Source organism: Mucilaginibacter sp., from assembly GCF_039207105.1.
Lineage (GTDB): Bacteria > Bacteroidota > Bacteroidia > Sphingobacteriales > Sphingobacteriaceae > Mucilaginibacter.
Window position 1 is genome coordinate 1 of record NZ_JBCECK010000023.1, and the last position, 52,265, is coordinate 52,265.

At 40.5% G+C, this 52,265-nt stretch carries 47 protein-coding genes; 19 read left to right on the forward strand and 28 right to left on the reverse strand.

Features of this window, described 5'->3' with window-relative positions; translation table 11 throughout:
- Positions 1 to 171 precede the first annotated feature (171 nt).
- Positions 172 to 645, reverse strand: a complete 474-nt coding sequence (locus AAGC65_RS06950; RefSeq protein ID WP_343111702.1) for a hypothetical protein — start codon at positions 643 to 645, stop codon at positions 172 to 174.
- Positions 646 to 873: 228 nt separating this feature from the next.
- On the opposite strand from AAGC65_RS06950, the gene AAGC65_RS06955 reads away from it, so the two are divergent.
- The gene (locus tag AAGC65_RS06955) at positions 874 to 1,671 is read left to right on the forward strand and encodes a hypothetical protein (RefSeq protein WP_343111703.1); all 798 of its coding nucleotides are present in this window, start codon (positions 874 to 876) and stop codon (positions 1,669 to 1,671) included.
- Between the two features lie 312 nt (positions 1,672 to 1,983).
- Here AAGC65_RS06955 and AAGC65_RS06960 read toward each other — a convergent pair whose 3' ends face one another.
- Positions 1,984 to 2,874 carry a winged helix-turn-helix domain-containing protein gene (locus tag AAGC65_RS06960; RefSeq protein ID WP_343111704.1) on the reverse strand — a complete coding sequence of 297 codons (891 nt, stop codon included), beginning with the start codon at positions 2,872 to 2,874 and terminating at the stop codon, positions 1,984 to 1,986.
- A gap of 104 nt (positions 2,875 to 2,978) precedes the next feature.
- Here AAGC65_RS06960 and AAGC65_RS06965 point away from each other — a divergent pair, with 104 nt between their 5' ends.
- The 3 genes from AAGC65_RS06965 to AAGC65_RS06975 all read left to right on the forward strand — a co-directional run bounded on the left by AAGC65_RS06965 (position 2,979) and on the right by AAGC65_RS06975 (position 6,435).
- On the forward strand, positions 2,979 to 4,097 hold the full coding sequence (locus AAGC65_RS06965; RefSeq protein WP_343111705.1) for an exo-alpha-sialidase: 1,119 nt from the start codon (positions 2,979 to 2,981) through the stop codon (positions 4,095 to 4,097).
- Positions 4,098 to 4,506: 409 nt separating this feature from the next.
- Positions 4,507 to 5,232 (forward strand): DUF1080 domain-containing protein, encoded by a 726-nt coding sequence (locus AAGC65_RS06970; protein ID WP_343111706.1) that lies wholly within the window; start codon positions 4,507 to 4,509, stop codon positions 5,230 to 5,232.
- Positions 5,233 to 5,388: 156 nt separating this feature from the next.
- The gene (locus AAGC65_RS06975) at positions 5,389 to 6,435 is read left to right on the forward strand and encodes a hypothetical protein (protein WP_343111707.1); all 1,047 of its coding nucleotides are present in this window, start codon (positions 5,389 to 5,391) and stop codon (positions 6,433 to 6,435) included.
- A gap of 129 nt (positions 6,436 to 6,564) precedes the next feature.
- Here the strand turns inward: AAGC65_RS06975 and AAGC65_RS06980 are convergent, their stop codons facing one another.
- Positions 6,565 to 7,671: a TIGR03118 family protein gene (locus tag AAGC65_RS06980; protein WP_343111708.1), complete on the reverse strand. Its 1,107-nt coding sequence runs from the start codon at positions 7,669 to 7,671 to the stop codon at positions 6,565 to 6,567.
- 459 nt (positions 7,672 to 8,130) lie between these two features.
- On the opposite strand from AAGC65_RS06980, the gene AAGC65_RS06985 reads away from it, so the two are divergent.
- Genes AAGC65_RS06985 through AAGC65_RS06995 form a run of 3 tightly spaced genes read left to right on the forward strand, consistent with a single transcriptional unit; the run spans position 8,131 to position 9,904 of the window.
- Positions 8,131 to 8,715: a Crp/Fnr family transcriptional regulator gene (locus AAGC65_RS06985; protein ID WP_343111709.1), complete on the forward strand. Its 585-nt coding sequence runs from the start codon at positions 8,131 to 8,133 to the stop codon at positions 8,713 to 8,715.
- 60 nt (positions 8,716 to 8,775) lie between these two features.
- A complete protein-coding gene (locus AAGC65_RS06990; protein WP_343111710.1) occupies positions 8,776 to 9,225 on the forward strand; it encodes a carboxymuconolactone decarboxylase family protein in 450 nt (149 codons plus the stop codon).
- A gap of 31 nt (positions 9,226 to 9,256) precedes the next feature.
- The gene (locus AAGC65_RS06995) at positions 9,257 to 9,904 is read left to right on the forward strand and encodes an HD domain-containing protein (RefSeq protein ID WP_343111711.1); all 648 of its coding nucleotides are present in this window, start codon (positions 9,257 to 9,259) and stop codon (positions 9,902 to 9,904) included.
- Between the two features lie 95 nt (positions 9,905 to 9,999).
- On the opposite strand, the gene AAGC65_RS07000 is transcribed toward AAGC65_RS06995, so the two are convergent.
- The 3 genes from AAGC65_RS07000 to AAGC65_RS07010 form a co-directional block, all read right to left on the reverse strand.
- Positions 10,000 to 10,386: a VOC family protein gene (locus AAGC65_RS07000; protein WP_343111712.1), complete on the reverse strand. Its 387-nt coding sequence runs from the start codon at positions 10,384 to 10,386 to the stop codon at positions 10,000 to 10,002.
- A 189-nt stretch (positions 10,387 to 10,575) separates the two neighbouring features.
- Positions 10,576 to 11,301 (reverse strand): alpha/beta hydrolase, encoded by a 726-nt coding sequence (locus AAGC65_RS07005; protein WP_343111713.1) that lies wholly within the window; start codon positions 11,299 to 11,301, stop codon positions 10,576 to 10,578.
- Positions 11,302 to 11,385: 84 nt separating this feature from the next.
- Positions 11,386 to 12,228, reverse strand: a complete 843-nt coding sequence (locus AAGC65_RS07010) for a hypothetical protein (protein WP_343111714.1) — start codon at positions 12,226 to 12,228, stop codon at positions 11,386 to 11,388.
- Positions 12,229 to 12,323: 95 nt separating this feature from the next.
- On the opposite strand from AAGC65_RS07010, the gene AAGC65_RS07015 reads away from it, so the two are divergent.
- Positions 12,324 to 12,827, forward strand: a complete 504-nt coding sequence (locus AAGC65_RS07015) for a cupin domain-containing protein (protein WP_343111715.1) — start codon at positions 12,324 to 12,326, stop codon at positions 12,825 to 12,827.
- Positions 12,828 to 12,834: 7 nt separating this feature from the next.
- Here the strand turns inward: AAGC65_RS07015 and AAGC65_RS07020 are convergent, their stop codons facing one another.
- Positions 12,835 to 13,437: a hypothetical protein gene (locus AAGC65_RS07020; RefSeq protein ID WP_343111716.1), complete on the reverse strand. Its 603-nt coding sequence runs from the start codon at positions 13,435 to 13,437 to the stop codon at positions 12,835 to 12,837.
- 301 nt (positions 13,438 to 13,738) lie between these two features.
- On the opposite strand from AAGC65_RS07020, the gene AAGC65_RS07025 reads away from it, so the two are divergent.
- Positions 13,739 to 14,272 carry a carboxymuconolactone decarboxylase family protein gene (locus AAGC65_RS07025; protein WP_343111717.1) on the forward strand — a complete coding sequence of 178 codons (534 nt, stop codon included), beginning with the start codon at positions 13,739 to 13,741 and terminating at the stop codon, positions 14,270 to 14,272.
- An 83-nt stretch (positions 14,273 to 14,355) separates the two neighbouring features.
- Here the strand turns inward: AAGC65_RS07025 and chrA are convergent, their stop codons facing one another.
- A complete protein-coding gene (gene chrA, locus AAGC65_RS07030) occupies positions 14,356 to 15,669 on the reverse strand; it encodes a chromate efflux transporter (protein ID WP_343111718.1) in 1,314 nt (437 codons plus the stop codon).
- Positions 15,670 to 15,697: 28 nt separating this feature from the next.
- Entirely contained in the window at positions 15,698 to 16,144 is a 447-nt protein-coding gene (locus AAGC65_RS07035; RefSeq protein WP_343111719.1) for a DoxX family protein, read from the reverse strand.
- A 359-nt stretch (positions 16,145 to 16,503) separates the two neighbouring features.
- On the opposite strand from AAGC65_RS07035, the gene AAGC65_RS07040 reads away from it, so the two are divergent.
- The 3 genes from AAGC65_RS07040 (at position 16,504) to AAGC65_RS07050 (ending at position 19,602) form a co-directional block, all read left to right on the forward strand.
- Positions 16,504 to 17,973, forward strand: a complete 1,470-nt coding sequence (locus tag AAGC65_RS07040) for a two-component regulator propeller domain-containing protein (RefSeq protein ID WP_343111720.1) — start codon at positions 16,504 to 16,506, stop codon at positions 17,971 to 17,973.
- 109 nt (positions 17,974 to 18,082) lie between these two features.
- Positions 18,083 to 18,670, forward strand: a complete 588-nt coding sequence (locus AAGC65_RS07045) for a TetR/AcrR family transcriptional regulator (protein WP_343111721.1) — start codon at positions 18,083 to 18,085, stop codon at positions 18,668 to 18,670.
- Between the two features lie 83 nt (positions 18,671 to 18,753).
- Positions 18,754 to 19,602, forward strand: coding sequence for an oxidoreductase (locus AAGC65_RS07050; RefSeq protein ID WP_343111722.1), 849 nt, complete (start codon positions 18,754 to 18,756; stop codon positions 19,600 to 19,602).
- A gap of 229 nt (positions 19,603 to 19,831) precedes the next feature.
- Here the strand turns inward: AAGC65_RS07050 and AAGC65_RS07055 are convergent, their stop codons facing one another.
- The 8 genes from AAGC65_RS07055 to AAGC65_RS07090 form a co-directional block, all read right to left on the reverse strand.
- Complete coding sequence (locus AAGC65_RS07055) at positions 19,832 to 20,395, reverse strand: dihydrofolate reductase family protein (protein ID WP_343111723.1); 564 nt, start codon at positions 20,393 to 20,395, stop codon at positions 19,832 to 19,834.
- 94 nt (positions 20,396 to 20,489) lie between these two features.
- Positions 20,490 to 21,347, reverse strand: coding sequence for an SDR family oxidoreductase (locus AAGC65_RS07060; RefSeq protein WP_343111724.1), 858 nt, complete (start codon positions 21,345 to 21,347; stop codon positions 20,490 to 20,492).
- Positions 21,348 to 21,423: 76 nt separating this feature from the next.
- Positions 21,424 to 21,993, reverse strand: a complete 570-nt coding sequence (locus tag AAGC65_RS07065; protein ID WP_343111725.1) for a TetR/AcrR family transcriptional regulator — start codon at positions 21,991 to 21,993, stop codon at positions 21,424 to 21,426.
- Positions 21,994 to 22,167: 174 nt separating this feature from the next.
- Positions 22,168 to 24,354 carry a TonB-dependent receptor domain-containing protein gene (locus AAGC65_RS07070; RefSeq protein ID WP_343111726.1) on the reverse strand — a complete coding sequence of 729 codons (2,187 nt, stop codon included), beginning with the start codon at positions 24,352 to 24,354 and terminating at the stop codon, positions 22,168 to 22,170.
- A gap of 62 nt (positions 24,355 to 24,416) precedes the next feature.
- Positions 24,417 to 24,737: a hypothetical protein gene (locus AAGC65_RS07075; protein WP_343111727.1), complete on the reverse strand. Its 321-nt coding sequence runs from the start codon at positions 24,735 to 24,737 to the stop codon at positions 24,417 to 24,419.
- Positions 24,738 to 24,800: 63 nt separating this feature from the next.
- The gene (locus AAGC65_RS07080; protein WP_343111728.1) at positions 24,801 to 25,604 is read right to left on the reverse strand and encodes a polysaccharide deacetylase family protein; all 804 of its coding nucleotides are present in this window, start codon (positions 25,602 to 25,604) and stop codon (positions 24,801 to 24,803) included.
- Positions 25,605 to 25,660: 56 nt separating this feature from the next.
- Complete coding sequence (locus tag AAGC65_RS07085; protein WP_343111729.1) at positions 25,661 to 26,554, reverse strand: alkaline phosphatase family protein; 894 nt, start codon at positions 26,552 to 26,554, stop codon at positions 25,661 to 25,663.
- A 95-nt stretch (positions 26,555 to 26,649) separates the two neighbouring features.
- Positions 26,650 to 27,012 (reverse strand): hypothetical protein, encoded by a 363-nt coding sequence (locus AAGC65_RS07090; protein WP_343111730.1) that lies wholly within the window; start codon positions 27,010 to 27,012, stop codon positions 26,650 to 26,652.
- A 264-nt stretch (positions 27,013 to 27,276) separates the two neighbouring features.
- Between AAGC65_RS07090 and AAGC65_RS07095 the strand changes: the two genes are divergently transcribed.
- Both AAGC65_RS07095 and AAGC65_RS07100 read left to right on the forward strand, forming a co-directional pair.
- Positions 27,277 to 28,305, forward strand: coding sequence for a LacI family DNA-binding transcriptional regulator (locus AAGC65_RS07095; protein WP_343111731.1), 1,029 nt, complete (start codon positions 27,277 to 27,279; stop codon positions 28,303 to 28,305).
- Positions 28,306 to 28,468: 163 nt separating this feature from the next.
- Complete coding sequence (locus tag AAGC65_RS07100; RefSeq protein WP_343111732.1) at positions 28,469 to 29,542, forward strand: aminoglycoside phosphotransferase family protein; 1,074 nt, start codon at positions 28,469 to 28,471, stop codon at positions 29,540 to 29,542.
- 5 nt (positions 29,543 to 29,547) lie between these two features.
- On the opposite strand, the gene AAGC65_RS07105 is transcribed toward AAGC65_RS07100, so the two are convergent.
- The 4 genes from AAGC65_RS07105 to cysQ all read right to left on the reverse strand — a co-directional run bounded on the left by AAGC65_RS07105 (position 29,548) and on the right by cysQ (position 36,748).
- Positions 29,548 to 30,870, reverse strand: a complete 1,323-nt coding sequence (locus AAGC65_RS07105) for a DUF3472 domain-containing protein (RefSeq protein WP_343111733.1) — start codon at positions 30,868 to 30,870, stop codon at positions 29,548 to 29,550.
- 83 nt (positions 30,871 to 30,953) lie between these two features.
- On the reverse strand, positions 30,954 to 32,462 hold the full coding sequence (locus AAGC65_RS07110) for a RagB/SusD family nutrient uptake outer membrane protein (RefSeq protein WP_343111734.1): 1,509 nt from the start codon (positions 32,460 to 32,462) through the stop codon (positions 30,954 to 30,956).
- Between the two features lie 13 nt (positions 32,463 to 32,475).
- Positions 32,476 to 35,505 (reverse strand): TonB-dependent receptor, encoded by a 3,030-nt coding sequence (locus tag AAGC65_RS07115; protein ID WP_343111735.1) that lies wholly within the window; start codon positions 35,503 to 35,505, stop codon positions 32,476 to 32,478.
- Between the two features lie 457 nt (positions 35,506 to 35,962).
- Positions 35,963 to 36,748 carry a 3'(2'),5'-bisphosphate nucleotidase CysQ gene (gene cysQ / locus AAGC65_RS07120; protein WP_343111736.1) on the reverse strand — a complete coding sequence of 262 codons (786 nt, stop codon included), beginning with the start codon at positions 36,746 to 36,748 and terminating at the stop codon, positions 35,963 to 35,965.
- A 149-nt stretch (positions 36,749 to 36,897) separates the two neighbouring features.
- Here cysQ and AAGC65_RS07125 point away from each other — a divergent pair, with 149 nt between their 5' ends.
- The 3 genes from AAGC65_RS07125 (at position 36,898) to AAGC65_RS07135 (ending at position 39,443) form a co-directional block, all read left to right on the forward strand.
- A complete protein-coding gene (locus AAGC65_RS07125) occupies positions 36,898 to 37,695 on the forward strand; it encodes a HipA family kinase (RefSeq protein WP_343111737.1) in 798 nt (265 codons plus the stop codon).
- Positions 37,673 to 38,056, forward strand: coding sequence for a DUF3037 domain-containing protein (locus AAGC65_RS07130; RefSeq protein ID WP_343111738.1), 384 nt, complete (start codon positions 37,673 to 37,675; stop codon positions 38,054 to 38,056). The genes AAGC65_RS07125 and AAGC65_RS07130 overlap by 23 nt, the downstream gene beginning before the upstream one ends.
- 214 nt (positions 38,057 to 38,270) lie before the next feature.
- A complete protein-coding gene (locus AAGC65_RS07135; RefSeq protein ID WP_343111739.1) occupies positions 38,271 to 39,443 on the forward strand; it encodes a DUF5009 domain-containing protein in 1,173 nt (390 codons plus the stop codon).
- A gap of 16 nt (positions 39,444 to 39,459) precedes the next feature.
- Here AAGC65_RS07135 and AAGC65_RS07140 read toward each other — a convergent pair whose 3' ends face one another.
- The 3 genes from AAGC65_RS07140 to AAGC65_RS07150 all read right to left on the reverse strand — a co-directional run bounded on the left by AAGC65_RS07140 (position 39,460) and on the right by AAGC65_RS07150 (position 44,170).
- A complete protein-coding gene (locus AAGC65_RS07140; protein ID WP_343111740.1) occupies positions 39,460 to 40,215 on the reverse strand; it encodes a ThuA domain-containing protein in 756 nt (251 codons plus the stop codon).
- A gap of 340 nt (positions 40,216 to 40,555) precedes the next feature.
- Positions 40,556 to 43,540 (reverse strand): glycosyl hydrolase family 28-related protein, encoded by a 2,985-nt coding sequence (locus tag AAGC65_RS07145; protein WP_343111741.1) that lies wholly within the window; start codon positions 43,538 to 43,540, stop codon positions 40,556 to 40,558.
- A gap of 48 nt (positions 43,541 to 43,588) precedes the next feature.
- Positions 43,589 to 44,170: a DUF1572 family protein gene (locus AAGC65_RS07150; protein ID WP_343111742.1), complete on the reverse strand. Its 582-nt coding sequence runs from the start codon at positions 44,168 to 44,170 to the stop codon at positions 43,589 to 43,591.
- Between the two features lie 183 nt (positions 44,171 to 44,353).
- Between AAGC65_RS07150 and AAGC65_RS07155 the strand changes: the two genes are divergently transcribed.
- Entirely contained in the window at positions 44,354 to 47,293 is a 2,940-nt protein-coding gene (locus AAGC65_RS07155) for a PAS domain-containing protein (RefSeq protein WP_343111743.1), read from the forward strand.
- Between the two features lie 15 nt (positions 47,294 to 47,308).
- Here AAGC65_RS07155 and AAGC65_RS07160 read toward each other — a convergent pair whose 3' ends face one another.
- The 3 genes from AAGC65_RS07160 to holA form a co-directional block, all read right to left on the reverse strand.
- Positions 47,309 to 48,142, reverse strand: coding sequence for a sulfotransferase (locus AAGC65_RS07160; RefSeq protein ID WP_343111744.1), 834 nt, complete (start codon positions 48,140 to 48,142; stop codon positions 47,309 to 47,311).
- 45 nt (positions 48,143 to 48,187) lie between these two features.
- On the reverse strand, positions 48,188 to 48,751 hold the full coding sequence (gene cysC / locus AAGC65_RS07165) for an adenylyl-sulfate kinase (RefSeq protein WP_343111745.1): 564 nt from the start codon (positions 48,749 to 48,751) through the stop codon (positions 48,188 to 48,190).
- A gap of 301 nt (positions 48,752 to 49,052) precedes the next feature.
- Positions 49,053 to 50,075, reverse strand: coding sequence for a DNA polymerase III subunit delta (gene holA, locus AAGC65_RS07170; RefSeq protein WP_343111746.1), 1,023 nt, complete (start codon positions 50,073 to 50,075; stop codon positions 49,053 to 49,055).
- A gap of 151 nt (positions 50,076 to 50,226) precedes the next feature.
- On the opposite strand from holA, the gene AAGC65_RS07175 reads away from it, so the two are divergent.
- Entirely contained in the window at positions 50,227 to 50,688 is a 462-nt protein-coding gene (locus tag AAGC65_RS07175) for a type I restriction enzyme HsdR N-terminal domain-containing protein (RefSeq protein WP_343111747.1), read from the forward strand.
- Here the strand turns inward: AAGC65_RS07175 and AAGC65_RS07180 are convergent.
- The coding region (locus AAGC65_RS07180) for an ATP-binding protein (RefSeq protein WP_343111748.1) at positions 50,685 to 52,265 on the reverse strand (1,581 nt) is incomplete at its 5' end. The two genes, AAGC65_RS07175 and AAGC65_RS07180, sit on opposite strands and share 4 nt — an antisense overlap.

Sequence of the window (52,265 nt, forward strand, 5' to 3'; positions counted from 1 at the left end):
TCCTGTTCCCGTAAACGGAGTGCGGGTTCGATTCCCGCTCTGAGTACAAAAGCCCTGATACATGTCCGTATCAGGGCTTTGTTTTTTCGGGGTTTAAAAACATACCCTTTGCTTACAAAAAACGAACTTTTGGGGTTCGATCTTCGGCTTTGTTGAAATGATTTATGGAAATTAATCGGAATAATTAAAGTAAATTATATAAGAGTCCACAACGCTATCAAGAAGAAAATATTCATACCCTACGCCAAAATCATAACTGAAAGTAGTTAAATCTAATTCATTGATTGCGTATATAGTTTGAAAATTAGAAACCTCTTTTATTAGATCATAAATAAAGTCTGTTTGACGCTTTATTCTATAATCTGAGACAATTTTTTTTTCAAACAGCCAGTTTTTGAGTGCATTTTTAAAGTATTCATTTGTAATTAAATCAAGTTTAAATGATTGATCAACAAACACATCAAAGCTGTCTTTTATTGCTTTAACTAAATCTTGATTTTCCTTTTTTACTTTTACGATATTATAATCATAAGCCAATGTAGAGTCTGGAGTATTTAGTGCTGCATAGGTATTCAATATACCTTTTAAATAAACGATACCAAAATCCTTAAAGTTTTCTACTTCAAAAGTACCTCTGTATTCCATATAAGTTTTCTGATATTAAAGATATACCTACTTTAAACATCTTTATACTTTATTATCAAAATCATAATCGGTCAATCATCAAACAGAGTGGCTAAACATTTCAGATAATCTAAGAATTGGTTCGTAGTACCATCAGGCTTGAGTACAAAAGCTTCCTATTTGCGGGGCCTTTCCTATTTTAGTGCTTTGGTCTTGGCAACTAACCTATTACTTTTAAGTAATTGTATCATGAGCAGATATGTTTTCTTTTATAAACTGAATTCAAAGCAAGGAGAAGAACACTTGCTCAACGACTTAGTTTCCACTAATAAATTCGAAAAATCATTTGCTAATTTTTTAACACACCGCAGAGCCGAATGTGGAAGCAGCTATAAAACAACTTATCATCAGGTCATTAAATCAATATTAACAGACTTCAATGAAATTTTACCAAGTGAAATACATGAAATTGTTCGGTGGTATGAGAATAATGTATACGGCAATAATTTTAATTGTTTTAGAGAAAAAGAACAAAGAGTTGCTGCTCTGCTTAAAGAAAGTGGCATTGAACTATTGTTTAAGATTACCAGTTCATCTGCCAGTTGTTACGCTTTTATATTTCAATATGGAAATTTTACAGATCGTTATAAAATTAATGCGATTGATGAAAATGATGACGAGGGAAGTAATATTAAATCTTATGATTTTATTCGTTTTTTAGAATATGTAATCCTTTTAATGTGTAAAATAAACGAAGCTGGTTTGGAGGATATTTTTGACTACCCTGATAGCCAAATCAGAATGATTGAAGGAATTAAGTTTTCTTACGAAGATGATATTAAATTACATAAACTTATAGAAGATGAATTTAATTACATAAAAAAATCTTGGGTAAAATACGAAAAGAAGCGAAATAAAGGCATTGATGAAAGGATTACCCCGGAGATACAGACAGTTTATAACGCCTGTTTTTTTTTAAATGCATGCCTTGAAATGATAGAATCAATAAAAGAGGAAAACAAAAATATTTTGATGCTCCATTCATAATTATATTATTAATTGACTCGAACCCCGTAAAATTTGGCTTGGTTATACACACATTTTTCTAATGCAAAGGTTTCATAATTTGAAAACATCAATATGGTAATTCTAACTAAACAGTAAATGATTAAATAACCTTCCGGCTGCCAATTATTTTCATGCGATTAATTGCATGAAAAGCGCTATATGTTCTAAAAAACATTCAGAAAATCGTATCGTTTCAGGTACCAAAGCTTGATACATGTCTGTATCAGGGCTTTTTTGTTTCTATATTATTAAGGCATCTCTTGTAAATGTTTTCTTATCAGGAGATTCTTTTTAAACACTAACCTCAAGCTTATATCCTTTACCGCGTATAACAACAATATTGATATTGGGATCCGATTCCAGCTTTTTTCTAAGTTTTGATATGAACATATCCAGGCTGCGCCCAACAATAACGCCTTCATCTTCCCATATCTCTTTTTGCAGCCGGCTTCGCGCTATGGTTTCATTAGGGGAAGACGCGAAAACATGCAATATACGGGTTTCAGTTCCGGTCAGCTCTATCGTTTGTCCATTTATCAGGAGCTTCCGATTCTTCGCATCGAACAACATCGAGCCCAAAGTGATTATGCCAGTATTATGACCATCAGGTAGCGATTTACGCGGCTTTACAGACCTCCAAAAAACAAAACCAACAAATGCCAAAAAAGGAAGGCTGCCCAAAAGATACTTATTCTTTGCTATAGTTGTGCCTGCTGGTTTAAATTTAACGTTAATCATGTAACATGCTTTGGGTTGCACTCTTCCCCTGCAAGCCACAATATCATCTTTTTTATTATTGGATATTGCGTATCCATAGGCTACACTGGAGTTGCCACAATTTAGAACGTTGACTACATAGTCACTTGTAAGCGGATCTTTAGCCAATAAACGCTTAGTAGTATTCACCAGGGAGTCCGGTAGAAAGGTAAGCTCATTCTCAAACCTGATCTGGTACTCATTTTCCGCGATCTTTTCTACCGGGAGCACCCTTGATTTACTGTCGCCCGACTGTGTGAGCAGTTCATCTCCTACCTTCCGGAGTAAAACCTCCCTCCTTGCGATATTAAAATCGTCATTCCCGGCCATACTGAAAGTTGCGCAGATTGCACAGCTAAACAAGAGCACTATCAATCCTAACAGGTATTTACGTTTTCCCGAGAGGAGGCTTCGGCTATCAAGCATAACGTCAAGATTTTAATTTACAAAGTTTACATTTTTATTTACAATCCCGGTTCTTCATACCGAAAAATATCAAGGTAATTTCGATGAATCAAATTGATAGGGTTATGAAAAACGAAAAAATGAAAAAGTTATTTGTGTTTGTTCCGGCTATTTTCCTGGTATTATTTCTACTAAATTCTTTTGTGCTAAAAGAAAAGGAAGCAAAAAAGAAACCAATAAAAGAGAGCAAATCATCGGCTATTGTCAACATCATTTTTAAATCTGCTGATGGCGGACAAACATGGCAGGACATTAGCAAAGGGCTGCCTGAAAAATTACAGAGAGAAGGTGTGTGGAGAGATGGTTTATTTGCAAATGACCGTGGGCTATATTTACGTGCCGGAAATGGAATTTATCACAGTGATCCAAATTCCACAACTCCTTTTTGGACAAAAGAAATTTTCCCTGGCAAACAACGTAACATTGCCCCCGGCAACAATGGCATATTTGCATATGATTTCAGGGGGCAATTTTTACAAAAAATAAACGGAACGGGCGATTGGTCGCCCATCTACACTAATTTTCAAGAACAAGCCGTACGCATAGACAAAACGATAGATTGGATGTACAAGAATTATAAAGAAAGAGAAGTACGCAGCGTTTTTGAAACTGCCGGAGGCACCGTTTTCATTGGCTCCAACAACATGCTTTTTAGATCTACTAACAGTGGAAAAACCTGGAAACAAGTGCATGTTGGAGACGGTAGAATGAAATTGGCAGAGCTAAACGGTGTACTCCTGACTACCAGCAAAGATGGAATATTAAGATCGACCGATGATGGCCAAAACTGGGATCAGGTGATTAGTGAAGGAGGGGCTGGTATTGCTGTGGAACGTATAGATGGAGGATTTGCAGCTATAGTAAACAACACAATAAGCCAAACAAACAGCATATACCTTTCACTGGATAATGGAAAAACATGGAATGCTATAGGTGAAGAACTTCAACCTTCCTGGAGTAATTTATTAATGAAAAAAATAGGCTTACTTAAATCTTCATCTGATATTTTATCAATTAAACAAATGGGTAAATATTTGATATGCGGCCGCTCAGACGGTATATTCCGATCATCTGACATGGGCAAAACATGGAAAAAACTGTTGCTCCCTGCTATAGAAAATTATGGCTTTAATTTATCAGTTTCTGGCAACGTTATTTATGTCATACCAAACAAAGGATGTTGAAAATACTAAAACTCCCTAAAATACTATTCATTAAAAGGTGATGTCAGTGGTATCAGTTTTATATTCAATCAACGTTTGGATAGTCTTCCCGCCGGGTTATTCAAAATTACCGTTTTAAGCAATTAACGCACTAAAACTTCTAAATTCTCAATAAATTATTTGGAAATCTGTATACAAAAGCGCTGATACATATCTGTATCAGCACTTTTGTTTTTATATTATTTCTTTAGTCAGAAGACTATGGGCATAGTATACCCGAAGGCAGAGACTTCGGATAGCAGGGCATGGTATACCCGAAATCAGAGGCTACGACAGCTAATCATCACTGGCGTAATTTCTTACAGTTAAATATTACCAAATCTTGATAAAATTATTTGCAAATTGATGCCACCAAATCAACCTGAGAATTATGAAAAAGAACCTCACCAATTGTTTATCTATCCTGGCTATATCGGCAGCCATTTTTACTTGTTACTCCTTTAGTGCAGACCCCAACAATAAGCTCTCCGCACAGGAAAAAAAACAGGGCTGGAAGCTATTATTTGATGGAACATCTACCAGCGGCTGGCATTTATATAACAGCCAGGATGCTTTCACTGTATGGAAGGCTAAGGATGGGGAGTTATTTTGCGATGCAACGGATAAAACAGGCCCGGGCGATCTGGTCACCGATAAGGAGTATAAGAACTATGACCTGAAATTTGACTGGAAACTACCCAAAGGTGGAAACAGCGGTGTTTTTATTAACGTTTTAGAACGGAAAGATGTGCCTACAGGCTGGGCATCGGGCCCGGAATATCAATTGCTTGATAATGCCAACCCTGACTATGCCAAACCGCAATACCGCTCAGGCTGTTTATTTGGAATGTCTTCGCAAAAAAGTCCGGCTAAAACCAAACCTGAAAATACCTGGAACCATTCTGAAATAAAACAAAAAGACGGTAAGGTTCAGTTTTATTTGAATGGTGTACTCACCACCGAGGAAAATTTTACTTCCAAAGCGTGGGCACAAAAAGTAGCAAAGTCGCATTTTCACGCTTACCCCGAATATGGCAAGCATACCAGCGGCCATCTCGTTCTTCAAGACTGGGCTACAGGCATCGCGTTCAGAAATATTAAAATAAAAGAACTATAGAGATCAATAGACGATCTGATTCCCGTTTTGATGCAAAACGCTTGAATACATACACGTAAGCCAATCACACACTTGGCTTACGTTTTTTATAAGACGCTCCGCCAGTTTAGGTTACCAATTGTGTAACTTACTCACTATTTTCAAGTATTAAGCATAATGAATCTCTTTGGTAAAATATTCCAACCTAATAAAAACATTAGTAAATCCGATTTAACAAAGATCACCCGAACAGAGGTTATTGAAGGATTTTGTCTCCCTGGTATTATCCATAATGCCCAATATTATTTTACAAGCTTACAAATATATAGCGACGGCTTAATTTCCTGTTGGGAAATGGTTGATTTGGTAATGCTTAAAGAAAAAATAAACAAAGGCCGGATAGTTACTTCAATTCCAGACGGAGCCGCTATCTCCATTCATAATTTAGGGCATTGGTTTATTGAACAGGGCAACTGGGAACATTCAAAAGAAACATTATACAACCTTATACACAGCCTTGTAAAGCAGTTGAACCCAACCCTCGAAAACCTGCATAACTATAATGGAAGTAATTCAAAATTAGTTGGCAAAGTAAATATTGCCAAACATGGTATTCCGGATCCGAAACCGTATTACTACGAATCCCCGAACTCTTTTTTACCGCGAAAAGTTAACGGAGAAAAATTTCATTTCTTTTTTAGATATGACGACAGTAAAACTTATTTGGTTGAATTATCCATATATAAAAATGGGTACATTGAAATAACCAATTTACCTGTAAAGAAAACCTTGAAATTTGACGATTTAAATGATTATGTTGATCGTGGCATAATAACCACGGGCTTAAAAATTGCAGAAACAGTTCACATTTTAAACTTAGGCTCCTTCAAAATAAATTCAGGAAATGGTGTAAATATCAAACATAAAATCAACGAGTTAGCCGGAAAGCTGAGTGAGTTGAATGGCGGGGAGAACAGCATTGCCAAATGCGCAAGAATCTTGGATGAATACAAAGCAAATCCTACTCTGAAATTAAGGAACATGCTCAGAGAAGCTTATGAGGCGGTACCCGAACATCAAAGAATGTTTGTTGGAACAATGGACACCAAAGATTATGAAGTTCGTCAGGTTATTTACGGCAATAAAGTAAAAGAGGAATTTGAGCAAGAAAACGGTTATGATTACCCATACCATGATATGCCCAAACCAATTGATGAAAAATAAATATGAAGCAAGTACAAAAGGCCTGATTCATATCTGTATCAGGCCTTTTGCATTCATATTATTTCGGTGATCTGATGACCATAAACATAGTGTAACAAAAGTCAGAGCCTTAGCAAACACGGTGTCCCATTAATATCCGGAAGACCCATTATTGGTATTATTACCGTTGTTGCCGTTAGTAATAACTGAGGTTTTAAGAAACCCGAACAGGCCGTGCTTTTCGCCGGCAGGGCCAGCCGTAAAATATAAACTGCTGCTTGCTCCCGGATCCGGTTTTACAAAGTCGAGCGCCCATAAACCCTCAATAGCTATTGGCTTTCCAGCGGTTTGCAACTGCCCCATATAATCTCCGTTAGTATCAAATATATTGATCTTGCCATCGCCAAAATTGCCAACCAGAATAGTTTCTGTTGGGGCTGCGAAACCGGCGGGCGCATGCGTGATGCCCCAGGGAGAGTTTAACGAACCCTGCGAAGCAAAGCGCTTAACCAATGTACCGTCTGGCTTAAAAACATTTACATATCCGTTGCCGGGTGCCGGGCTATCGTTTACATTATCGGGGCCGGCCAGTTTAGCATAAGTTACATATAACATCCCGCCAATGTTCTGAACATTAAAAGGCCCAAACCCAGCCGGAATAGACGGATCAGTAAACCCTGTGGTGTTCACCTGCTTAAATTCCCGGTCAAATACGTCAATTTTCCCGGCCTTAAAATTAGCGGCGTACAGAAAATTAGCTCCGGCGTTGGTAGCCAGAGCAAGGCCTTTATAAACTGCTCCCTGGCCGCCGCTCGCAACTATAGCCGCATTATCGTTACTTATCCAGGCTGCAATGCTCCCGTTTTCATTTGCGAAAATGAATTTATTACTACCAAAATCAGCAGTACTGTTAAAAACCATACCCGTAGGATCGCCCGGTTGATTGCCATTAGCTGACGGGATCTTGACCGGTGGCCTAAGGGTTTGCCCCGTGGTGTCATATATGGTGCTTAATGCCTTCCGGTTGGATGACACCCATACTATTCCAATTTGATTGGCTGCCAGTCCCCAGGCATTAACCAGATCAGGATCAATTTTAGCGGCATTATATCCCTCTGCATCAGCTATCAAATTTGTTTGGGTAACGTTGTACTGGGTAGTCGGCATTGATGCTGTCCCTCCCTTTTTACAGGAAAAAATGGTCAGGGTAATTGCTGTTGCCACGAATGCCGACCTCGTAATTATTTGTTTTTTCATATTTGCTTGTATAATTTAATTTTCAATCTAATTGCCAAACGGTTCGCTGAACGATTTTAAACCATGCGGCTTACGATTCAAAAAAAGCTAACTGGCAGCAGTACTGTGAATAATTTACATCAAGCGGGGGAAATACTTGACCAACAAACCTTATCGGACTAATAGCTCCAAAACAGATTCAGGCATTATATTTTTAACAGCCTTTTTATTTCCCATACCTGTAGTCTGAAGCCTATGAGTACAGTGCATTCCAAGTCAGATATTTTAAATAGCGCGATAGCAAACAAAACGTAAACACCTAATTATCAATCATTCATTAACGTTCATGGTGTTCACGTGCCGTGAACGTTAACACTATAGGGTTTAATGCTGATTCATGATTTAGGAAACTCATTTTTGCTTATCAGTATCTGAACTTTTTGTTTTTATCTTCGTCCGATATTTACACCGGTTATTAAAATGATTAACGCTATTCAGCAGTTGCAAGCCCATGTAGAAAAAATTTGTTCATTCCGGATAGATAATGCCAGCCTGATTGAACCGTTTTTTGAGCACAGGGTATATAAAAAGAAAGAACTTTTGCTAACCGAGGGCCACCGTTGTTTTGAAAAATTTTTTATTGTTAAAGGCTGCGTTCAATTATGTTACCTGAAAGAAAACGGCACCGAACAAACCATTGACTTTGCCATCGAAAATTGGTGGATCTCTGATTTTATGGCTTTTCCAACAGGCGGTATCGCGCAATTCTCTATCCGGGCGGTAGAAACTACTGAAGTATTATGCATCACCGCCGATCACCAGCAGCGGCTGCTCAAACAAGTCCCGGAGATGGACGGTTATTTCCATATTATATTTCAGCGCAGCTATGCGGCCACTCAAATGAGGATAAGATACCTTTATGAATTTTCAAAAGAAGAATTGTACCTGAATTTTCTGCAGCGGTTTCCCTTTTTTACCCAGCGTGTTCCACAATACCTGCTTGCTTCCTTCCTGGGCTTTACACCTGAATACCTCAGCGAATTAAGGAAGAAATTGCTTTCTTAAACCTGTTTAAGAAAATTGACATTTATGTTTTTCACTTTTGTATAACATAAATGAATAACAATGAGCAAGATAACTCAACATCGCTTTGATGTATGGCATGAAGAGCCACTATACTGGACTATGATGGACGGAATAGATAAACGTCTATACGAATCTACCATCTCTACCACCCTGATAGAACTGATCAAGATCAGAGTATCGCAAATAAACAAATGCGCTTTTTGTATAGATTATCACACTACCGATGCTTTAAAGCATGGCGAAACGCAACGCCGGATATTCGCTTTATCTGCCTGGCAGGAAAGCCCCCTGTTTACCGAGGCTGAGCGCGCGACTTTGGAAGTGGCTGAAGAAATGACCTATATTTTTAAGCATGGTGTTTCGGACGAAGCTTACCAAAAGCTTCAATCCCATTTTACTCAAAAGGAAATAGCGGATATCATGATCTGCATCAGCCATATGAACTTTTTAAACCGCATTGGTATTTCAACCAAGTCGGTAGCCCTTTAAAAAACATCTGTTAAACTATAAAATCAATAACATGACAATTGCAGGTAAAATTATAGCCGGTATAAAAATACCCGACAGCGCTATGGCCAAACAGGCGACAGAATTATTGCGCGAGCATGGCAGTGAGCTTTTATACAATCATACCATGAGGCTTTATCTTTTCGCAGCGTTAAGAGGCAAACAAAATAGTTTGAAATATGATGACGAATTATTTTATGTAAGCACCATGTTTCATGACCTGGGACTAACACCGCATTATCGTAGTGATGATAAACGATTTGAAGTTGATGGCGCTAATGCCGCCCGCGATTTTTTAAAGGGTTATGGCGTTCCGCAACAATCATTGCAATTAGTATGGGACGCGATAGCGCTGCACACCTCGCCTGGTATTGCAGAGTATAAAGAACCCGAAGTAGCGCTGCTTAATTATGCAGCAGCACTGGATGTAATTGGCCGTGATTATGATAAACTATCGGCCAGCGATCGTGAAGAGATTGTAAAACACTTCCCGCGTCATAACCTGAAGCAAAAAATGATCGGCGAATTTTTGGACGGATTTCAACATAAACCGCATACCACATACGGCAGCATCAATTCAGACATTTGCGTTTGTATGATCCCTGGCTTTGTAAAACCAGACTATTGCGATCTGATCCGCCATTCGCCCTGGTCAGAATAAGTTTTGATAAGTATGCTCCCGCTCTGAACACCAAAGCCGATACATATATGTATCGGCTTTGGTGCTTATTATTTTGATAATTTAAATACTCGGTACTACATATAAAACACATTGAATTTGTGTCCATCAGGGTCGGCAAATACGAAACCATAGTAGCCCGCTCCAAACTCTTCCGGCTCAGAAACTAAAGTGCCCCCGGCTTGTTGTATCTCTTTTGCCCAATCGTTAACCTCTTGTTTAGTATCAGCAGAAAGGGTAAATATAATTTCGTTCCCGGTTTTGGTATCAATTAGTTGCCCTTTCGTGGCGGGTTCAAGTATATCCTTCAAAAAGAAATGAATGATAAAGTTTTCATCGCCAAAGAAGAAACTGGTCAGTTGGTCTGATGCTCCGTTTGATTTAAAACCGAGTTGTTTGTAGAATTTAGTAGTCCGGTCCAGATCCTGAACACCGAAATTGGCCCATATTTTTTTTGTTTTCATAACTAAAGGTTTTGATGTTATTAATAGTTATACAAATTTAAAACCAACCGAATATATGTACCGGGTGTTATTGCGGCTATATGAAGGCATTTTGCGAACTTCGTTCACTTAACAAGAAAGCCCGATACGGTTTGTATCGGGCTTTTAGCACACTGTAAACTATTCAACAATAGTTAATAGCCTATTGTCTTAGGCTACAGTATTACCTGCCACTTCAAGTAATATATTAAACAATTCATCAACAGCCGAAATATTAGGCGCATGCCCGCTATGAATACTATAAAGTTCTTCAATCCCGGCCACCTCAGCCATTTGTTGCTGAAGATTATAGGCAATTGATTGATCATTTAATGTATGGATATACGCTTTGGGAACCCTGCCAAAATTTTCGGCAGAAAGAGATACCGCATTTGTTAAAGGGATTGTCGGTTCCGCCTGATAATTGTCGTCAATAAATTGCTGAAAACGCTCGTCTCCATTAAAAAATATATCTAACACTGCTGTTTGCTTAATATCCATGGTTAAGCCATCGTTAGATGCTATCATACTTTCATTAACAATAGTAGTATTATGTTTTGACAGATCAATCAGCGCCTCGCCATTGGCAGGAACAAAAGCGGCAAGATAAACCAACTTCTCAATTTTATCCGGAATAGCTTCAGCTACGGCCGATGCTACCATACCGCTCATACTATGACCCAATAAAATTACTTTTTCATCAAGTTTTTCAATTACGCTAATAACCGCATCGCGATAAGTATCCATTGTAATATTGGTAAAATTAGCTTTATCGCTACCATGACCAGGCAATTCAACAGCCAAAACCTTAAATCCTTTATCACTTAGCTTTTGCTGTATGCTATCCCATGTAGATGCATTTAAAAATGCGCTATGTAGTAATACAAATGTTTTCATAGTGCAAGCTACAAACACTCGTAATTATATAATATCCCCAGATTAGGTGATATTATATCTATGAAATATGTAACTGATAATCCCTTAAAACTTAACCTGAAGCTTTTCAGAAACAAGCGTACCATCTTTGTAGTATTCAAAAAACCAATCCTGGTTCTTTTTCAAAACTATGCCATGGTCGGTAGCATTACTGGCTATGTAATAATTTTCGGCCGAGGTTTTCAGGAGCGTTAAAACTATTCTGGGTGTAGTATCTATCAACTGATACCCGTTGTCTATAGCCTGGGCATACAATGTTCCTTTCACAGGGGCAGGTGGAGTAAGTTCTACCTTTATTTTTACACTTTTCTTTATTTCCCCTGTTACGGGGTCTACCACAGTTTTTACCTGAGTTGATTTAATATCTGCTGCTTCTGCTTGCTTTACGGGTTCAGCAGAAGCCATAGTTACTGTATGAGTAACTGCTGTCTGAGTTGGCGTCGCGGCTTCATTAGCAGGCGCAACGTAAGCATATTTAACCGCATCTAAGGAGGTAAAGGCATCTCTCAGCGCCATGTTGTAGGCTACATTATATTCCTTCTCACGGCTTTTGCCTTCTTTACTTTTAAAAACAATGTTGCCGTGGCAATCTTTCAATAAAAGGGTTAAACTCGTGGTAAACATACCGCCTTTTTCCAGCAAATCGGCACTTAAGGCCTGGCATTTATTGTTGGCCACTTCTGCAGGTAGTTCAGCATTATCGTAATAAACGGTAAAGCCTTTGTCTTGTAAAAGGTATTTGGTAAGACTATTCAATGAATACTGATCGATTTGTTTTTGAAAACCGTATTTTTCGGGCACCACCACATACTTATAATTATTAATGGTATTTTGCGAATAACCCGAAAAAGAAAGAAGTAAAAAGAAAATTAAAATATATCTTTTCATATAAAAATCTGGTTTGATAGCGCTAAAATTAATGTTATTTTTTGACAAGTTACGCTATAACAAATATCTCGATTTGAACGAAAGATCAATGCAATATGGAAAATCACAAACCCGCACCCATAGCTAAATCAGCCGAAGAAGGCACCATTATTTCGATGGCAGGCAACACTTACCGTATGTTAGTAACCGGAGCTGAAACCGGTGGCGCTTTTGCCGTGATGGATTTTTTGATTCCGCCGGGCGGCGGCCCTGGCCCGCATGCTCATCCGGATTTTCAGGAATCTTTTTACGTGGTAGAAGGCGAAATTGAGTTTAAATCTGAAGCCGGAACTTACATTGCTAAAAAAGGCGCTTTTGTCACCATTCCCAAAGGCGGCATTGTTCATCAGTTTAAAAACAAAACCGATAAAAGCGCGCAGATGACCTGCACTGTAGTACCGGCCGGTCTCGAAGATTTTTTTATGGAGATTGGCAAGCCTGTTATAAACGGCATTATCCCTCCACCAGCCCCGCTGGATGCTGAAGCCATCAAAAAAATAGAGGACCGTGCAAAAAAATACAAACAGCAATTACTTCCGCCAGATTATTTAGATAGGTAGCGTTTTGTCAAGCTTTTTTATTGCCGATTTCTTTTAATCTATTAAGATATATTTCCAAAACATCATTAACCTGGGGCATGTTATCGAGTTGGGTATCAATTCTGGTATACAGTGTCTCAAAAGCTGATTCTTTATTTAAAACCTTAAGTGCATATTCCATTGGATAGATAGAAAGCATACTTCCATTTTTATCATATCTTAAAGTCATCATCCTTTTCGGGAATTCAGGTTCACTGTCTTTATAAACTTTAAACCCATACTTATTTATTAAAAATTCACTAAATCCCGTAGCCAAAAATAATGTAATCATGCTATCTTTAAGATTAAATGCTTTGCAATATGTGTGAAAACCTAAGCCCTCATTAACAATCTGGTCTAAATTAAGCGGATGATTTATAGGTTCCTGAACCTTGGGTTGTATTTTATTATCTCTATAAAACTCTCTAAACATTCCCATGCAACTATCCATTAGAGTTGTATTTTTAAATATATCATCCTCCTGGTATCTTTTATTTAAATACTCCTCATTGTAAATGTCAGGCACATTGGTATCTTGTCTATTTTCTTCATTTATTTTTTTTGAAGAAAATAGCTTCTTAAAAAATCCCATAACTTTCAGTTTTTAACTATAATATAAATGACTAACAAAGTCTGTCCCTTATAATATCTAAAATAATAATATTTATTCCGAACCTAACATCTTCAACAAAAATAATACTACTGAAATATAAAGCCTATGGATAGTGGGTACACCCTTTAGCTGCCGAAGCAGAAAACCAGGGCTAATCATTAAAAAAATGCAGGTCGGGAAATCTCTACATGCCTTCGGGAATTTACACCATTTCCTGGCCTGCTAAAAAACCTCAACTTTGAATCAACAAACAAAACATAAACTATTAAAACATAAAATCATGAAAACGTTCACAGTTCCAACCAAAGATCAAGTATCTCCAGCCAATCAAGCATTATTTGATAACCTTACCAAAGCAGTAGGCAGCGTACCTAACTTGTATGCCACCTTAGCCTATTCAGACCATGCCTTAGCCAACTACCTAACCCTGCAAAGCGGAAAAACATCCCTGCGTGCTAAAGAACGCGAAATAATTAACCTTGTAGTTAGCCAGGTAAATAAATGTTTATACTGTTTAAGCGCTCACACCGCTATATCAAAAATGCAAGGTTTTACTGATGAGCAGATATTGGAAATACGCAAAGCAGAGATCACCTTTGACCCTAAATTTGATGCGCTGGCTAAGCTGGTTAAAAGTATCAGCGAAAACCAGGGTCATGCCGATCATCAATTAGTAGAAAACTTTTATGCTGCTGGTTATAACGATGGTAACCTGGCTGATGTAGTAATTGCCGTTGGCGATAAGATCATAACTAATTACATGTTTGCTTTAACTGCTGTACCTATTGATTTCCCTGTTGCTCCGGAATTATAATAGGTAATGCCCCTGATAAATACGATGATGAGCCCGGTTTGCTATTTGCAACCGGGTTTCTTTGTATAATTTAATTCGATTTTTTAAAAGATGGGGTATCGGTAATGGATCAGGCTTACCAAAATACTTAACAGGATAATGTAAATCACATTCAAACGGAATTTTGACAGGAGCACTATACACAGGATAACCCATGATAATGAAAATAAGTTGATTTGTGGCAGCGACACTCCTTTAGGAAATATTACATCTTTCCCCAGAAAAATGGTTAAGTTAAGGATCACCCCTACTATGGCCGCCGTTACCAGTTTCAGCAAATCGCTGATAGTCGCGCTGCTATGGGATTTTTCAATTAAGGGGCCGCCTACAAATATGTATAAAAAACAAGGCAGAAAGGTATAGTAGATGGTTAGCCCCAAAGCAAGACTGCCCAGTGCTAACGAGTGATGAAAATGGTTAATACCAGCCATAAATCCTACAAAGCCAACCACAATAATTAGCGGGCCAGGGGTGGTTTCCGCAAGCGCGAAGCCATCGATCATCTGCGCTTTTGATAGCCATAAAAATTTATCGAGCGCATATTGGGCTACATAGGGCAATACCGTATATGAGCCACCAATAGTAAACAATGCGCTTTGCGTAAAAAATAGGATCAGCCGTTTCCAAAACGAAAAATCAGCCGAATAAAAATATAGGATACCAAAAGGGATAAGCCATAACAGCACAAAAGCCAGCACCTGCCTGATCAAGCCGGTACGGTTAAATTCAGATTTGTTGGGTTTTGATACTTTGTTTAGGTAATAATCTTCCTCATTAATATCATTCCCATCTTCGGTTCCGTTAGCTGTTGATAACAAATGCGGAAAAAATTTCTTTAAGATCAACGCTACTACTATGGTACCTGCAATAATGGCCAGCAACGGCGTATTAAAAAAGAAAATGCAGATAAAAGCTAAAGCCGCCGTAAGGTACTGCAGCCAGCCATTTAATGACTTTTGCCCAATTTTAAACAACGCTAAAATGATCAGGGCTATTACCGCCGGTTTTAAGCCACTGAACATAGCATATATCCAGGGCTGGTTACCAAACGAAGCATAAATAATACTCAGCACCAATAATATTAAGGCTGACGGTAACACAAATAAAATCCCGGCTACAAGTCCTCCTTTTTTACCATGCAGCTCTTTGCCTATATAAATGGCCAGCTGCTGCGCCTCAGGGCCAGGTAGCAGCATACATATACTAAGGGCATGAAAAAAACGGCTATTGCTGATCCACCTTTTCTTGTCGACTAAAAAATCGTGCATCAGGGCTATATGACCCGCGGTGCCACCAAAACTAATCCAACCTAATTTAAACCAAAATTTTAGCGCTTCTTTAAAAGAAGGTCTCTCCATAAGTAGTAGTTAAATATAAAAATACGTGTTAAGTCTTTTGGCGGTTCAACACGTTATCAACCGATAAATTACCGGCCCCGGTAAGCATTAATGAAATAAGCCCGGCAATGTACAACAGATTGATTTCGTATCCCGGCGGCCCAAATAATGGCCCCGTAGCCGATAGGCCAATAGTTTTTACAGCGCTGAAACCGAAATTTAGCTGAATAGCGAACATAGCTACCAGCATAGTTATAATAAGCGGTATAGATACGATAAAGGTAAAAGCACCAACAAATATAGCGAAGCCTCCCAGCAGCTCAATCAAAGGCCCTATCCAGGAGTTTATATGGGCCAGAGGTACACCAGTTAATATGAGCAGTTTTTCAAAACCAGCGGTGCCCCTGCTTAGCTTTGCCCAGCCATGCTGCATAAAACCAAAACCAATAATAAGACGTAATACCAGTGGAGCCCAATGGGCATACTTTTTATTCATAAAATATATTTTTTCTCTTAGTCGTAAAGCTTTGGTAACCCTTACAAAAAATAAAATAGTCTATCTGAATGAGGCATGGAAATAATGTTTAAACCATTAATAATCAGATATTTTTCAACTAAGAGAAAATCAAAAAATCATCCATAATAATAACGAATTTATAGGAGAAATCGTCTCATATAAAGGCACTATTTGGTAAAGAAACGGATACATTAACCAATAAGATTTTTTTATTATTGTTATAATTTATTGTTTTGCATTCCGTTAGAGTGGTCGATTTTATCCGCAATCCTGTTTAACATTATTTAACTACTATTTAATTGCTGTTTTGAATTTCCTTTCTTTATTTTAGAAACTTAATGTTAACACTGTTACCCCCAGCTAAAATCCGTAAGCTAACGCTTATTTGTTTGTTTATTTGCGCCATGCCTGCCGTGCTTTCGGCACAAAATCTCTTTCTGCAAACTATTGACATCTGCAACCCATCAAACTATTGTATGGACTGCGGTGATGTTAAAGCAACATGCGATCAGTTTAACCTTGATTACATTGCTGATAATATCAACCGCAAGTACTCGCTAAAAGAAGCCTTTGGGTCAATAACGTTCCAGGTTTTGGTTGATGATCATGGTTTTCCCTGCGTATACAGCCATACTGATAATACCAATAGCCCCTTAACTGCCGATTTGATCAGATTTCTGAATGGAAACATATGGAAAGCCGCCAGAATTAATGGCAAGCCTGTAAACGCCTCGGTAAATGTGATTTTCCGCTTTGCCTACGGCGCTATATCCGGCCGTATGCAAAGGATGGATCTGGAGCAGTTAAAACCACCCGGCGATCCAACAATTTATAACACTACTGCTTATAAAAACCCATCGCTTAAAAACTATCAGTTTATTACCTGGACAAGGTATAACTCCCCGCTACCCGATAACGTAAGTAAATACTGTGCCATTGATAAGGCCGACGTATTGTGGTACGCTACCGACAAAGGCCTCACCCGCTTTAACGGAACAACATTTGACCCTATCAATGAGTTTAACTCGCCCTTTATCATCGAAACAGCTATACATAACATAACCGTTGATAAAGACAATGCCAAATGGGTTTACGCCAACGATAAAATTTACAAATACACTGACGCTGGCTGGCAGATATATGATTTTCAGAAATTTCTGGCCTCCGGCGTTAACAACATTTTGAACAGCCGTCACGGCGACCTGCTTTTTGCAACCAAAACCGGCCTGGTGGTAAAAAGGGATGATAAAGTGGTGGTAATTAATAAAAGGGCTGTTAAAGAGCTACCTTCAAACGATATTACTTACGCTTATAATGATAGCCATAAACATTTATGGATAGGTACTGCGAAGGGCAACATTGTGCTTGACAGAAACACTATAGCAACCACATTTGATTCGGACAAAACCCCGCTTAGAAACGTAACCATTACCGGCGCCGTGGAAGACGAAAAGGGTAACATCTATTTTTCATTGGTTGATTATAACAATACCTCAGGCGATGATAACGATAAGGAAGGCTTAGCCGTATTGAAACCCAACGGCAAATGGTTGCACTTTACCGATAAAAATTCAGGTTTACCCTCAAACCGCATCAATACTATGATGTACGATAAGTTTGAACATGTATTATGGATAGGTACCGATAAGTCGGGCTTGGTTAGGTACGATTTAGATGGCGGCTGGGAAAATTACAACAATAACAACTCGGCTGTACCGGGCTTTAAAATTTACCAATTGGTACAGGATTCTAAAGGCCTTATTTATGCTACTACAGCCAACGGTCTGTTAAGGATCAAGAAAAAATAGCTTCTAATTTTACCAATTCTGTATACTTGTCAATCATTTGTCATCTCACTAAATAAATTACTTTATGACCGAACGGTCATGTATATTTGTATCGTAATCAATAAACAAAATGACCAAAGGCGAAGAAACCAAACAATTTATCATCGAGCGTTCTGCCCCTATTTTTAATACAAAAGGGATAGCAGCAACAGCTATGAGCGATATTATGGAAGCCACCCAGCTTTCAAAGGGAAGCCTTTATGTTCATTTTGAAAATAAAGAAGTTTTAGCTGCTTCGGCAATAGATTACAACATGGAATTACTGTTTACCAAAGTACAAACCGCAGTAAATCAGCAAAGAACAGCTAAGGATAAGTTATTTGCTTTTGTGGATGCTTTAAAAGACCCGCTTAGTCCGCCGGTAACCGGCGGCTGCCCCATGATGAACTTTGGCACAGAAGCCGATGATACTAACCAATTAGTAAAAAATAAAGTAAACCAGGCTTTTGACAGCGGTGAGCAAACCATTGTTAACATTATAGAGCAAGGAATAAAAGATGGCTCTATGAACCCCGATTGGAATTACAGGGAATTTGCTGTCATGATGTTCGCCATGATTGAAGGCGGCATTGTAATGAGCCGGGTTGCCGGTAATATTGCCAAGATGAACATCATTACCAAAAACATCAAAAAAATGATAAATGAAGAACTTTTATAATTTTTTTATTCAAAATATGACCGATAGGTCATATTAAAACAAACATTAGAAAACAGTAATTAAATACATAAAACAACAACATCATGAAAACTCAAAAAGTATGGTTTATAACAGGCGCTTCAAAAGGTTTTGGATTAGAAATTGCCAAAGCAGCGCTTACAGCCGGAGATAAAGTAGTAGCAACCGTAAGGACCAATGCCGAACAGTTAAAATCAGTATTAGCAAATGAAGACAACGCCTTGGTTGTGACACTTGACGTTACCAAAAATGACCAGGTGCAACAAGGTGTACAAGATGCCATCAATAAATTTGGCCGTGTTGATGTGCTGGTTAATAATGCCGGCTATGGATTGCTTGCCGCTACTGAAGAAGCATCAGACGAAGAAGTAAGAAAACAATATGACACCAACGTTTTTGGACTGCTAAACGTTACCAGAGCCATCTTGCCTCACATGCGCGAACAAAGATCCGGTCATATCATTAACATATCCTCTTTGTTCGGTTACACCGCATCTATTCCGGGCTTTGGGTTGTATGGTTCAACCAAATTCGCGGTAGAGGGTATAACCGAAGGTTTAGCCCTTGAGGTAAAACCACTTGGCATCCATGTTACAGCTGCCGCGCCTGGTTTGTTCAGAACCAACTTTGCCTCTGCCGAATCATACCAGTCATCAAAAACTATATTAGATGCTTACCAGGAAACTGTAGGACATATAAGAGGCATTATTACCCATGTAGACGGTAACCAACCCGGCGACCCATCAAAATTGGCCCAGGTAATTATCAAGCTGGCTGCAAGTGAAAACCCTCCTATCCATTTGCCTATAGGTTCTGACGCTGTAGCGTCCTTCCGAACCAAAACGGAGCAAGCTGGTAAAGAAGTAGATGAATGGGAAAGTGTATCTAACAGTACAGACTATCCTAAAAATTAAGTAATTATTTATGATACAACTCATTGCTAAGGCATTTTGATTGAGTGTCGTCGCTTTAACCAATGAGTAAAACCGGTACCAACGTACCGGTTTTTGTTTTTTATTTAGTTACATCTGGCCTTTTAAAGTAAACAGAACTTTTAAACAAAGTACACCACATATTAAAAAGCTGGGTAAGACATAATAACATTGCTATATGAGGTAATTCATTCTCCCTAATAAGTATAATTCACTTCTTTAGCTCGTAAACCAGCTCAACCATTCCGCTTTTGTGTGCTGTTACATTTTTGAGATGTAGCGGCTTTTCTTGCCCTATGTGGTCAAAAAAGAGTGTGCCATCACCTAAAATAATGGGTAGGATGGACTGTCGTATTTCATCGACCAGATTTAAGCGGATGAAATCTTTAGTGAGTTCGGCACCTCCTACAAGCCAAACATTTTTGTAGTTTGGTTTTAAGCGTTCATTTACGAGTTTATCCAGATTGCCCGAATAAATTTCAATGTTTGGGCGTTCTATTGGCAAATTTCTGTGCGTTAATACAATAGTAGGTATATCTCCGTAAACCCATCCATATGATCTGGAAAGCTCCAAAGCAAGCTCATAGGTGCGGGAGCCCATGATATAACAATCAATAGTTTTAAGAAACTCCTGTATGTCCTGATTGGTAAGCTGAATACCCTGCTCGTAATTATCGGCAGTTTCAAACCAGGATACGCTATTGTCTTTTTTGGCAATGTAACCATCAACACTTGAAACCATGTGAATGGTTAGCTTAAACTCGTTTGTGGCCATAATGAATCATTTATTGTCGACTGAATTTAAACAAAAAAACACCGACTGCTCAAACAGCCGGTGTTTTTATTCACATTAAATCAAGTATATTATATTAACGCAGGCCCATTGTTGTTTCTACGATCTCTTGCAACAGGCTGTTCACTTTTTCAAAATTAGCTGTTTGCGGGCCGCCGCCAACAATGTTAAATAATGGTCTTTGACCTTGCGGTTGTTCAACCAGCTTCAACATCGCGTCGGCAACTTCCTGTGGGTCGCGGCTTTCAGGGGTTGGATCAAAGTAACGAATAATTCCTTCTTTAAAGCCCAGCATACCTTCGCTGTAAGATTGCTCTACCGCGGCATTGCCAGCCTGCATAGATTTTGTGGTGATATCCGTAGTTTGGTAAGCTCCCGGCTGAACAGTTACCACATCAATACCTGATGGTTTTAATTCATAGTGATAACCAACAGATACGGCATCTAAAGCGGCCTTAGTACCATTATAAGTACTTAAAATCGGGATAAAATGACGCGACTGTACGCTGGTAACATTGATGATCAAGCCACTCTTTTGCTGGTGCATAAAAGGCAAAACCGCTTTCATCATACGCTCCGGCGCGATGGTATTAACCTGATAAATTTGCTCTGTTTGTTCAATGGTAAGCGCTTCACCCATGCCCAGATATGATATACCGGCGTTATTGATCAAGACATCAATAATCCCTCCTGATTTTTGGCTGATCTCGGCGATAGCTTTCTTCACGGATTCATTGCTGGTTACATCAAGTTCAACCACCTCTACGGCTTTATTATTATCTTTTGCCCATTGTTGTAACTCAATTGCTACGCCAGCGTTTGAACCTGTTATATTACGCATGGTGGCATAAACTATATGCCCTGCGTTTGCCAATGTTTTTACTGCTTGTAGGCCAAAACCGCTGCTGCTTCCTGTTAAAATAATCTTTTTCATGTTGTTGTTTGTTTTTGTTTTTTGATTGATGATAAATACTTACTTATATATAAGTAAGTAAAATAATTAAATTTTTTTATGCTGCCTTTAATGATGTACGTAAGCCAACTATTAGTTCGTTAAAACAATCTTCACCGCGCAAACGGCCAGCTTGCAGTGAGCCCGGTAGTATGACCATCCATTTATTGGCCATTTCTCTGGCTGTCTCCTCAAATTTAAATACACCACGATCAAGCCCGCTTTGCATCACCTCGATTAGCCAGCCTTGAACCACTTCATAATATTGTGTAACTGCCTGTTGTATTCTTTCGGGAATATCATGATAAGCCGATCCAAACGTGCTGATGAGGCACATTTTATGTCCATCATTGAAATAACGATCATAATTATGAATCAGGGCTTCTAATCTTTGAATAGGCTCAGCACCGGCTGTTGCGGCAGTCATACATTCAAAATCGTTACGGTCTTTTTCAATTACAGCCAAACCCAGATCTTCTTTTGAAGGGTAATAGTGATGAATAGCCGCATTTTTGATATTTAACACTGTAGCTATTTGTTTATAGTTAAATGCATGGTACCCCACTGTCTGGATATAATTCCTGGCAAGCTCAATAATTTTATCGCGGGTGTGTAAAGTGGCGTCCATCTCTTGTTTTATTTAACAATACAAATGTACTTACTTACATGTAAGTTCCGACGATATTCTTTAATGATGACATACCCATTACAAACAGAGCCAACTTGTGTTAAGAAAGAAGCAAAACCACATAAAATTTGGATTAGTTACGTGGTTTTGCTTCAACAATTGCACTAAGATTTGTTAAAATTTAAGCTTTATTCCACCATTCACCACAAAGCCATCAAGCGGTGCATAAATATCTTTAAACACTGGTTTGGTGATGCTTCCGGTATAAATGGCGCCGAATTTGGTTTGCCTGGTATCGGTCAGGTTTTCAAAATTGATGAACACCGAAAAACGCTGCCATGTTCTTTCGGCCATCAAACCTGCAGTCCAATACCCCCGGCCGGTTGTACCGTCGTTAAGTTTTTGCGGACTAAAATAGTAGGCCTCGGCTCCAATTTTTAGCTTATTGTCAATTTCATACATCAATACATTATTCAACCTGTGTTTCGATACCAGCGGGTACGCTGTGATTGTGTTATCCGTATGCTGGGTTACATCAGCCAGGGTATATCCCAAAAACAATTTAAAATCGGCATAAGTAATTTTAACATTGGTTTCCAAACCTTTGGTATTCAGATCGCCCCGGGGCTGCAGATATTGCAGATCACCGTTGGCAATTTGTGTAAGCAATATCGGGTTATCAATGCGGGTATAAAAGAAAAGTTGGTTAATACTGAAACTCACTTTGTCATCAAACAGCCCTGTACGGTAATTGATATCATAGTTAGCTCCATATGAGCGCTCCGCCCTGGTGTTAACTACATCTATCGGCAGCACGTTCCGGAATTGAATCCGCTCTGCATCTTCGGTAAAAACGCTGGGTGCCTTGTATCCTAAACCACCACCCAATCGGGTCGAAAGGTGATCACTGATCTTCCATAAGCCGGATATTCGGGGTAACAGGAAAAAGCCGTAATCGTTATGGTAGTCGCCCCTGAGGCCCGTTTCCAGTGTGATTCTCCTGGTAGCATTCCAGGTATTTTGTACAAAGCCGCCAATAGTGTTGTAATTATAACTACGCAGGGGGAATGTACTATTCCTATGCTCATTAAAATTATCTGTAAGGAAGGTAATGCCGGCCACCCAGTCGGACTGCTCGCCTGAACGTGAGTAGCTTGCCTCGTTATAAGTTGATACCTGCGTACCCGAAAAACGGTAATCGGGCAGGTTAATGGTCCGGTCAAAATAACTGATGCTGCTTTTAACCGTTAGCCTTTCGGTACTATTTAACTGATGATCAAATTGCGTCTGGGCATTGTATCGGCCTGTTTTATTTTCTTCAAAATAAGAATGGGACGCGTTTCCATTTCCCTCAATATAATGCAGATCGCCGCCTATACGGTTTTCTATGGTACTATTAATGCCGACATTTAGTGTAGTGCGATCATTAAAATACAGGAACAGTTTAGGGTTTAGTGTAAAACGATTGAATTTGGGGATAGCGGTAAGGTCTATATTGGAAGGATCATACGCCGTGCCGTGGTTATATGCCGCGTAAATGGTTGCACCAACCTTATTGAATTTCTGCGAATAAAATCCGCTGGCATCCAACCCTAAGGCTGATGTTCCATTGAGCAGGAAACTAAGCTCTCGTTTATCCGTTGGTGTTTTAGATACAAGATTCACCAGGCCCGCTATAGCTCCGCCACCATACAAGGTAGATGACGATCCTTTGATCACCTCTACTTGCTTAAGATCCAAAGGAGCTATTTGCAGCAGGCCAAGTCCGCCGGAAAATCCTGAATATAGAGGAAACCCATCCCGGATGATCTGGGTATACTTACCATCTAAACCCTGTATCCGGATGCTGGAATTACCACTGGTTGCCGAGGTTTGCTGCGTTTGAATGCCAGTACTTTCGGCCAATAGCATGCGGATATCGCCGGGCTTCATGTTAGCTTTTTCATCCAGTTCCTCACCAGATATTACTTCTATACGAGTGGGGATATTGGCAATAGTACGGCTGCTTCGGGTGGCAGATACTGTCACCTCAGTCAGCTCCTCTCCTCCTTCATTCCCTGCAGATTGCAGCAAAACGATCATAGGCTGGCTTTGGGTAATTGGGAAAACCACAGTATCAAGCCGTGGCCGATAACCCACATACTGAAAGCTGATCACTTGTTGACCATCAGGAATATCAGTCAGCACAATCAATCCGCTGGTATCGGCCATAGCACCCTTGGATGTGCCCTGCAGCAAAACTGTGGCACCAATAAGTACCTCATTGGTTTTGCCATCCTTAATAATGGCCTTAAATGTATTTTGAGCGTAAGTTGCAGCAGTATAAAGCAATGCTGCCAGCAGCACATAAAATTTTTTCATTAAATAACGGAGATTAAATTAATACAGTAAAACGAGCCTGGGTATGGCTCAACAAATTTGTATTAACTTAACTGGGGCGGCTGCCATATGGCCTGGGCAACTTCTTTTAAATTGGGCTGCTGATAAGGCGCATAAGTAACTACCCTATGTTCTGCAATAAGTTTTAAATTATGGGTTACCCGTTTTGTAACAACAAAACCGGCACAAGACCCACAAGAGAAGAACGGCGAACAACCCGGGCATGTTTTCTCTGGTGAAGTATTTTTGCTCACCTGGTCTTTTTTAACAGCCGAGGCATTTACCCGGCAATCATTATCGGCACAGCATGGCCTTGCTGATAACAGCACCACGAATAGCGATAACAAAAGACAAAGCAGTTTCACGCTACAAAGATATAAATTGCCCGGAAAAAGTAAGCCCGATAAAATTACCGGGCTTACTTGATGCTATTTAGCTTCCGAAAGCTGTGTTTTACTATTCTTGATTACAAAATCCATAGCCTGCTGAAAAGTGGTTACCCATATGGTTTTACGGTTTTTATTCAAATAGTTTAACAACTCCTGGTGCGCTTTGGCCGATACTGTAATATAATCGCCGCCGATACCGTGCAGCATGATAACGCCCATACCTCCTTTTTGCTCAATACTTTTTACAAAGGCTATCAGCTTATCTGCACCGGTACCATCTTCTACACCAAATGAGGGTATGCGCAAAGGATCAAGGTGTTTAAAATCGGTTATCACTCCATCTGAAGCATCTCCGCCAATGCGTGCATATTTTACCAGGGCGTATTTGCGCAGGGTATCCACATAATCCTTGCCTTCACCTACGGTTGTTTCGGCGCATGGATAGGCATAGGTACGGCTATTTTTTCCATCAATGGCATTTAAAAGATGGTTCATCACCTCTATTTCCCTGATTATACCGTATGGGGTGTAATGATCAGACGGTACCGGATTATCATCCACGCCTAAACAAGGATGAAAAATGGTGTGGTTGCCCAATTCAAAACCCTGCTTGCTCAGTTCGCGCCACCGGGGTATGGTTTGGCTGTTAGCATCGCCCGTTAAAAAGAACGTAGCCGGGAAATGGGCAGCTTTAAGTTGAGGCACAGCCACATTTAATTGCGATAAAAGACCATCATCATAAGTAAGCACAATAACCGCCTTTTTTTTCTGAGGCCATTGCATTTTTTCCTGCGCACGGGCAGTAACAGCAAACAGCAGGAAAAGCAGCAGTAATTGTTTCATATCAGTAAATTTAAGTAGTAAGATTAAAAATAAAGCAGGATACGCTATTGTTCAGTTTATTTATTCCAGATAGCAGTGATCGGTGTTTCCTCATTTTTATCTTCAACAGGTAAACCGTACATGGCTTCTATGGTGTGTAATAAGCTATAGTGATTTACTTTTTCGTTGTATAAACCTTGCTTTACTCCTGCTCCATAAATAATAGTAGGGATGTGATTTACAGGTTTAAAATCATCCTCATCAAATGTAATGATCAGCAGGCTGTTATGAGTTTTAGCCCAGTTTGCATAAGCGGCCAGGTTTTCTTTGAGCCAGTCGTCGCCACGTTTTACCGCCGCGGCATCACCGGGCGCACCGATATTGTGCATGTCATGGTCCATATCCGGTATCACGAATGATACCGTAGGCAACTTACTGAAATCTTTAGGAAAAGCGGTCATTGGCTGGCTTAACTCAGGTGAGATGTTGTTTGCCTGATCGCCCTGCCAGTTAACCCAGGGGGCGTGCTTGCGGGCATAAAGATCGGCTCCGGTGAGTGTACTTTTTTGGTATACGCATTCGTCAAAGCCTACAGAGGGCATAGTTTGGGCATATCCTTTAAAGGTGAAATGATTGTTAATAAGGGAGGCAGCCAGGTTAGGGGTCGTGTACGGGGTAACATCGCCCAGACAATCATCATTGGTTACACCTTGTGTACTCCCCGAAAATATGGCCAGGTAATTTGGCTGGCTCGGATGTATAACACCATGCGAATCGGTAAATAAAGCACCCTCATTTGCCAGTTGGGTAATGTAAGGGGCATTGGCCGATTTGATGACCTCATCATAACCGTGGTTTTCTTCGATAACAACAATTATATGATCTGGCCGGGGCACAGCAGGTTTACTCTGGCAGGAAATTAATATAATGGCAGCGCCAATAACAGGTAAAATAGACAGGAAATTCTTCATATCAGGTTTGTTTAATATTCAGATAAAATTTAATAAATGGCGGTGTTCTGTTTTGAACAACGGATGGGAGAAAAATAAGATAGGTAATTTGTTTTTCAGATCCTGAAACAAGAAACCAAGCGGTAACGATGATTCTGTGGGATTATGTGGCAATAGGAAACTGCCTGCAGCATTAAAGATAAAAACGCGAATATGGATGTTAAAGAATTTAAGACAGCCCTGATCTGTAAAACCACGGGTTGAAAACTAAAGCGAGAGCGTTGGGTTACTGTTGCTGCAGTTTCAGTAAATTCATGATGGTCTTCCTTTTTCTTAACCAAACGCTGCAGCAAGCGATACGTTTTTGCAGGATCACTTGCCGCTGTTTTTTGAGTAAGCTGGTAAATGATATACGGACGCAACAAAAGCATAACCACCCCTATGGTGAATACCAATAAATTGCACGTCCGTTTACTCATGTTAAGTTATTGTTAAAACAATACACAATATTAACACTTGTAATTATAAAATCAAATTAGCACGAAGTGTAGCCTGTCTTTCTGATCAACATTATTCATTAAATCATCAGCAATATTCCGGTCTATGAACAGTATATGCAGACAAACAAACGTTTGCGTTCAATTAGTTTTTAAAATTTCCGCATGAACATGAACCCATATAGTGCCGCTTAAATTGGCACTTTAAAAGCATTTTGTTAATTTTATTAATTACTATAACCTATAATGACTGGAAAACCCGCTACAATTAAAGAAATAGCTAAAATTCTGAACGTTTCTGTATCTACCGTTTCAAGGGCCTTGCATAAACACCCTACCATAGGTGTTACAACCCAGCAAAAAGTGCAGGCACTGGCAGATAAGATGGGTTACGAGCCCAATCAAGCTGCTATATCTTTTCAAAAGGGCAAAACTTATACCATTGGTGTAATTATTCCGGAATTATCTGAGGCATTTTTTTCGGCTGCTATCAGCGCTATTGAAGATACGGCTTATAAGCGCAATTATACCGTTCTGATAGCCCAATCGCATGACAACGAAGCAAAGGAAATTCAGTTGGTTGAAAAAATGAAAAATTCCCGGGTTGACGGGCTGCTTATCTCCGTAGCAAAAACAACATCGGGCTTTGCTCATTTTGATATGCTAAAGCGCTTTAACATCCCGGTTGTGTTTTTTGATCGCATCCCGCCCCTGAAAAATATACATTACGTAGCCTGCAACATGGAAACCGGCAGTATTGAAGCTGTTAACTACCTGCTGCAAAAAGGGCACCGCAGTATTGGCATGATCAACGGACCAGCCACGCTTGCGGCAAGCGGAGAGCGTAAGGAAGGCTATATTAAAGCCATGATCAAAAACCGTTTAAAATTTGATCCATCGCTTATAGTAAGTTGTGACCTGACCGATCTGGATACCCGCACGGCTCTTGATAACCTGCTTGCCCATAAACGCAGGCCTACAGCCATCGTTACTTTTAATGATTATGTTTCCTTATACGCCATTAAACACGCCCGCAGCCTGGGTATTGATCTGGATAAAGACCTGCAATTTGTAAGTTATGCCAATCTGCCCATGATCAATTACATGGATTATGCTCCTGTGGCCTCGGTTGAACAATTCCCATACTTACAGGGCCAAAAAGCCGCCGACATTTTACTTGATCTGCTTATACGCAAGGCCCAATCGCCCGATGAATTACAGGCTTATTACAACGTTATGGTTGAATCGCAGCTGGTAGAAAGCAAGAAGAAATAATCATTAAAATTGCAGCCCCTGCTTTATTAAACACACCAAAATAACTAAATTTATTTTGACACCTAACCTATCAAAAAAACAGGCAAACGTTTGCGTGAAAAGTTTACCATTTTATTAATTAGGTTTGATTTAAGCATTCAAAAAAACTTTAAAAAACTGGTAAATGTTTAATGATATTTTAAGATCCTTTAACCTTGAAGCTGAGGAATATCGTATTGAAAAATTTGGCGAAGGATTAATAAACCGGACCTGGAAAATAACCGGTGTTAACAATAGCAACGAGTTTATATTGCAGCAAATTAACAAGAGTGTTTTTAAGGCTCCCGAGTATATAGCCCAAAATATTAATAAAATTAACCATTACCTGTCGGCACACTACCCCGGTTATTTGTTTGTTGCACCATTACCTACTGTTAGCGGCAATTATATTATTCAATATAACGATGGCGAATATTACCGCCTGCTGCCTTATGTAAAAAGTTCAGTTACCCTAAATACCGTGCAAACCCGCGATGAGGCTTTTGAGGCCGCCCGCCAGTTTGCCAAATTCACCAATTTACTGGCCGGCTTTCAGGTAAGTGAACTAAGTTATACCCTGGCAGGCTTTCATGACCTATCGGCCCGTTTTGAAGCCTTTAAACGCGTTATAAAAGACGCGCATACCCAACGCCTTGCTGAAGCCAAAACCGCCATAGAAAGCGCTTATAAACATCAGGCTATTGCAGAAATGCATCAGGCTATTATGAGCGAGCAGATGATACCCTTGCGGGTAGTACATCATGATACCAAGATCAGTAATATTTTATTTAATGAGGCCCATAAAGGACTGTGTGTGATTGATCTGGATACCGTGATGCCGGGTTACTATATAAGCGATGTTGGCGATATGATGCGTACCTATCTTTCACCAGCCAATGAGGAAGAGCAGGATTTTTCAAAGATTGAGGTGCGCGAAGAATTTTTTACCGGCATAGTAGAAGGCTACCTTTCAGAAATGAATGCCAATTTAACCAATACAGAAAGGCGCCTGTTTGTATATTCAGGTAAATTGATGATATACATGCAGGCCATACGCTTTTTAACCGATTACTTGAATAACGACGTTTACTATAGCGCCAGCTACCCGGGCCATAACCTGGTACGCGCGCAAAACCAGTTTACCCTGCTTGAAAAGTACATAGCAGCCGAAGACCGCTTTATGCAGATCGTACTCAGCACTCAAAACCAGCGTATATAACTCAATTAAGGCAGCTTACTAAAATCAATGTCCGGATGATTATTATTGCTTTGCTGCCGGGTTAAAATAGTTTTAAGCGACGCAAAATCATTAAAGAAACCACAGTTACGCAGGTAAAACCGGCTACCATCTACCCCACCGCCATAATCTTTACGGTAATTAATGTTCGCCGTAGCGTCGCCGGTAAAAAGGGCTTGGGTTAGCGGGAACCATTTACCTGAGGTATCAATCACCCAGCCATTGCCGAAATTCACTCTCCTTTGGGCAATGCCCATTTTGGGATCAAAATTTTCAAGGAAAGAGTGCAGCCCTTTTAAATACGTACCTGATACCGGGCGTTTAAAACTGGCTATAAGCATCCATTGAGGCTGATCAAGTGGTTTAAAGTAAGCTGTATAAATAGTGGTTTTTGATTTAATATCAGCCTGTGCATGCACTAAAAAGCCATAGGTTTTACCCGCTACCCAGGGATAGTTCATATAACTTTGCCCGCCCGATCCTTCGCCGCCAAATTCACCTGCATGTACAGCGGTTCCTTTTTTTAGCATTAATATTTTTAAGCTGTCGGGGATACCCTTAGGATCGTCGGTATTAAATGGGCTCCATATTGAAAACAGAATACGGCGTTCTGTTGGTGAATTTACCTGCATCCCAAAATATCCGCCGCTAAACCCATCGGCCATAAAATACGATGACATCACATCATTACCTATAGGTACGGTAACTTCATTATAAAACCACTCAGTGGTATTCGCGGCCTCTTCGGGCATTCGATAGTTTAAATGTACCGAAGGCCCTCTTCGCCCCCAATAAAAATAACCGCCGTGATTATCTTTTACATAAGCCGCACCCTTTGCAATTGCAGGTCCGCTTAACAGCAAGTCGCTCACCTTCGCATATACTTTACCACTCCTTTTGAGGCCCCTTAATTTTAGCTGGATATAGCCTGGCGATTTTACCAGCGATTTTCCAAAATCAATAACGGTCAGCCGATGGTTTGATACTTTCCTGGTCAAAACTGTTTGTCCAACAATTGCCTGTATTGCCGATTCGCCATCGGGAACTACCAGCTTTAAAGCAACATTTAAACTCCCTGCCGATTCAACACGCACATAAATACTCACTACATCTGTACCCGCCTGCCAATTGCTTAAGCCTGTACTATCAATCTGTGCTTTAGATCCTTTATTCGTCCAGCTGTTACCTCCCACAGGCACTACTATTACCGAATCTTTGTTAAGTTGCATTGCCAGGGCACGGTATTGCAGCAATATAAAAATCGCCGTGATGGTAAGGGCCTTAATGGTATTGATACTGAATTTGAACATTAATTTTAGATGTGCCGATAAATTTAAAAGGAGGGAAATGATCCCTCCTAATGTAAAACAAATAACTATTCTGATAATTCCTTTTAAGGATTCTGAGTCAATTTTTTGTTGTTATCAATTTCTGTTTGCGGTATAAAGAACACCACCCGGGCATCTGTAGGCAATACCGTTTGCATAATATTGGTAGTTGGTGTATTATTGAGCGAGTGTGTACCCGGATAGTTACGTACCATAGGCAAATTATTCCTGAACAGATCATAAGCTCGCTGACCCTCAAAGGCAAACTCCAGGCGGCGTTCTTCCAATACGGTTGCTAAAACACCGGTCGCATCTGCATCAGCTAAGGTAACGTTAGGTATACCGGCACGTGTTCGTATCACATTTACATCGTCAATTGCTTGCTGTCTGTTGCCTAATTTGGCGTTTGCTTCGGCCCGGTTCAGGTACATTTCGGCAAGTCGCAGGTAAACAGGCGAACTTAGCGTAACTATACCTTCCTGAAAGCTGTATTTTGTAATATAATACATAGGTGTTTGCGGCGTAAGTTTAGGGTTCATTTGTAAAACACCTGCAATGGTGTAAGGCGCTATAAAGCTATGGCGAAGATCATTAGGGTATTTATCCAGATCGGCAACGTAAGTTTTGGAGGCATATACTTCGCCCCAACCGGTATTTCCTTGTCCGCCAGGTGTGGTCAATGAGCTGGTACCATCTGGCCCTTGCCCGCTATAGTACATTGAACCAATGGCGCTGAAACCTTGATCCTGTGTTTTAGTGTGCTTGATACAGAAAATGGTTTCCTTATTATTTTCAGGCACACCGCTAAAGTAATTCTGATAATCGCCACCCTGCAATAAGGAATAACGACCGGAATTGATCACCAGATCGGCATATTTAATGGCGTTCGCATTATCATTCATGTATAAATAAACGCGCGATAGTAAAGCGTATGCTACTTCTTTTGATGCATAAACATTGGAGTTTGACGATGTCATCAGATCGGCTGCTTTAATCAGATCGGCCAGTACGGCATCATAAACTTCCTTTACCGAGCTGCGTGCCGGCGCAATGTCTGTACTATTTTCCTGTAATATCGGCACTCCGGGGTTGCTGCCATTACCTTGGGTGTAAGGACGACCAAAAATACGCACCAAATTAAACTCGGCCATAGCACGCAGATAAAGGTTTTCACCTTTCAATTCCTTTGACGCTGATGAAGCATTATCCGGTATGGCCGCGATAATTTTGTTGGCTGCAGCTACCAGATGATAAGCCTGTTTCCAAAAAGCGGTAGCATGTGCGCCGGTCGGGATCTGGTTGTAGCGGTAACAGCGCGAAAGGTCATCTGAAGAGGCTTGTCCTTGAGCTATATTATCGCCGGGGTACTCCATTAAAAAATGTCCGCTGCGTACGTAATCCGGGTTACGGAGTACAGCATAGTTACCAATGGTGGCTGTAGCTATGTGCGATGAATCGCCAAGAGCTACCTGTTCATCAATAGCGGTTGATGGTTCTACCTTTTTACATGCGCTTACAAAAGCTCCCAGGAAACCAATGATGAGCGCCGTTTTTATATATCTTGAAATTTTCATTTTAATATCTTTTTTAGAATCCAACATTCACACCAAACAATATTTTTCTGCTGATCGGGTATTTAAAGCTTGATAGGCCTTTATTTCCCGGCACACTTGGATCAGGGCTCAGATCAACTTCCGGGTCAACACCGGTAAACTTGGTAAACGTTACCAGGTTATCGCCGCTTATGAATATCCGGGCGCTTCTGATACCTAAACTTTTAAGCCAGATTTGCGGTAATTGATAACCGAAAGTGGCATTACGCAAGCGCAGGTAGCTGCCATCTTCCAGGTAGCGTGATGAGGTAGAGTTGGAGTTATTATTGCCTCCTTGTATAGCTTTAGGTTCGGTAGCTATGTCGCCAGGCTTTTCCCAACGTGTCCATCCTTTAGCGGGTACCATTACGTTGTAACTATCGTACAAACCATCGTTATCAAAATAAACACGACTATCATTATACACATAGTTGCCGTAAACAAAATTGAAGAAGGTGCTTAACGAAAAGTTTTTGTAAGAGAAAGTATTGGTGATACCGCCTGTATATTTTGGTGCCGCGGATTTACCGGTAAATTGTTTACTTGCTGATGCCTCTGAATAAATGCTGGTTGTTTGTTTGCTAACGCTGCCATCGGCATTGGTAATCAGTTTTTCCCAAAGCGGTTTGCCATTTGCAGGATCAACACCTGCCCAAATAGGCATGTACCATTCGTTCATATCATGGCCCACGGCAATAGGTAATGATGCTCCCGGTGATGCCATTGTTTCACCTGCATCTAATGATAATACCTTATTTCGGTTGAAGGCTATATTAAAATTGGTTTCCCATTTAAAGGCACCAATCAGGTTACGCGAGGTAATGTTGAGTTCTATCCCGCGGTTACGTACCGAACCTATGTTTTCAAATACATAATTATACCCGGATGTCGCAGGTAACGGTTTCTGGAACAATAACGCACTTGATGTTTTTTGATAGGCATCTACGTTAACATCTATGCGGTTAAACAATCCAAAATCTACACCGATGTTGGTTGTTTTGATTTTTTCCCAGGTAAGGTTAGGGTTAGCTTTTTGCGATGGATATGAACCCGGCGCACCATTGTAGCTGGCAGATTGGTCAATACTATATAAACCTAAGGCGGCGTAGTTACCAATTTCGGCATTACCGGTAGTACCATAGCTTGCACGCAGTTTCAGAAAGTTAAAGGTCTTTACGTTTTTCATAAAGTCTTCCTTGCTTATTATCCACGATGCGCCTCCCTGGTAAAAATTACCGCTTGGATTGTTACTGCCAAAGCGTGACGAATACTCATGTACGTATGAACCAACTACAAAGTATTTACCTGCATAATTATAATCGGCTTGGCCCAGATATTTCCTGAAATTATATTCATCCACACCACCACTTGGGTTACTGATAATATCTGTAGCGGTTGACATTACCGGGCTTCCGGCAGGCAGACCTTTTCCGTTCAGGAACTGATCGTCATAGTGATATTTTTGTCCCTCACCAACTGCCAATAACGACAGGTTATGATCACCAAAGCTGTTATCATACCTTAGCCGATTTGAAGTTAACAGTGTACTGCTAAAATTGCTGCTATTATATAACTCGCCTGAGTTGGCGCCACCATCTTTAGTGCGGGCATCGTAATAGATCTCATCACGATAATTGTAGAGCGTTACCCGGTTGTAGGTTGCAAAGCTCAGGTGTTTAGTAATGGCATAATCTATATTAAAGTCGCCACTGGTGTTCAAGCTTTTGGCATTGGCAAAATTATATTGCAGGCCTTGCAAAAAGTTCTCCTTATCGCGGCCTACCCAGCCCGGGTATGTTCTGCCATCGGTTGGTGTACCATCGGCGTTAAAGGCCGGGTCAAAGGGCATGCTCAGATAAGCATCATATATAGCATTACCCGTAAAAAGATTGCTTGGGTTATCATCCTTAGTATATATAGTGTTTAGCAATACACTCAGCTTTACCTTATCGCTCAACTTAGTGGTCAAGTTTGAGCGTAAGTTGTAGGCTGTTTTACCATTATCAATTAAGGTACCTTGCTCCTTGTAATAGTTACCCGAAACATAGAACTGCGTTTTATCGCTGCCGCCGGTTACAGAAATAGTATGATTTTGCGTTACCCCGGTTCTGAAAGCCAGATCAAGCCAATTGGTATTATTTTTTAATAAAGATGGATCAGGGGTAAGGAATGTTTTTTGGTAATCAAACAATTGCTGCGAATCCATCAAGTGAAACTTACCGAAGGTGGCCTTATTAAAGCCTACTACTGAGTTTACATCAATTTTAGTCTCACCCGATTTACCCATTTTGGTAGTGACGATAATTACCCCATTGGCAGCCCTTGACCCGTACAGGCCAGTTGCGGCAGCATCCTTTAAAACCGTTACTGATTCAACATCTGTGGGATTATAAGTGCCGCCAATGTTACCATCAACCACTACCAGTGGACTTGTACTTGCGCTAATACTGCTTGCTCCCCGAATCAGGATGCTGGAACCCGAAGATGGATCGCCTGATGCTGATGACACCACCACGCCGGGAGCTTTACCTTGTAACAGGCTATTCAAATCATTGGAGGTTACATCCCTTAACTTATTACCGCTAACAACCGATACAGAGCTGGATAACTGTGATACTTGTTTAGATGAGTATCCAACAACTACCACCTCATTCAGGTTATTCAGGTTCTCTTGAAGGGTTATCGCTATTTCGCCGGAACTACCTATCGGAAACTCCTGCGTTTTGTACCCTATATAAGATATGACCAGCGTACGCAAGTTTCCTTTAAGCGTAATTTTGAATTTACCGTTAATGTCAGTTGTGGTAGTGTTTCTGGCTCCCTTTTCGGTGACGGTTGCACCAATTACTACAACACCTGTGTTATCTTTTACCGTACCATTAATAACTGATTGGGCCTTTACCAGCGCAGGCAGAAACAGAAATATTAAATAACACATGGCTTTAAAAAAAAGCCTGCCCGGTGCTGCCTTGCTGAAGGCATTTTCCCGGAGCTCCAGACTAAGTTGTTTGTAAATTTTAATCATACATTGTTGGTGTTAGTATTAATTAATCGATAAGTTTCAGTTAGATTTTTTGGATATTGGAAATTAGAGATAAGGCCTAAACAAAGCAAAGCACATAGCCCTTAAACACCACGCAAACGTTTGTTTTACAAAAGTTTAAACAACACAAACGTTTGATAACAGGCAAAGCAGAGAAGTACAAAAAAGAAAAAGCTTGTTAACAGCAGGTTAACAAGCTTTTGGAGATAATAATTTAAAGGAAATAAAATTAAAGTCGCCGGATTAGGAGACCGAGTTGATTTTTTTTGATTTTACCAGTATAACTAATGTCTATTTTCAGAATCAATTGCATTCACATTTTTTAAACAATCAACATTCAAAACAGACAACAATCCATTGCCTTGTGCTAAAACAGCAATAAGAAGCATTACCGTAGTTTAACACAAACGTTTGATGTTTGCCTAAAATACGATACTCTCTATTTAACCCTAACTAAAAAACTCGAATTGAGCAGCGAAGATTTGTTATACAAAAAAGGTTCGCCATTTGGCCCGGTCATTATCGCTCCGCTATTGGTAGCAATAGCCTGGCCCGCGGCAGTATCCCACTCCATAGTGGGCCCGTGGCGATAATAAATGTGCGCCCTGCCCTCGGCAATTAAACAAAACTTAAGCGAGCTGCCCGCTGTAATACTTTCCTTTATAGGATATTGGCTTAACAAAGCGGCTTCCTCCGATGTTGCATGCGAGCGGCTTACCGCGGCAATCCAATCCGTACTGGTTTTATCGGCATGTAGTTGCGTGGTTGTACCCTCAGCAGTTTCTTTCCAGCTGCCAATATTTTCTCCACCATAATATAACTCCCGGGTAACCGGAATATAGATAACGCCCAAAACAGGCGCATTTTTATAGATCAGGGCAATGTTTACAGTAAACTCACCATTGTGTTTAATAAACTCCTTGGTACCATCCAAAGGATCAACGCACCAAAAATATTCCCAGTTTTTGCGCGTTTCGTACGGAATATCTTTACCCTCTTCCGATATAATAGGGATGTGTGGCGTTAATACGGTTAATTGTTTAAATATAACTTCGTGCGATAAGCGATCGGCAGCCGTAAGTGGCGATTGATCATTTTTCAAAGTCACCTGCATATCTTCGGGTTGCAGGTTGTAAATGTTCAATATCTGCTCCCCCGCTTCTTTGGCTATGCTGTTTAATTTATTTAAATCAATTGGTTCAAGATCTTTAAAATGAAATATCATATAACTGGTTAAGCTGTTATGTAAAGGTAATAATTTCGGCAAAGCAGCTTTAATTACCGATTTCTCAAAAATTTGCCCTAATTTTCAACTCGCCTGTTTACCGGTAATAATTAGTTTGCCGTGTACAGGAATTAAACTAAATATCCATTATGAATTACACTGAACCTCAGCTCAGAACCATAAATGTGATACGCTACGTAACCCCCTTACGCGAGGGCGGTTCATTGCCAGCCATTGCCGAAGGCGATGATGAATTTTTGTATGTATTGAAGTTTCGCGGAGCGGGCCAGGGCGTAAAAGCGCTCATAGCCGAACTTATTGGTGGCGAGATTGCACGTTTGCTTGGCCTCAAGGTGCCAGAACTGGTATTTGCTAATCTTGACCCGGCCTTTGGTCGCTCAGAAGCTGATGAGGAAATACAGGACCTGCTTAAATTTAGCGTTGGATTAAACCTGGCGCTGCACTATCTATCGGGCGCTATCACTTTTGATCCCGTGGTTACTACCCTCGATGCCAAACTGGCATCGCAAATAGTTTGGCTTGATTGCCTGTTGACCAATGTTGACCGCACGCCCCGCAACACCAATATGCTCATGTGGCATAAAGAGCTTTGGCTTATTGATCATGGCGCGGCCCTGTACTTTCACCATTCCTGGTACAATTGGGAAGAGCAAGCCAAACGCCCCTTTATACAGGTTAAAGACCACGTATTGTTGCCATTGGCATCCATGTTAGATGAGGTTGATGCTGAATTTAAGACCATTTTAACTGATGACCGCATTCGCACTATCGTAAACCTGATACCCGATGAATGGCTTACCGACGATTCGCAAAATGGCACACCGGCTGAAAGGCGCGAAGTTTACAGCCAATTTTTAATTACGCGCGCAGCCGCATCTGATATATTTGTTAAAGAAGCACAACATGCAAGAGCCATACTTATTTGAGTACGCCGTAATACGCATTGTACCCAGGGTAGAGCGCGAGGAATTTATAAACATAGGCGTAATTCTTTACTGCCCTAAACAAAAATTTTTAAAGGTGCGTTTCCTGCTTGATGAAACGCGGATAAGCGCTTTTGCGCACCAACTGGATATAGATTGCATTCGAGATAATGTAAGCTCGTTTGAGCGGATATGCCACGGCGATAAACATGCCGGCCCAATTGCTCAACTGGATATGGCTTCCCGTTTCCGCTGGCTTACGGCTACCCGCAGCACGGTGGTACAATCATCCAAAGTACACCCGGGCCTGTGCCTTGATGCCGAAAGGACGCTTAATCGTTTGTTTGAGCAATTGGTGGCGTAAGTAAAAGCCCAATATTACTTATCGGACACACTTACGAAGTTTTAAAAACTTCGTAAGTGTTTAACAAAATGCTTTCTTCATGTCATTTACAATTGACATGGCTCTAATAATAGCTATATATTACTGTTAAAATAATAGTTTACCGTATAGTTTTGCTAATCAGTAAACTAAATCCCGTATCTTCTGATCGTATTCAAAATTTACGGCCCGTTATATGCAACAATTACCCAAACGTCTGTTATCAATCGATATGCTGCGGGCCATTACCATGCTGCTGATGATATTTGTTAATGACACCAGCGGTTTAAGAGACACCCCGAATTGGTTGGATCATGCTAAAATAGATGAAGATGCGATGGGCTTTGCCGATACCATATTCCCGGCGTTTTTATTCATAGTGGGTTTGTCGCTGCCCTTTGCTATTAAAAACAGGCTCAATAAAGGCAATTCCGTTATCTCCGTTTTACTATATATCATTACCCGGAGCGCTGCACTCATCTTCATGGGCTTTTTCCATGTAAGTATGGAGATTTACAGCGCAGCTGCACCTATTTCAAAACCACTTTGGGCGGTACTCACTACGCTTGCTTTTTTCCTCATCTGGCTTGATTATCCCGAAACTATGAGCAAGGTTAAAAGATATACTTTATCCGGACTTGGTGTTGCCTTGCTCATAGCTATGGCCGTTTTATACAAAGGAGAAGATAATGGTGTAACGGTGTGGATGCGGCCATCATGGTGGGGCATACTGGGTGTTATTGGCTGGGCTTATTTAACCTGTGCCATCATTTACCTCCTAAGCAAAGGAAAGTTGAGCATACTGATACCTGTACTCATCATATTTACAGTCATTAATATCGGCCGTCACACGGGTACATTAAATAAAACCATATTCCCGATAGGCGACGCCTCATCTACATTTTTGGTTACAGGGGGTATTATTATATCTGAGGTATATGCACTTTTGGTGGGGCTGGGCAAAACCCAACGCCTGTGGTTTATTTTTGGACTTACCGGAGTATTGCTTATTGTACTGGGATTTTTGATAAGACCTTATGCAGATGGTATCTCCAAGATCCGATCAACCCCTGCCTGGATATTTATTTGCAGCGGTATCACCTTATTGGTATTTGAACTCATGATATACCTGATTGATGTAAAAGGCAAAAAGAACTGGTTTAAGTGGATATGGCCGGCAGGCACCAGTACGCTCACCTGCTACTTAATGCCCTACTTTCAGGTTTTCCTGATGATGATGTTTCATATCGGCTATCCCAAAGGTTTTAATTCGGGCGTCCTTGGCCTTTGCCGATCTATGGCCTTATCATTTGTGTTGATAGCCCTTGTAGGTCTTATGGAAAAAAGGCGGATCAGGTTAAAAGTTTAATTTTACCTAATCCATGCTACTTTCCCGCTGCCCAGAAAATAGCATTGGTAACCAATTTAGTCCAGACCGGGTTATCCAACAAGTTGGGCGAATGCCCCATGAAAATATAAATATTTCGAGCTTTCTTATGATCGTTAGTCCAAACTACAGGATGATCACCCATTTTAATATCACCTTGCGGCTGGTAACTATTTTCATCAACACTGGCCAATACATGTACGTTGGCGCGCGGACTTTTATCGTAAGTATACCACTCCTCCTGCTGTATAGTGAATGAAGCAGGTATCCCCTTCATTACCGGGTGTTTTTTATCCTCAACGTTAACCTTTCCGCGGGCGAAGGTGGCTATATAATTTTTATAAGTAATACCGCCCATAAAGTTCGAGAACCATTGCCATTCATGAAAACCATCAAACTCCCCCAGTAAAGTAGCATGATGAAAACCTATCCAACCGCCCCTGCCCTCATCAATATATTTCTGAAAGGCTGTCACAGCCTTATCTGCCCACCCGTAAGGCACATAATCCAGCTGGATAAATAATTGGTAGTGGCTTAAAAAGACATCATCAATTTTATCCGTGTTTTGAATGTAATCAATACTGAAACCTTTTTCGGCAGCCAGTTTATCCAACCATATTTTAGCGCGTTTTGAAAACTCAATATGGTGGCCGCCGTTCTCATACAAGGCCAATACTTTAAAACGCTTTGTTTGCGCATTCAGGTTAAAGGCGATAAACAGCGCGGTGCATAGAAGTAACAGTATTTTTTTCATAGTTTTAATTATTGCTTACATGATATCTAAATCTCCCAAAGGGAAGCTCTCCCCTTTGGAGAATAATAGTCCATCAAAAGGCAGTTTTATCAAATCAGCTTATTTATCGACTCACCCCGACATCGCTTCGCTTGTCGACCCTCTCTTCAGCTTCGCTGCAAAGGAGGGTGGGGAATATTTTCTTTTTCCTTTACCTATTTTTCCTGCCCTCTTTCCGCCGCAGGCGAAGAGAGGGTGGTCCAGCGAAGCATAGACCGGGTGAGTAATTTGTATGCCATGCAAATCAAAGTTTATACCTTTTCATGGGCTATTACTTTGGAGAGGATTGGGTGAGGCTGCACTATTTTATCCCCACCGCATACAAAGCATTATGCCCGGTAACATACAGTGTTTTCCCATCGTGGCTAAAAGCGAGTGATGTTGGGCGTTCAGGTACTTTGATGAGACCGGTTTGCTTACCGGCGCTATCATACACATATACCTGTCCATCAGCTATGTAAACATTACCTTTAGCATCAACTGCCGAATCAAACTCCCCGCGTTCGGCAAAGTATTTTAAATTACTCAGATAACCTTCCTTACTTACGTCCAGCTGTACAGTGCGCTTATCATATTCATCAGTAGTATAGACAGGTTTACCCGGCCGAGCCGATACCAGCGCGCTTGAACGGGCCAAGTCATACACCACAGGGATAATAGTTAACCCATCCGGAGCTACCCAACATTCGGTAGGTTTATTTACCGATACGGTATTAAAATCATGGAAATCTCTCCATCTATGGGCCGGATAAAGCGCCTGGTAAATAGTTTTGCCGGTTGGTATCGCTTGCTTATTCAGTAGCTGGATAGTTTCATCAGGATTTTCCGGATCAACCGAATATACCAGGCTGCCAAAACCTGAATTACCCCAACCACTAAAAGATGTACCTGCCGCATCGGCCGGGTTTTTAAATTCTTCAGGCTTGCCATCAACAAGATAACCGGGTTTAGGCGTGTATTTGAACACCACCAGCAATTTATCATTCTGATCACAAGCCAGCGAAAGTGGCTCCCAGGGATAATCGGCCAGCAGGCTGATGCTATTGGTTGCGGCATTCCATTTATAAATGCGCCTCATGCGTGCTTCGCTGAAATAAGCGTTACCCTTGCTATCCGTACACAAACTGTTGGCAAACTCAAAGCCGGCTGCCAGTTTTTTAACTCCGTTATTTTCCGCAGGTTGCTGATTAGCCGTATTAGCGCTATTAATAACCAATCGGGTAAATTCCCAGGGACGAACCGTGGTATTGGTGCCAACATCATACAGCGGATCGGTAGTAGTGTACTTGATCTGGCTATAATTGTGCACGTTCAGCAATTCTACATTTTTGTTGTTCCAGCTACGGATAGAATATGGGTAAGGTTTGTTAACCCTAATCACCCGAAACATATACAGGTTGGCAAAGGTCATATCGGCACAGTTTTCCAATTCAAGTGGCTGGCATTCGGTACTTTCACGGCTTTCTTCTTCCAGTTGCAGAGCGTACACCTTCCAGTTAGTTACGTTATTAAACCTCACCTCGTTACGCACATGATGCTCAACAGATAAGGCGTAAATACGGCCCGGTGTTGTGGTATTGGAAACGTAAGCCCCGGCCGTTGCATAAGTATTGGCCGACCATATATTTTTAAACGTACCACCGCCGCCGTCGGTTATCCAAAGGCTCCAGTATTGGGTATCCCACATATCGCTGTCGTTGCCCTTATACAACCCTGGCCCCGTTTGTTCGCCGGGTTTGTTCATACCACCGTGGCCACCTAAAAACTTCACATCATTCAGGTATGAATTTGCACCAGCCATCCATTTGCAGGCTACCGCCCTCGGGTTGATCCGCCCTGATGATAGCCCGATCCCAGTGATAATATTATTACCGCCTTTGCTTGTTTCTACCATCGGCACAGGCCCTCCAAAACCACCGAAAGCCTGCTCATTATCCTTCAGCAGTATTTGCGTAGCTATGGGATTTAGGCCAATCAACACGGTATTGGTTTTTAGTTTTAAAGTTTGTGTAATGCGATACCTGCCCTGTGGCACGTATATGGCTGGGTATTTATCAATAGCATCCTGTATGGCTTTGGTATCATCCGTTTCACCATCACCTTTGACGCCTAATGCTTGCAGGTTGGCCCAGCTTGCAATAACCGGAAAATCGGGAATATCTTTTTTTGCCGGCGGCGGGAAAGCCTGCAGTGGTTGCAACTCCTTAATGGTTTTGTATTCGGGATCGGCAGTAAGGTTATCCATTTGCAAACCATACATGAAATTTTTTACCTTATATATAGCCCCTACACCTTCCGTTTGCTTACCGCTGCGGCGATAACTGGCCAACACCTTCACATCGCGGCAATCCACATTGCGCAGGCTGATCTGGTTAAAGGCATTACCCTCATTGCTGATGATAATAGCCGGGCCACTTACATGGTCAAAACGGCTATCCTCCATAAACAGTTTTTCATGGTAGTTAGGGTTTATCTCAATTACGGTAGGTACGTTTTTCACGTTCATCCTTACAATGGTTAAACCCGCCTCTTGGGTACGGATAGCGGCCTTGCGTTGCCCTTCAAAATAAGTATCAACCATCATAAATTGCCAGCCCGGCGATGGTTTTGTGGTATAAATACCATAGTCGCCATTGAAAAAACGAACATCTTCCATTTCATTACCTACATCAAACATGCCTGCTTTACCCTTGCCCGCGTCAATATCGGCATGGGCAATAAAACTGTGCTGGGCATAATGTGTGCGCAGGGCAACCGCCACAGGATTACCGTCTTCAATTTTAAGGTTGATGTTTGACAGCGCGCTGTAAAAAGTTGAAGCCCCGGCATCAGAAACGCCTTCGCCTGGTTTGGAGAGATTGTTCACAAACCAAAACATGTATTTGGCTTTACCTTTATCGGTACTATCGGCCGTTTGAAAGCCCGGCGAGTTTTTGGCCAGTATAATCTCAGGTCGTTTTTTACCGTAGCCAATAAGGCGCACGGCCCGCGGAATAAATATGGTTTTACTGATCAGGTATTTCCCTTCGGGGATAAAAAGCACACCAAAATTATCTTTATTCTTTACATCGGCTATGGCCTGCTGCAAGGCATCAGATACATCTGTTTTACCATCAGCTTTTATGGGGTATTTATCAGCGGTAAAATAAATGGCATCTTTATCATCCAGCCGCTGCTGGTAAAATGATTTGGCTGATCCGAATACAGGCACATCGGCAGGTGACATACCATAACAAAGCGCATTGGTTAAAATGAGTAATAGGACAGGTAATAAGGTTTTCTTCACGGTAAAATTTGGTTTAAATGGTATAATGCAGTGCCGGGGTAGCGCAATTTACTTATCTTTTGTAAACTCGTCTGTAAAATGTTCGCGGTGTTTTTCTTTGGAGAATTTACCGGCATTGTAACTTTCCGACTGCCCTTTAGGAATAGACAGCGAGTTCCATTTTTCATCACAAAGCATTTTACCGATAAAAATAATCTGCCCGATATGGTATGGATAATGGGCCAACTGCCGGTTAATAGCTTCTGTAACCGTATGCCCCATGTTACGGATATAAATTATCCGGTCAAGATCAGTGTCATTCAGGCTATCAAGCGTGCTTAAAAGCGCATCCCAGCCCTTGCTCCATAGTTGCAGCATTTGGTCACGAGTCGCGGTAATTTCTGCAAACTCTGCCTCGCGGTTGCGCCATTCTTTTTCACCATCCGTATTGAAAATATCCGTCCACCGGGATAGCATATTTCCTGAAAGGTGATTAACGATCATGGCTATACTGTTCGATTCGGCATTAAACTGCCAAAGTAGTTGTTCATCAGTAAGTTGGTCAAATGTTTTTTCGCCCAGCATTTTATAGTAGGCAAATTGTTTTTTAACGCTTTCCAAATATTCAGATGTCATAAATAAAGTTACCATATTTTTATTGATAGCCTATGTCAAATACTTAAAAATCATCGTTTAATATGAGTAGGAACATGAAATTTCTACTCATAAATTTTGCCTGGCTATTATTTATTTATTTTTTAAAACATTTTGCTATAAGATAATATTTTAATAGCTAAGCCCGGTTTAGTAATCTTGTTCATTTCTGTACTTAATATGCCTATAAAACACCGTTCTGCCTTACCTACCGACATGCTAAGGGTCTTTGAAACGCTGCCCCACCCTTATCTGATCTTATCAAAGGAGCTGTTTATACTTACTGCAAGCCACGCGTATTTACAACTAACCGGGAAAGTACGGGCCGAGCTATTTGAAAAATACCTGTTTGATGTTTTCCCAAAAATACCGGATTGGTCTGCTGAAGAAGGAGGCATAGCTTTTTCACTGGCACAGGCTATTGAAACCGGCAAACCGCACACGTTACCTATAACCCGTTTTGATATTCCTGATCCGGACAATGAAGGCAAATTGCTGGAACGATACTGGGACACCACCCACACTCCCGTTTTGGATATGGAGGGCGATATATGCTATATTATTCACCATACCCAGGATGTAACTGAACAGGTACTTGCCGAACGGAATTTAAAAGCCAGTTTGGAAAAAGAAAAGGAAACTGCCGCCAAAGCCACCCGCCTCAGCCTTCAAATGGAAAAGCTTTTTGAAGAAATGCCGGCCCAAATTGCTGTTGTTACCGGTCCCGACCTTATTTATGAGTTTATAAACCCTCAATACGAAAAAGAATTATTTCCCGGACGCAGGGTATTAGGCAAACCTTTATTAATGGCCCTGCCCGAGGTTGCCGGCCTGCCCGTATGGGAATCACTGCAACAAGTTTATAAAACCGGTGAAACCTTTGCCGGTAATGAAATATGTATACCGTTGGCAAAAGAAATTGGCGGCAAAGCCGAAGATCATTATTTCAATTTTATTTGCCAGGCCTTAAGAGACGAGAAGGGTAATATTACCGGTGTTTTAAGTTTTAAGTATGATATAACCGAACTGGTTTTGGCGCGCAAGCGCCTGGAACAAAGCAGCAATGAATTACTGGCCCTTAATGAAGGATTGGCTCAGGCTAATGAAGAAATACAAGTTACCAGCGAAGAAATACAATCGGCCAATGAAGAGTTGAGCGCCACTAATGAAGAATTATATCAGGCCCAGCAAAGCCTGCTCAAGCTAAATGACGAATTGGAAGAAAGGGTTGAACAACGTACGCTTGAATTGCAAAACGCACAAGCCGAAATTGCCGGCCAAAATGAAAGGTTAAAAAGATTTTTTATGCAGGCCCCTGCCGGTATATGTATAATTGACGGCTCCGACTTTGTGTTTGAACTGGTAAACCCTGCTTACCAGCAACTTTTTCCGGGGCGAGAGCTTACTGGTAAACCATTACTGGAGGCATTGCCCGAACTTAAAGATCATGCTGTATATGATATTTTAAAAAATGTTTACAAAACCGGCGACACTTTTGAAGGCAGGGAATTACTGGTACCGCTTGCCCGTACACCCAATGGGGCAATTGAGGATCGTCATTTTACCTTTATTTATCAGGCACGTTACGATACAGCTAATAAGATAGATGGTATACTGGTTTTTGTTACCGAGGTTACGGAAGAGGTGCGCACCAGGCAAAAAGAAACCGAAAACGAGCAACGCTTCCGATTTTTGTTAAATGCCATACCCCAACAGGTATGGACAGCGCGGCCCAATGGCAAGCTTGATTATGTGAACGAGGTGATCTGTAATGATTTTGGGCAAAATGCCGATACCATTACCGACCGTGGCTGGCAGCAATTTATACACCCAGATGATATGCAAAGCTGCCTGAAAAAATGGCTTACTGCATTAAAAACAGGCAGAGAATACCTGGTAGAATTTCGATTAAAATTTCATGACGGACAATATCACTGGCACCTTGCCCGCGCTGTTCCGCTTATAGAAAATGGCGAAATTACGTTGTGGCTGGGCACTAATACCAATATTGACCTGCAGAAAACCAACGAGCAAAAGAAAGATGAGTTTTTGTCTATCGCCAGCCATGAGTTAAAAACGCCGCTTACCAGTATCAAAGCATTTAATCAATTGATGCTCAGGATAAGTGACCCACAAAAGCTTACCGGATTTGTTCAAAAATCTGCTGCTCATGTGCTACGGCTCGAAAAACTGATCAATGACCTGCTGGATGTATCGCGTATTAACGCCGGCAAAATGGAGTACAACATGGAATCCTTCAATTTCCGTGAAATGCTTATTGACACTATTGATGCTGTGCAGCATACCACATCCTCGCACCGTATCATACTGGAAAATTCCGAAGATGTAGCTTATATTGGCGATCGTTTCCGGCTGGAGCAGGTGGTGAATAATTTATTGAGCAATGCTATCAAATATTCGCCCCAGGCTGATAAGGTAATGGTAAACTGCATTGTAAACGAAGAAGATAACAGCCTCATTGTATCTGTACGAGATTGGGGCATAGGCATTGAAGAAAAAAACCTGACCAGGCTATTTGAACGTTATTATCGTGTTGATAATACAGCTATGCGTTTTGAGGGACTGGGATTAGGTCTATTTATTTCGGCCGAGATATTGAAAAGGCATAACGGCAGTTTTTGGATCGAGAGTAAACCTGATGAGGGCTCTACCTTTTTCTTCCGGCTACTGCTTGCCCCGTCAAAAAAAACAGAGCCCATTAAAAACGAAGATCATTATTATAAAGACAGTTCCATTACGCTTAGTTACAATAAAGCCTACGAACGCATTGATGCCGACTGGACAGGCTTTCAAAACCTGGACACAGTACAGCAAGGCTGTTCACACATGATGGATATGCTGGTGAAAAACAAGGTTCATAAGATATTTAATAATAATATCCATGTGTTGGGTAATTGGTCTGAAGCGGCAGATTGGGGCGCTCAGGAATGGTTTCCGGCTATGGAAAAAGCAGGGTTACGATATTTTGCCTGGGTAAATTCGCCAAGTGTATTTAGTCAGCTATCGGCTCGTAAAAGTGCAGATTCGTCTTTAAAAAAGTTAAAGATTCAGTTTTTTACTGAGGCAGCAGATGCAATAGCCTGGATCAATGAACAATAGGCTTTAACCAGCCTGTTATTTCATTACCTTCAAATACCCTTTCAATTCATCCTGCAAGTGCTTTGCAGTTTCAATAACTGATTTATCGGTTATGTAATGCTCTATGTCTATGTCTTCACCTATTTGATCTTTCTTAAATACATCCTTAAAGCTGAAATATTTCAATGAAAAATTCCAGTCTTTCTCCAGATGCTTAAAGAGCCCGGTGTCGGCATCGTTCAACATCGAATAGTTAATTACAACAAATGAATCGGGATCTAATTTTTTAATGCAGTTTAATATCTCCTGATTGTAGGCTATCCATACTTTTAAGTACTCTGCTGCCTTACTATGCGAAAGCTTTTGCTGCCTGCGTTTACGCCTTACCTTTAGCCATAACAACCGTGACAAGTATTTTCTGGCCAGGTATTTATTATCCATAATTTTAAACTCGCGTCTTAACAACGAGCTCACTACAGATTGATAATCACGTAAAATGATGAGATAACAAGCATCGGGCAGCAATTCCTGGTAAACATCCAAAAACAGGCAGGTACGCGGGTCTTTCCATCCCCATTGGTCGTATAACTGCTGCTTTATTTTTATAATGGTTTTTAATTTCTCTTTTTCGTAGATAGAAAAATTATCAATATGCTCATCGGTTAAGCCAGAAACCGGCAGATTGTTATTAGCCAGTACCTCTTCGTGCATCTTCAAAAACTCTACATCTTCAAAATGGCCATCAGAGTTGCCATTATCAGGGCCTAATTGTTTTTCGCCAAGTTGCAGCCCGCATTTGAACAGCCATTGCGAAATAAGCGATGTACCGGAGCGATGCATCCCGGCTATAATAAGGGTTCTTTTTTGCATAAGTTTTTAAAAAGACAATTAATTAAACATGCTTAAGCAAGTAGCTTAAAAACTGTCAGTCATATTATAAACGCTTCGTTCTGTAGTAGGAAGATTACTTAATATATAGTAAAGCAATAAAGAAGTACTTTGTTTTACATTATCCTGGCTGGTATTAATGTAAAGATCAGCATCATAGGGTACATCAAACTGATCATTAATGCCGGTCAGGTTTCTGAGTTTATCAGGATGCGAGTCTGGTAAAAGAGCTCTTTCATAAAGCCCCTTGGTATCGCGGGAAATCAATCTGTCAACAGGGCAATCCACATGTATAATATGTACATGGTTGTACTTTGCGATAAGTTCCCGCCTAACTTCATCATAAGGATTAATGGCGCTAACGATGGTAACAATTCCCTGGGCCGAAAATCTGCTGGCAATAAAGCCTAATCGCCTGATGTTTTCACACCTGTCGGCCTTTGAAAAGCCGAGATCTTTGCATATTTCCTGGCGATATTCATCGCCATCGATGATCTCTGTTCTTATCCCAAGTTCGATCAATTCAAGAGCAACATTTTTGGCTAATGTTGTTTTTCCTGCACCGGATAAACCGCAAAATAAAAGTATCATACCTAATAGTTAAGTTAATTAATATCATCTTGCGAAAGCGTTGCAGGACACTTTCAGAACGTGAACTTATAAATTAACTTATCTTTAATATGGCTCGGTATTGTAAATAAGCCTTTACAATCAGGATAAAAGCTGGTAGTTAGAGCAGGAATTTCATGCTAAAATCATCCAAATGATTTAAAAAACACAGTTTTCAGGCAAATCTTCCTTGTTACGTTAAGCAGCAATAAATTGATACACCTATCAAAAATGTTACGCTTTTTAACCTCGGAGACAAGGACTTGAAACAGTTTTACATCAATTAGTGTAGTATTTTAAACATCAGTTCTTTCATCAGTTCGCCATGTGGCGCGTTAGAGTCAACCCCTTTGCTTTTCAAATCATAATCGCGCAGGTAGCTGATAATCTGCATTGTTTTTGGATAGTTGTAACTGCGCCCGGCCTGCTCATAATCTTTCACAAAATAGGGGTTTACACCTAATTCGCGGGCCAGGTTTTGCTGCGATTTGTCTTTTACATAATGATAAGCCAACACTTTACTAAAATAATTATTCAGGTTACCCAGTATCAACACAATTGGATTTGATTTAGGGTTGGCTTCAAAATAGTTGATGATCTGGTTAACCTTATAAGCATCCTTTTTACTCAAGGCTGTTTGCAATTCAAATACATTATATTCTTTACTGATGCCAATATTATCCTGAATATGCTTTAGCGTAATTTCCTGACCCGAGGCTACATTCAGCATCAGTTTCTCCAGTTCATTGGCAATTTTTGACAGATCGTTGCCCAGATATTCAGAAAGCATAGCCGACGCCTGCGCGTTGATCTTGTACCCTTTATCGCTGATGTAACCCTCTATCCAGGCAGGTATCTTACTGTCATACAATGGGGCTGATTCAAAAATGAGTCCGTTTTTTTCAATGGCCTTATACGTTTTTTTACGCTTATCAAATTTGCCATACTTATAGCAAAACACTAAAATGGTACTGGGCAATGGATTTTCCAGATAGCTCAATAAAGGGTCAATACTTTTTTTATTATCATCATCCTTACCCCACTTCATATCCTGCGCCTCTTTCACCATTACAACCTGGTAATCAGCCATCATCGGGTAACGTTTGGCCGCGTTAAGCACGGCCATCATCTCGGTATCTTTGCCGTAAACAACCGTTTGGTTAAAGCCTTTTTCGGCATCAGAAAGTAAGCTATGTTCTATGTAATTGCTAACCAGATCAATAAAATACGGTTCTTCACCGTGCAGCAGATACAGGGGTTTATACTTACGATTCTTAATATCTTTTAATATCTCTGCTGCAGTCATGGCGGTGATTCAATTCAAAAGTCAAAAGTAAAAATTCAAAAGGACAAGCATGTTGTCATATCAAATTTAAATAAGGCTTTATTGTTAATTTACTTTGAATTTTGCCCCGATAAGGGTTTTGAATTTTTACTTTTGACTTTTGAATTAAATAATGGATCTGCTGCAACCACTTAATCTTCCTCCATACCCCTTTAAAATAAGTGACCAAAACGGGCAGCTTACCTTATTTGATGAGATCAGAAAAAAAAATATCATTATTACCCCAGAGGAATGGGTTCGCCAACACTTTGTGCAATATCTTATTAAGCAGAAAAACTACCCTCGTACGCTTATAAAACTTGAGGGTGGCATGAAACTGAACGGCCTCCAAAAACGGACAGACATCGTAGTGTTTAATGCCGAAGGGAAAAGAATATTAATAGTGGAGTGCAAGGCTCCATCGGTAACTATTGATCAAAAAACGTTTGACCAGATAGCGCGTTATAACATGGTACACCAGGTATCATTACTGGCGGTAAGCAACGGCCTGCAGCATTATTATTGCAATATTGATCTGGATCAAAAGCGATACAGTTTTATGGAAGATCTGCCTGCCTATGTCAGGAACATTTAGGCTATAGCCATGTAATTCTGTATCTTTTCAATAAGTTCATCGGGCTTAAAGGGTTTTGATACGTAATCATTCATACCGGCCTCACAAATCTTATCCTTAATATCGGCCATTGCCGAAGCAGTTAATGCGATGATTGGTACGCGGGCCTTTTTAGGATCGGCCATTTTCCTGATTTCATTGGCTGCATCAAAACCGTTCATTATTGGCATCTGCAAATCCATTAGTATAATATCAAAATTACCATATTGCATAAACTCCACAGCGCGTTCACCATTTTCGGCAATAGTGGGGGTTATTTCCCATTTTGACAGCAGCTTTTTCATGAGCATTACATTAACCATGTTATCCTCAGCTATAAGTAACTTCAAATACTTCAGGCCAAATTTATCGGTATTTTCTGTTTGTTTGTTTTCATTTTTAATAACAACTTCTGTTGATACCGGAAATTCCATATTGAATGAAAATTCAGATCCCACTCCTTTTTTGCTCGATAAATTTATTTTCAAGCCCTGCATATTAAGCAGTCGTTTTACTATGGCTAAACCCAAACCGGTACCACTGTACTGGCGCGTAGTAGCTAATGATTCCTGAGTAAAAGGCTCAAATACGCTACTTAGGTTTTCCTCATCAATACCTATACCGGTATCTTTCACCAAAAAATTAACGGTAATGGTGTTGTGCCTGTCTTCCAGGCAGGTTACCATCACCTTAACGCTTCCCCGTTCAGTAAACTTCACGGCATTGCTTATCAGGTTAAAAATAATTTGAGTTAAGCGGGTAGGATCGCCAAAAAACACTTTGTCTTTCAGCGCCTCATCAATAGTTAATTTAAACTGTAAGCCTTTTTCTGTAGCCTTTAATATTTGCGCGCCGCAAATATTATTCATCATCTCTGTTAAATTAAAACGGATATTCTCAAACACGAGCTTACCTGCTTCTATCTTATTAAAATCAAGTACATCGTTTACAATAGCCAGCAGGTTATTAGCCGAAAATTTCAGTATCTCCAGGTTTTCCCTTTGTTCAGGCCTTGGGCTGCCCATCATCAGCAAATTACTCATACCAATTACGGCATTAAGCGGTGTACGGATCTCGTGCGACATGGTAGATAGAAATTCCGATTTTGCGTAAGCTGACTTTTCGGCCTTCTCAATAGCGCCTTCAAGTTGAACGTTTAATACTGCCTGCTTTTTAGCACTTAGCTTAAGCTGCCTGATGTTTTTAATAAAGGCATTGTAAAAGTGGCTGTGGATATAAATCAGTAGGATAAAATTGGCAAACAGGCTAATCATCATGGTTGCCTGATCAATTCGGTCGGGCTTTATGCTTATTACATAATTGTAGCGGTACTCAATGATCAAAAAAAGCAATACAGGTAAGGTATTTAATAAGGAGTATATGAGCCCCCACTTTTGCCCAACCATATAGTAGCCAAATATGATAATGATAATAACAACCTGTACGGTTATGATATTGATGCTTTGCAACGAGACGTAAACAATGCTCATATTGGCTATGGTACCCACAATAAGCAACGCGTGTGATATCAAATACCAATTGGGTTTGTAGGTTAATGC

What these genes read in the sequence shown, in the direction of transcription:
- AAGC65_RS06950 (WP_343111702.1), bottom strand. Translation starts at nt 645, where the DNA reads ATGGAATACAGAGGTACTTTTGAAGTAGAAAACTTTAAGGATTTTGGT.
- AAGC65_RS06955 (WP_343111703.1), top strand. Translation starts at nt 874, where the DNA reads ATGAGCAGATATGTTTTCTTTTATAAACTGAATTCAAAGCAAGGAGAA.
- AAGC65_RS06960 (WP_343111704.1), bottom strand. Translation starts at nt 2,874, where the DNA reads ATGCTTGATAGCCGAAGCCTCCTCTCGGGAAAACGTAAATACCTGTTA.
- AAGC65_RS06965 (WP_343111705.1), top strand. Translation starts at nt 2,979, where the DNA reads ATGAAAAACGAAAAAATGAAAAAGTTATTTGTGTTTGTTCCGGCTATT.
- AAGC65_RS06970 (WP_343111706.1), top strand. Translation starts at nt 4,507, where the DNA reads ATGAAAAAGAACCTCACCAATTGTTTATCTATCCTGGCTATATCGGCA.
- AAGC65_RS06975 (WP_343111707.1), top strand. Translation starts at nt 5,389, where the DNA reads ATGAATCTCTTTGGTAAAATATTCCAACCTAATAAAAACATTAGTAAA.
- AAGC65_RS06980 (WP_343111708.1), bottom strand. Translation starts at nt 7,671, where the DNA reads ATGAAAAAACAAATAATTACGAGGTCGGCATTCGTGGCAACAGCAATT.
- AAGC65_RS06985 (WP_343111709.1), top strand. Translation starts at nt 8,131, where the DNA reads ATGATTAACGCTATTCAGCAGTTGCAAGCCCATGTAGAAAAAATTTGT.
- AAGC65_RS06990 (WP_343111710.1), top strand. Translation starts at nt 8,776, where the DNA reads ATGAGCAAGATAACTCAACATCGCTTTGATGTATGGCATGAAGAGCCA.
- AAGC65_RS06995 (WP_343111711.1), top strand. Translation starts at nt 9,257, where the DNA reads ATGACAATTGCAGGTAAAATTATAGCCGGTATAAAAATACCCGACAGC.
- AAGC65_RS07000 (WP_343111712.1), bottom strand. Translation starts at nt 10,386, where the DNA reads ATGAAAACAAAAAAAATATGGGCCAATTTCGGTGTTCAGGATCTGGAC.
- AAGC65_RS07005 (WP_343111713.1), bottom strand. Translation starts at nt 11,301, where the DNA reads ATGAAAACATTTGTATTACTACATAGCGCATTTTTAAATGCATCTACA.
- AAGC65_RS07010 (WP_343111714.1), bottom strand. Translation starts at nt 12,228, where the DNA reads ATGAAAAGATATATTTTAATTTTCTTTTTACTTCTTTCTTTTTCGGGT.
- AAGC65_RS07015 (WP_343111715.1), top strand. Translation starts at nt 12,324, where the DNA reads ATGGAAAATCACAAACCCGCACCCATAGCTAAATCAGCCGAAGAAGGC.
- AAGC65_RS07020 (WP_343111716.1), bottom strand. Translation starts at nt 13,437, where the DNA reads ATGGGATTTTTTAAGAAGCTATTTTCTTCAAAAAAAATAAATGAAGAA.
- AAGC65_RS07025 (WP_343111717.1), top strand. Translation starts at nt 13,739, where the DNA reads ATGAAAACGTTCACAGTTCCAACCAAAGATCAAGTATCTCCAGCCAAT.
- chrA (WP_343111718.1), bottom strand. Translation starts at nt 15,669, where the DNA reads ATGGAGAGACCTTCTTTTAAAGAAGCGCTAAAATTTTGGTTTAAATTA.
- AAGC65_RS07035 (WP_343111719.1), bottom strand. Translation starts at nt 16,144, where the DNA reads ATGAATAAAAAGTATGCCCATTGGGCTCCACTGGTATTACGTCTTATT.
- AAGC65_RS07040 (WP_343111720.1), top strand. Translation starts at nt 16,504, where the DNA reads ATGTTAACACTGTTACCCCCAGCTAAAATCCGTAAGCTAACGCTTATT.
- AAGC65_RS07045 (WP_343111721.1), top strand. Translation starts at nt 18,083, where the DNA reads ATGACCAAAGGCGAAGAAACCAAACAATTTATCATCGAGCGTTCTGCC.
- AAGC65_RS07050 (WP_343111722.1), top strand. Translation starts at nt 18,754, where the DNA reads ATGAAAACTCAAAAAGTATGGTTTATAACAGGCGCTTCAAAAGGTTTT.
- AAGC65_RS07055 (WP_343111723.1), bottom strand. Translation starts at nt 20,395, where the DNA reads ATGGCCACAAACGAGTTTAAGCTAACCATTCACATGGTTTCAAGTGTT.
- AAGC65_RS07060 (WP_343111724.1), bottom strand. Translation starts at nt 21,347, where the DNA reads ATGAAAAAGATTATTTTAACAGGAAGCAGCAGCGGTTTTGGCCTACAA.
- AAGC65_RS07065 (WP_343111725.1), bottom strand. Translation starts at nt 21,993, where the DNA reads ATGGACGCCACTTTACACACCCGCGATAAAATTATTGAGCTTGCCAGG.
- AAGC65_RS07070 (WP_343111726.1), bottom strand. Translation starts at nt 24,354, where the DNA reads ATGAAAAAATTTTATGTGCTGCTGGCAGCATTGCTTTATACTGCTGCA.
- AAGC65_RS07080 (WP_343111728.1), bottom strand. Translation starts at nt 25,604, where the DNA reads ATGAAACAATTACTGCTGCTTTTCCTGCTGTTTGCTGTTACTGCCCGT.
- AAGC65_RS07085 (WP_343111729.1), bottom strand. Translation starts at nt 26,554, where the DNA reads ATGAAGAATTTCCTGTCTATTTTACCTGTTATTGGCGCTGCCATTATA.
- AAGC65_RS07090 (WP_343111730.1), bottom strand. Translation starts at nt 27,012, where the DNA reads ATGAGTAAACGGACGTGCAATTTATTGGTATTCACCATAGGGGTGGTT.
- AAGC65_RS07095 (WP_343111731.1), top strand. Translation starts at nt 27,277, where the DNA reads ATGACTGGAAAACCCGCTACAATTAAAGAAATAGCTAAAATTCTGAAC.
- AAGC65_RS07100 (WP_343111732.1), top strand. Translation starts at nt 28,469, where the DNA reads ATGTTTAATGATATTTTAAGATCCTTTAACCTTGAAGCTGAGGAATAT.
- AAGC65_RS07105 (WP_343111733.1), bottom strand. Translation starts at nt 30,870, where the DNA reads ATGTTCAAATTCAGTATCAATACCATTAAGGCCCTTACCATCACGGCG.
- AAGC65_RS07110 (WP_343111734.1), bottom strand. Translation starts at nt 32,462, where the DNA reads ATGAAAATTTCAAGATATATAAAAACGGCGCTCATCATTGGTTTCCTG.
- AAGC65_RS07115 (WP_343111735.1), bottom strand. Translation starts at nt 35,505, where the DNA reads ATGATTAAAATTTACAAACAACTTAGTCTGGAGCTCCGGGAAAATGCC.
- cysQ (WP_343111736.1), bottom strand. Translation starts at nt 36,748, where the DNA reads ATGATATTTCATTTTAAAGATCTTGAACCAATTGATTTAAATAAATTA.
- AAGC65_RS07125 (WP_343111737.1), top strand. Translation starts at nt 36,898, where the DNA reads ATGAATTACACTGAACCTCAGCTCAGAACCATAAATGTGATACGCTAC.
- AAGC65_RS07130 (WP_343111738.1), top strand. Translation starts at nt 37,673, where the DNA reads ATGCAAGAGCCATACTTATTTGAGTACGCCGTAATACGCATTGTACCC.
- AAGC65_RS07135 (WP_343111739.1), top strand. Translation starts at nt 38,271, where the DNA reads ATGCAACAATTACCCAAACGTCTGTTATCAATCGATATGCTGCGGGCC.
- AAGC65_RS07140 (WP_343111740.1), bottom strand. Translation starts at nt 40,215, where the DNA reads ATGAAAAAAATACTGTTACTTCTATGCACCGCGCTGTTTATCGCCTTT.
- AAGC65_RS07150 (WP_343111742.1), bottom strand. Translation starts at nt 44,170, where the DNA reads ATGGTAACTTTATTTATGACATCTGAATATTTGGAAAGCGTTAAAAAA.
- AAGC65_RS07155 (WP_343111743.1), top strand. Translation starts at nt 44,354, where the DNA reads ATGCCTATAAAACACCGTTCTGCCTTACCTACCGACATGCTAAGGGTC.
- AAGC65_RS07160 (WP_343111744.1), bottom strand. Translation starts at nt 48,142, where the DNA reads ATGCAAAAAAGAACCCTTATTATAGCCGGGATGCATCGCTCCGGTACA.
- cysC (WP_343111745.1), bottom strand. Translation starts at nt 48,751, where the DNA reads ATGATACTTTTATTTTGCGGTTTATCCGGTGCAGGAAAAACAACATTA.
- holA (WP_343111746.1), bottom strand. Translation starts at nt 50,075, where the DNA reads ATGACTGCAGCAGAGATATTAAAAGATATTAAGAATCGTAAGTATAAA.
- AAGC65_RS07175 (WP_343111747.1), top strand. Translation starts at nt 50,227, where the DNA reads ATGGATCTGCTGCAACCACTTAATCTTCCTCCATACCCCTTTAAAATA.